This is a genomic window from Clostridioides sp. GD02404, assembly GCF_045898275.1.
Lineage (GTDB): Bacteria > Bacillota > Clostridia > Peptostreptococcales > Peptostreptococcaceae > Clostridioides > Clostridioides difficile_A.
On record NZ_JBJOCA010000027.1, the window covers coordinates 1 to 56975 of the forward strand.

Here is a 56975-nt window from a genome sequence, read left to right on the forward strand (position 1 = left end):
TTATAGTTTGTTTCTTGTTTTATAAATTAACCTACTGTTTAATTTTCAAAGTTCATTTTTCATGTTTGCCCTTTTCTTAAGGACAAGTAATACTATATCATCTTAAAAATATTTCGTCAACACTTTTTCAATATTTTTTTATTTTTTATTTCTAAAAAGGTTATAACTCTTTGTTTTTTTTAATAAATTTAATTAAAACTAATAGATATAACCCTTGATATTACAAGCAATACCTGCATATATAGTTTTACCTATTTTGCAATTTTATTTTCATAAGAATATGAATTAGCTCTGACTCTATCTGCCCAAACATTTATGCTCTTAACTTTATTAACCTTAGTTGTACTTTCAAAGATATCCATTGCATCTTTACAAAAATATACCATAACATCAAGAACTAAAAATCCAACACAGAATAAACATAAAAAATCAATTACTTGAAACATCAGACATTCCCCCAATAATTTTTTATATATAGTATTCTCAGAAAATATTCCTTTTACCTTCTCAAAAATTATTCTAAATATTTTCATAATAAATTACTTTCAATCATATTTTCTAAATATAAAGTCTCAATCAACAAAAATTAATATCATTTTTTAATGTTTGTTGGTAATTTATAAATTAAATATCTAAAAAGTAATTTGTCACATATAAAAAGCATTCTACAGTGACACTTTAAATAAAATAAAGCTATTTATTGCTAATTTAACAGCTATACTTAATTTAAAACTTAGTAGAATGCTTATATTTTTTAGTTCTCTTCTTCTTTATTTGGATTATTATCAATAGGTTTCATAGTAGGGAATAATAATACATCTCTTATAGATGGGGAGTTAGTTAATAACATAATTACTCTATCTATACCGATTCCTAATCCTCCTGTAGGAGGTAAACCTACCTCTAATGCTTTTAAGAAGTCTTCATCCATTTCAAAGGCTTCATCATCACCTAATTCTCTTTTTCTCAATTGGTCCATGAATCTTCCTTTTTGGTCAATTGGGTCATTAAGTTCAGAAAACGCATTAGCTAATTCCCATTTATTAGCAAATGCTTCAAATCTATCAGTTCTTCTTGGGTCTTCATTATTTCTTTTAGATAATGGAGATACTTCAACTGGATGATGAGTTATAAATGTTGGTTGGATTAACTTATCTTCTCCAAACTCTTCAAAGAAAGCATTTATTACTTCCCCTCTTCTCATTCCAGGTTTTATTTCTATACCTTTTTCTTTAGCAACTTCTAACGCTTCTTCGTCTGTATCTATAGTAGAAAAATCTACCCCAGAATACTCTTTAACACACTCTTCCATGCTCATTCTTTTCCAAGGAGGTGTAAAGTTTATTTCTGTTCCTTGATAGTTAATTATCATACTTCCTGTAGCAACTTCTGCCATATGTGCGATAACATTTTCTGTTATTTCCATCATATCAGTATAATCAGCATATGCTTGATATAGTTCTATTGCAGTATATTCAGGATTGTGTTTTAAATCCATACCTTCATTTCTAAACATTCTTCCCATTTCATAAACTTTATCAAATCCACCAACAATAAGTCTCTTTAAGTATAATTCATTAGCTATTCTTAAATACATTGGTATATGTAAAGTATTATGGTTAGTTATAAATGGTCTAGCATTTGCTCCACCTGCTATAGTATTTAATATTGGAGTCTCAACCTCTAAAAATCCTCTATCATCTAAGTATGTTCTCAATGCTTTTAACGCTTTTGTTCTAGTTAAAAAAGCATTTTTTACTTCTGGATTTACTATTAAGTCAACATATCTTTGTCTATATCTTAATTCTTGGTCTTTTAATCCATGATATTTTTCTGGTAGTACTTGTAAAGATTTACATAGTAATACTACAGATTTAGCCTTTACAGATATCTCACCCTTTTTAGTTTTAAATATTTCCCCTTCAATTCCAACTATATCTCCAATATCATATGTTGAAAATACACTATACTCTTCTTCCCCTATAGCATCTAATCTTACATAAGATTGAATTCTTCCTTCTTGGTCTTGAATATCTATAAAACCAGCCTTACCTTGTATTCTCTTACTCATTATACGTCCTGCTATTTTTGTAGTTTTACCTTCAAGAGAATCAAAGTTATCTTTTATCTCAGTAGAATAATGAGTTCTATCATATCTACTTTCTTTAAAAGGGTCTCTATCTGATTCTTGTAATTTTTTTAGTTTATCTCTTCTTACTTGAAGTACTTCACTAAGGTCTTCCTGAATTTGTGCTTCTTCATTGCTTTGTTGATTATTTTTCATTTTTTTCCTCCAGATTATCTTCTTATTTCTAATATTTCAAACTTAGCAACTCCATCAGGAACTTGCACTTCTACAATCTCTTTTACAGCTCTACCTAAAAGTGCTTTTCCTACAGGAGACTCGTTTGATATTTTACCATCATATGGGTCTGCTTCTGTCGAACCAACTATAGTATATTCAACATCTTCATCAAATTCTAAATCCTTAACTTTAACTATTGATCCTATTGTGACAACATTAAGGTCTATTTTGCTTTCATCTATGATAACAGCTTTCCTAACCATATTTTCTAATTTTAGAATTCTTTCTTCAACTTGTGCTTGTTCCTTTTTAGCTTCATCATACTCAGCATTTTCAGATAAATCACCAAAAGATATAGCAACCTTGATTCTCTCTGCAACTTCTTTTCTCTTTACAACCTTTAAGTTTTCTAATTCTTCTTCTAATTTATCATATCCCTCTTGTGTCAATAAAAACTCTTTATTTTCTTCCATTATAAATACAACTCCTTCACAGATTTCTTAGGAATTTTCCTAATTATATTTTAAAAATTTTATAATCTTTTTTTAATTTATGCGCTATATTATAAGTCACTATTATTTTTATGTCAAGGAGTCTTCCATATAGTACTCCAATTTCGACACAACTTCTTGATAGTCTTCTATTTTGTTAATTTCATCCCTTAATCTCGCAGAATTCCTAAGTCCTTTTAAATACCAAGCGATGTGTTTCCTCATTTCTCTTACAGCTACATACTCTCCATGCTCTTCTACTGCAAGTTTTAAATGCTTAATGGCAGTACTTATTTTTTCGTTAAGAGTTGGCTCTGGCAAAATCTCACCTGTATTCATATAATGATTTATTCTTTTGAATATCCATGGGTTACCTTGAGCACCCCTACCTATCATTATAGCATCACAACCAGTTTTGTCTAACATATTTATTGAATCTTCTATTGTAAATACATCACCATTTCCTATAACAGGTATGTTTAAATTTTTCTTAATTTCTGCGATTATATTCCAATCTGCTTTACCTGTATAAAACTGTTCTCTAGTCCTTCCATGTATCGCTAGAGCACTTATTCCACAAGCCTCTGCTATCTTTGCTATTTCAATAGCATTTACACTATTATCATCCCACCCTTTCCTTATCTTTAAAGTTACTGGCTTTTTTGAATTCTTCACCACTGCCTTTAATACCTTCTCAGCGAGCTTAGGATTTTTCATAAGTGCTGACCCATCTCCATTTTTAACTACTTTTGGAGCTGGACATCCCATATTTATATCGAGAATCTCATTTGAATAATCATTCATTATCTCTGCTGCTCTTCCCATAAAATCTGGCTCTGAACCAAATATCTGAACAGCTACTGGATGTTCTTCCTCTTCTATCTTAAGCATTTTTTTAGTATTTTCATCATCATAGCAAAGTGCCTTACCATTTATCATTTCTGTATATAAAAGTCCACAACCTTGTTCTTTACAAATTAATCTAAATGGTAGGTCTGTTACTCCTGCCATAGGTGATAGAAAAACTTTATTTTTCAATTCTAAATTTCCTATTTTCATTGCTTTTCTCCTATTTTTTTCCTTTATTTTACGATTTGATTTTAAAGTTCATATTTCCTCATTATAATATACCACATAAAGCTATGAAACTATCATAAAAAGGGAATTGGATATATAACCCAATTCCCTGTATATTAATTATTCTTGGTTTTTTTCATATATTATTCTTAATCCTTCTAGTGTTAAAAAACCATCTACATAATCTATACTTTTTGTCTCTGAAGCAATCAGTTTAGCTAATCCACCTGTAGCTATAACTTTAACATCATCACAATTTAATTCTTTCTTCATCATGCTTATTATTTTATCCACTAAACCAACATATCCATAAATTATTCCAGATTGCATAGCTGATACAGTACTCTTACAAATAGTCATACCTGGTTTAGTTAATTCTACTCTAGGTAATTTAGACGCACTTTGAAATAATGCCTCACTAGATATTTTTATTCCTGGCGCTATTGTTCCACCTAGATATTCACCTTTTTCAGAGATAGCGCAAAACGTAGTTGCTGTTCCAAAGTCAACAAGTATACTTGGTGCTCCATACTTTTCTATTCCTGCTACAGCATTAACTATTCTGTCTGCTCCGACTTGCTTTGGATTATCATATTTTATATTTAGACCTGTTTTTATGCCTGGACCTACTATTAATGGATGTTTTTTACAGTATTTTATACAAAAGTTTTCAAGAGAATGCATAACATTTGGTACTACAGATGATATTATCACATCATTAATAGAATTTATATCCACATTATCATACTCAAATAGGCTACTTATTAGGATTCCATATTCATCAGATGTTTTTTCTCTATCTGTTTTAATTCTCCAATAATTAACTAATTTATCACCTTTATATATACCTAAAACCATATTAGTATTTCCAACATCAAATACTAGAAGCATATGTCATTAACCTTCTTTCTATTTTTTGCTTTTCTTAAGTACAGTGGCAACGGCAGCTACTACTAAAGCTCCTACTATTGCTTCTGGTACTCCATTTGCTGCGGCAAGAGCCATTATTACTTTTCCTGCTGAACCACTTTGACCCATTGCATGAAGATATTTGTCAGCATATAAGACATATATCATTCCTAAAACTCCAGCTGTATTTAACAAGGAACCTATCGCTCCTGTAATTAAACCTGATATGTATACCTTATTTGTAGCCTTAATTATTAATTGATATACATAATAAGCCAATATACCTATCATAACTCTTGGTAATATTGAAACTAACGGATTTATAAAAACAAAGGATGTTATGGTTGGATTTATTATAGCATTTAAGAGACTTGATACTCCAAATATAAACCCTATTGCACCCCCAACTATTGGCCCCTCTATAATAGCCCCAATAATAACTGGTATATGCATTATAGTTGCTTTTGTAGGTCCAACTGGAATAAATCCCAATGGAGTCATAGATAGCATAATAGAAATAGCTGATAGTACTCCTATTATAGTCATTTTTCTTACATTTACTTTTCTTACTGATGCACTTGTGTTCATCATAAAAAATACACCTCCGTTCCAGCTCATAACGATGCCGGACTACTTAATTTTTTTGTTTTTCGGTCTTTTTTCTTATATTTCTGAGTCAGGCTACCATTCTAGGATGCCCGCTCTAACAAGAATAATTTTATCAAGACGAATTACTATTGTCAACAATTTGACAAGAAAAATATGCTAATTTCATCATATTTCTCGTTTTTTTACTATATCTTTATACGCTATTATATTTTTTACACTATCTGCTTTTTTCACCGCATTTATTATACTTTTTTCTACTGCTTCTACAGCTAATGAACCTAATAATGTTATATCTGTTTCTATTTTTCCTGTTGATATTGTGAATATTGTATCTCCATCATGAGGTGTGTGAATAGGAAAAATGGCTTTTGCATAACCATCATGCCCCATTTGAGATATCTTTTTACATTCAGCTTTAGTTAACTTAGCATTTGTTGCAATTACTCCAATTGTAGTATTATCTATACTAAATCCACCTTTACTTTCACCTTGTTTCATTAGCTTATATGTATCAATAGTCTCTGTTTTTTTATCATTTAAAGCCCCTGCTATAACCTTACTATTTTCATAAACATCTCCAAGAGCATTTACAGCAACCAATGCAGATACAATTAGACCATTATCCAATTTTATGGAATAACTACCTATACCACCTTTCATGGCATACTCTTGGCCTCTTATCTTTCCAACAGTGGCTCCACATCCTGCTCCATAATTTCCTTGATTTAAAATATCCTTGCTTGCGACTTCACAAGCTCTATAACCCATTTGTAAATCTGGTCTACACTTAAAATCTCCTGCTCCCAAATCAAATAACACTGCTCCAACAACTATAGGTACTTTTCCTACACCTACATCAAATCCAATTCCTTTTTCCTCTAAGTATCTACTTACACCACAAGTAGATTCAAGACCATATGCAGAACCACCAGCCAAAACTACTGCATGAACTTTTTGAACCATATTCACAGGGTCCAATAAATCGGTTTCTCTAGTCCCTGGAGCAGAACCTCTTACATCAACACCACAAGTAGCTCCTTCTTCACATATTACTACTGTACATCCAGTAAGACCATCTCTATCCTCCACTTGCCCAACCTTTAGACCTTCTACATCCAAAATACTATTATACATATCCCTTCTCTCCTCTTATAGAAACTTCACCTGAAATGATTTCTTTTACATTTCCATCACTGCTTTGAACTAACAAATTTCCATCCTCATTTATGTCCATACATTTCACTAATTCCTTATCATTACCTTTTAATACATATATATTTTTATCTATAATTGCAGAATAATCTCTACACATTTTTAAAGTTTTTTCTCTAGAGTTATTTACAATATAATCTAAATACAATTTTTCAAATTCAGTCAATACATTTCTAACAATATCTACTCTAGATAATTTATATCCTTCTTTATATAGTGATGTAGCTTTCTCAGCTATTTCTGGTTCAAAATCCATTGTCTTAACGTTTATTCCAATTCCAAGAACAACATAGTTTGTTCTTTCAATCTCAGCAGATAACTCTGTTAATATACCACATATTTTTTTACCATTTAAAATAACATCATTTGGCCATTTTATTAGAGTATTTGCTCCTAAATTATTTAAAGCCTTTGTTACACTTGCCCCTGCTATTAAAGTTATAAATGGTGCTTTAAATGGTTCCATATCTGGTTTCAAAATAATGCTCATCCAGACTCCTTCATGAGGTTTAGAATCCCAGTTTCTTCCCAATCGACCTTTTCCCATATCCTGATGTTCACTTAAAATCACAGTTCCATCTATATTATTTGTAGCTATTCTTTTTGCATATTCATTAGTTGAATCTATAGTTTCAAGATGTATGACATTCTTTCCAATAAACTCTGTATTTAATTTATAGTAAATATTCTGGGGACTTAATAAATCAGTTGGGTTTTCTGATAATCTATATCCTTTCTTATTTACAGACTCTATATTATATCCTTCTTCTTTTAGAACCTTCATATGTTTCCATATAGCTGCACGTGATACTCCTAATTGTTTTGATAATTCTTCCCCTGAAATAAATTCAGATTTATTATTTAATATAATTTCTATTATCTTATCTCGCATATTTCACCTCTAATATGACATGATTTCATGACTTATTTTCTTCTAATAAATAATTATACATTATTCATAGACTTTTAATACTATTAATTTTAAATTTCCTTTTCAATATGTTATCATAATCAAATTTATATTTTATGTAGATATTTTACTTAAACCTTTGTAAAATAATAAAAAAACTGAAAGTATCAATCAAATTAACACCTGCAAATATACTCTGCTCAGTAATTTAATATTATACTTTCAGTTTTAGTATTTAATCCATAACAGATAATAATCTTAAAATGACCAATATTTTAAAATTATTTATCTTCATCAGATTTATTATCTAAATTTTTATTTATATCAATAACATTGTTTCTTTCTTCATCTTTTTCTAATTTTATAGTTAGTTGTTCTTCAACTTCTTTAGGCGAATTTTCCTCTGTAATTGCATTTTCAATATCATTTAGTGGTAATTCTTTATTGAACGCTTTTACAAATTGTTCTGCATCTAAAGTTTCATATATAAGTAAGGCTTGTGCCACATACTCTAATCTATCCATATTTTCTTGTAGTATACTTCTTGTCTTATCGTATGCACCATCAACTATACGTTTTGTTTCTTGGTCTATCTCAAAGGCAACTTCTTCAGAATAATTTCTCTTACTTGAAAAACTATTACCTAAGAACACTTCATCATCACTATCAAATGACATTGGACCAAGCTTAGAACTCATCCCATATTTTGTTACCATACTTCTTGCAGTAGCTGTAACTCTTTCTAAGTCATTTGAAGCACCTGTAGATACATCTTTAAGTACTAACTCTTCTGCTACTCTACCTCCAAGTAAAACTACAATATTTTCTTTCATTTCATTTTTTGTAGCATAGAATTTATCTTCAACAGGAAGCTGCATTGTAAATCCTCCAGCTCTTCCTCTTGGTACTATTGTAACTTGATGAACAGGACTTACCTCCTCAAGTACATGAGCACAAACTGCATGCCCACCTTCATGATATGCTGTAAGTCTTCTTTCTTTTTCACTTATTACTTTTGATTTTTTAGCCACACCTGCTATAACCTTAGTTATAGCTTCTTCTATAGTTTCCATCTTAATTTTCTTTTCTCTTTTTCTAGCTGTCAATATTGCAGCTTCATTCATTAAGTTCTCTATATCTGCAGGAGTAAATCCTGGTGTTCTCCTAGCTAATACATCCATTTTAACATCATCACTTAGTGGCTTATTTCTTGAATGAACTTTAAATATAGCCTCTCTTCCTTTTACATCTGGTGTACCAACAACAACTTGTCTGTCAAATCTTCCTGGTCTAAGTAATGCTGGGTCAAGTATATCTGGTCTATTTGTAGCAGCCATGATTATTATACCTTGGTTTACTCCAAATCCATCCATTTCAACTAGAAGCTGATTAAGAGTCTGCTCTCTTTCATCATGACCTCCACCAAGACCTGCACCTCTTTTTCTACCAACTGCATCAATCTCGTCTATAAATATTATGGCTGGAGCACTTTTCTTAGCTTGTTCAAATAAATCTCTTACTCTCGAAGCACCAACCCCAACAAACATCTCAACGAAATCAGAACCACTTATACTAAAGAATGGAACTCCTGCTTCCCCTGCGACAGCCCTAGATAGATATGTTTTACCAGTTCCAGGAGGACCTACCATAAGCATACCTTTTGGTATTCTTGCACCCAATTCAATATATTTCTTAGGATTCTTTAAGAAGTCTACTACTTCCTGTAAATCTTCTTTTTCTTCATCTAATCCAGCCACATCCTTAAATGTAACTCTAGTTTTTTCATCATCTTTATGAACCTTAGCCTTTGATTTACCAAAGCTCATAACCTTTCCGCCTCCACCTTGAGACTGATTCATAAATACGAACCAAAGAATTACCATAAAGAATATTAACAGTAATGTAGGCAACATTTCGACAAACCAAGGTGTAGATGGCTTAGCTTCACCACCAAAAGTTAGTTTCCCAGCTTTGGCTTGGTCTAACACCTCATCTGCAAGTTTATTTCCCATTACTTCTGTTGGAACATATGACTTAAACTTTGTATTTGTATCTTTTATAGTACCTTCTACTGAAGTTTGATTTACAAAGTATAATCTTGATATATTCTCATCGGTTAATTCTCTATATACTTCAGAGAATTTTAAATCTTTTATTTTTTCTGTAGGCTTACCTGAGAATTGAACTATACCCACTATAATTATAAAAACAAGTAGATAAAAACCTGCCCCTTTTAGCAACTTATTCAATATAGAAGCCCTCCTTTCATACATTGCTTTGCTCTATAATTTGTTAAAATTAATTTTTAATACTTCTTTTGTGTTCTCATCAATTTTATAATTCTCACTGATTTTATAATCTCCAACACATATTATCCCTTCACTATCTGCGACTATAGGAATTTTGCATCTTTCTTCTCTTGGGATTTTTAAATCTATGAATAAATCCTTCACTTTTTTACTTCCCATAGCAAGTTTTATCTTATCACCTTGCCTTCTGCTCCTTATTACTATACCCCCTTTTACCTTATTAAAATCAAACCCTTTAGATGAATTGTCTAATTTCATACTCTTATACCTATCTATACTCATTACTTGGGTCTCAATAATTTGTTTTGATTCTTTTATTTTAATAAACCCATTACTAGGTACATTGTAATAAAATTCAATCTCCTCATTAACAATTTCCTCATTGGTTAATATTATACTGTCTTTTTTTCTATAAACAAATATATTTCTTGGAAGAGTTAACATTTTATTTACTTTTGAATTATCCTCTAAAGACATTATATCCTCTATATGTCTCTGGTCAACAAAATTAGTATCTCCTAGTATATGTTTTATAGAATTTCTAAGAACCCTAACTTTGATAGCATCATGTAAGCAAATAAAATCGTCTAAATTTATCTCTACAAAGCCCTTTTCTTTTACACTTGAAACTTCTATAAATTTAGCCTCTGCCTCTTTCTCAATATAATCGTTATCAATTTTTAAACTATTGCTCATCCTCACTATAGATTCTATTACATTTGAATTAAAATTATCCTTCATATATGGTAAAAGGTCTAACCTTATCTTATTTCTAGTGTATATATTCTCTAAATTTGTTTTATCTATTCTAGGATTTAAATTATAAGCTTCACAATAATCCTCTATATCACTTCTTTCCACATCTAATATTGGTCTAATTATACAATTATCTCTAATATAATCAATTCCTTTTAAACCTGTTAGACCTGTTCCTCTCATGATACGCATCATAACAGTTTCAGCTTGGTCATTAAGATTATGACCTATGGCTATCTTATTAGCTTTAATCTTATCCTTAATTTCAAAAAACATTTCATATCTTAATTTCCTTGCTCCTTCTTCTAATGACACTCCCTCATTTTCACAATATTTTGGTACATTAATAGACTTTACAAAGAATACAATTCCCATTTCCTCACAAAGTTTAGATACATATAATGCATCTTTTTGAGCTTCTATCCCTCTTATCTGATGATTTAAATGTGCTGCATATATTTCTATATTAAAATCTTGTTTTAATCTATTTAGTACATGCAATAAACAAACCGAATCAGGCCCTCCAGAAAGACCTAAAACTATTTTATCGCCTTTTTGTATTAAATTATGTTTATTTATAGTACCTAGTACCTTATCAAATATCATATTTATCCCTCTTACACTTAGTTTTATTCACTTTTAAGTATACTTTCTATAAAAAAACGCTAAACCCTTGTATCAATTTTAAGAAATTAAAGTTTAATATAAATATAATAATACCAAATAAATTAAATAAAAGGTAGTTTTTTCACTACCTTTATAAAATTTCTAGAAAATAGCTATAGTTATTATTTAATACCTATGTATATATCTATTTTATTCCTACCTAAAAATAAATCTTGTATCTTTATATTATAGTCTATTTTCAATTTTATGTGTTCCCCTTCTTGTATATTTATATCCAATTCCCTTGTATTAATATCAATTAATAAAGTACCTTGTGGGGTCACATATTTTGTAGTGCTATTTTCTCCACACTTAAACAACATTGTTGAGTTAATAGCACCAAATTTTTTGATACTAACTTTATCTTTAAGTATCTTTATAGTATTAGTTATCTCTATATTTTCTTCTTTTTCTTTGTAAATAACATATATTCCATCATTTTTATAAAAAATTTTACCAAAGGTAGTCATCTCTATGGTGTCCATATTTCCTTTTTCATCATATTGTCTAGTATTTATACTTATTTTTACACTCAACGATTTTCCCTCCATAGATTCTTCATATACGCTAATATTTTTGTATTTCTACTTTTTGAATCTTATCAATCTTTTTCTTTAAGAATTCTCTTGCTATATCCGAAAACTTTTCATGTATGTCTGATACATAATATTGATATGCTCCATGAACTTCTTTGTTATTTATCATATTTTGTATTTCTAAAATCGTCTTTAAATCTTTAGCAGTCTCTTTAGCTGGGTTAACCAGTTTTATATGTTCTCCAACTTCTTCGCCTATTGTTCTCTTCAAAATAGGGTAATGAGTACATCCTAATACCAAAGAGTCTATATTCTTTTCTTTTAATTCTTGTAAATATATCTTTGCTGTTAATTTAGCTACTTCTGTATTTGCCCATCCTTCTTCAACAATAGGTACAAATAAAGGGCATGCTTTGTTAACAATTTCTATGCTTTCATCTATTTTAGATATTTCTAAATTATATGCTTTTGAACTTATAGTTCCCTCAGTTCCTATTATTCCTACAATTTTGTTTTTTGTAGAACTTACAGCAGTTCTAGCTCCTGCTTCTATAACACCAATTATAGGTATATCATATTTTTCTTGGGCTTCTTTTAAACTTCTTGCAGTAGCAGTATTACATGCTATAACTATAGCTTTTACATCTTTAGTCTTTAGAAAGTTTATAGCTTGAAAAGTATATTTAATTATGGTTTCTTTAGATCTTGAACCATATGGTATTCTGGCAGTATCTCCAAAGTATATTATATCCTCATTTGGTAATATTTTCATTATCTCTTTTAGAACTGTTAATCCACCTAATCCTGAATCAAAAACTCCTATTGGCTTATTACTCATCTTTATACAACACCTACTTTACATTTTTGTGTTTAACAACAACTTATTTATCGCTAAAATTTATATTTATATTCATAGTTAATATATTATTACCTAAATGATTATTATAGTTTATTTTACACAAAAAATAAAGGAGCTATCTCAAATTAGAAAATAATTTCTAGAAAAAGACAACTCCTTTCACTACTCAAAATTTATATTTATTTTGCAAACACATGATTTCCTATTCTCATATATGGACTTAGTCTATTTATCCATTTGCAAGTGGCTATTTCTGGATTCCAGAAATATACTGCTTTATTAGTTGGGTCAGTTCCATAAAGTGCATCTTGAGCTGCTTTACATGCTGAATCTGTTGGTGCCATATTTATCGAACCATCAAGCACAACTGAGAACGCATTTTTTTGATATATGACTTCTTCTATTGTGTCTGGAAATCTAGGGTCCAATATCCTATTTATTACTACAGCTGCTACAGCGACCTGTCCCTCATAGCTTTCTCCTCTAGCTTCTCCTGCAACCAACCTAGATAATAGCATCAAATCGTCATTAGATAAATTTATGACTTCCTTCTTTGCTATATTTTCTTCTTTTTTATTTATTTTATTAACTTTCTCTGCTGGTTCATATGCAAACACCTCTTCAATAGGCATAAATATACAAGTAAAAGCTAATAGTATAGCCATCAGTTTACTCCACCTGTCCATGATTAAAACCACTCCTTAAAATCTTATTTTTAGAACTTTTTCTCTAAATCTTTTACTACTTCAAGTACCTTAAACTTGATTTTTACTCTACTTGTTTTCTTTGGTGTATCTTGTTTTATCAACTTATATTCTTTATCTGTTAATACTTCTTTCAACTTATCATCTGTAGATTTATCTATCACTCCATTAGATTCATCAACAAAACATAATGGAGGAAACATGACACACCACCAATTTTTCCCTTCACCTTTTCCAATGATAATTTTTAAAGCTTTATATTCACCAGCTGGAAGAACTATATTAGAATATTGTTTAGTAGGAAAATTACTATATTGTATACCTACCTTTACACTGTAATTATATCCATTTTCAAGAATAATATTTTTACTTATTTCTTCCAAACTACTATATTCTCTTTTTATAATCGCTTCACTTTCTTCTATACTTTTTGAATTTTGAAGCTTAGGTTGTAGATATTTTATCACTTCATCTCTAACTTTTAATTTAAGTGCTTGGTCTTCATCTGTATTACTATTTGCTATAACATGAAATCTTATTAATTTATCTTTATAGTCTTTTGATATATTATCGACTTTTTTTACTTCACCATTTATTACTATTGTCATTATTGATATAACTGATATAAAACTTAATATTAATAATCCCAATCTAATCTTAACTTTTCTCACTGAAAATTCCCCCTTAAGATAAATTTATATCATCAATTATGTCCAATTTAATTTAATTTATTCATAATATTTTTTAATATTAATAAAAAAAGCTATTTTAAAATGATTATAATCATTTTAAAATAGCTTTTTTTACTTTATATTTTATAAGTCTTTATTAATCATAGCTTTATCTATCATAAACTGTTCTGCTTTTTCTATATGTTCAGTAGCATATTGCTTAGATAATTCACTATCTCCTTTAATTATAGCATCAAGTAAATATCTATGTTCTTCAACGATATTGTGCGATGTGTCATAATCAGACATGTAAGTAACTCTAAACCTATATACTTGTTCCCATAGTGAGTTTATCAATTGGATTAATTTTTTATTGTTTGTTGCTTTAAATATACATTCATGAAATTCTACATCAAGTCTTAATAATGAATCTACATCACATTCTAAAGTGCTTTTTTTAAAGTCTTCTGATATATCTTTAAGTTTTTTGATATCTTCATCACTGATTCTTTCAGCTGCAAGATATGCTGCTAAACCTTCCAAACTCGCTCTTACTTCTAATACATCCATAATATCTTTTAATGACATATTTGCTACATAAGCACCTTTTCTAGGCAACATAACAACTAAACCTTCTAATTCAAGCTTTCTTATTGCCTCTCTTACTGGAGTTCTACTTACTCCTAATTGTTCTGCTAGTTGTACTTCCATTAGCCTTTGACCAGGCTTTAATTTTCCTTCTAAGATTGCTTCTCTTAAATTCTCAAAAACTACATCTCTCAATGGCTTGTAATTATCCAAGTTCAGTTTAGTTAAATTCTCCACAAATTTCAACCCCTTTTTGACTGCTATTAACAACATATACCTGTTTATATTTTTTTAATAATTCTTTTTTTCCAATTAGAGCATCTTCTTTACTTTCAAATAGTCCAAAAACTGTAGGACCACTTCCACTCATCATAGAACCTAAAGCATTATTTTTCATCATGACTTGCTTTATATTATCTATTTCTTTATGTTTACTTATAGTAACATTTTCAAGAACATTTACCATATTTTCTGATAAAGCTTTTATGTCTTCAGACTTTAAACACTCTATCAAATATTTATTATTTGGTCTTTTTTTAATATTATTCAAATCTAAACCTTGATAAACTTCCTTAGTAGAAACAAATAAATCTGGTTTGCATATCAATATATTTATATCACATGGCAAACCTTTGATATTAGTTAGCTCTTCTCCAACTCCTTGAGCTAAAGCAGGTTGTCCTGATATACAAAATGGAACATCTGCTCCTAAATTAAATCCTATGTCTTTTAATTCATCTTCAGATAATTCAAGCTTCCATAATTGATTTAGACCTACTAATACCGCAGCTGCATTAGAACTTCCTCCAGCCATTCCTGCTGCTACAGGGATATTTTTTTCTATGAATATTTCTACACCTTTTTTTATATCAAATTTATTCTTAAGTATTTTGGCGGCTTTATAAACAATATTATCTTCATCTAAAGGAATATCTAAACTAGTGCTTTTTACCTTTATTTCATCTTCATTTAATCCTTTTACTTTTACTATATCGTATAAATCTATCGTTTGCATTATCATTTCAACAAAATGATAACCATCTTGCCTTTTTCCTAAGACATCAATGGATAAATTTATTTTTGCCTTACTTTTTAGTTTTATAAAATCCATTCTATCCTCCTTGTTTAAAGAATAATGCATCACTAACAATAATATTATACTACAAAAAATAAAATAATAGGGTATTATAATACCCTATTATACTTAATTACTTTAAATTTTTTAATATTAATCTACTAATACGACTTTTTTTTCTAAAATAAGACACTTGCCAGGCTTAATTGGTTCATCCAGTTTTATATCATTAAGCTCTGCAATTTCATTTTCTGTTGTATTGTATTTTTTTGCGATATTCCAGAAAGTATCGCCCTCTTTACATATATATACAATTATACTAGGAGCTTTAGACAAGTCATATACACCTTGGTCTTCACCTTTGATTATAAAGTTTTCTGCCTTCTTGTCTAGTGCCTCAGTAAATCGCTTAATTTTTATAACTAAATCTATTTGATCTCTATTTAAATCAACTTCAATTTTATCAATACATGCTGTATTAAACACAGATGCTGTATCAGTTAAGTTATCCATCTCTATATCATGTTCAAATGGAATTTCTTCACTAATTTTATAAACTAATTTTAGACCCTCAACTGGAACAAATAAAATCTCAACTTTTATAATCCCTTGTATAATACTTTTATTTTCTTCAATATAACTATTTTCTATAGACATAGTTGGACAAACGCTTACAATATCTTTTATTTGTATATCATCATTATCATTTCTTATGCCTTCTCTAACCATAAATGTCTCTTCGCTATTTCTTAGAGTCTTGTTTAATTGAATAGGCTTATGATCAAATTTTATTATTTTTTGAGGAGAATATGCATCTTGCAATACCTCTCTTGTCACTTCATCTGTAACTTTTACTTTACAAGAAGCCATACAATCTATTTCTAAAAGACCTGTATTACTTTCACTATTTTGTTTGAAGATATGATTGAAGTCTGACATAGACAACAAGACTTCTTCAATCATGCCATCACTAACTCCAGGCACTTCTACAAATTGAGTAAACTCAATACCTACTCTATCTAACTCTACAAGTTCACCCTCATATGTACAAGCTAATGGATTTATTTCCAATACTCCACCAATGATAACCTTATTATCAGTCACTCTACTTTCTTTTACTCTAATAGATGGATTTAAACTTATTATAGACTGAATTTCTTCTGTATTTATAGTTATAGTATCTCTTATAGAACTTTCTGCTTTTTCTATTCCAACTATATCTTGGAAACAAATTTCTTTTCTATGTTTCTGTATCCCCTCTACTTGTGATACATCTTTTACTATATCTAATCTTTGCTTTTCAAATAAACTTCCTCTTATATTCATAAGAGCTCCTACTTTGATTTTTCTCTCATTCATTATAGTACAATCCATATGCTCTACTTCTGAAAATAACATGTATTCCATATCTTGAACAACATTATCTTTCTCTATAACTTCGTTTATATCTACTTTTCCATCTACATTAGAAATAGTATTTTTATCATCTGCAATATAAATTACATTATAATTAAAACTTCCTCTACAAAGTATCTTCCCATCTGCCATTTCAATTTTTTTAAGTGATATGTATCCTTCTGTCTTTACAATTTCATATACATCTAATTTTTTGTCTGGTACTACCGCCTCCGCTTCAATAAATGTTTGAAATTTCCCGAAGTCTATTCTATTGTCAATCTTGATTACATCTTTAATTAATTCCATAGTTTACCTCCTTAAGTATTATAAAAGTATCACACTATATTTATATTTAAGGAGCAAAAAAAAAATTACACCTATTTTTAATAGGTATAATTTTAACTTATCTGTAATTTATCTTGATCTCTAAAAACTTGCAATTTTACATTAGATGTTAATAAATCTGAGTAACTATAAGATACCCTAGGATATCCATTACTTTCATCATCTAATTTTATAACGAACACGCTTGGATAAACTTTTTCTAGTATACCCTCTTTTGTAATAATCTGCTTTCTTCCTTTATTAGCTTTCAACAATATTTTCTTTCCTATATGTCTCTCTAAGCTTACTCTTATCTTATCTAGAGTTTGAACAGTAGCCACAATATCACCTTCTTTAACGTTTATATGTTTACATAATATCACATATAAACATTTTTGTCAAATGTTTAAACTAATTATTTTATATATTTTTTGCAAAAATGTCAATACTATTTTTAAAGATATACAGTATAATTATTCTATTTTTTTTTAATGCAATATTGTTTTTGGCATTGCCCATCTAAATTTGCCTCTTGTTTCAGAGCCACCAATCCCCTTAACACCTGTAATAGTCTGCTCTATAACCTCATCAATAGGCACTACTACATCGATTCTTGAACAAGCAATTTTCTCCACTACAAAAACTGGGTCTAAAGCATGTATCATTATTCTTCCAGGTGAACTTGCATAATTTGCTCCTGCACTTATTATTTTTTCATAATTTGATTGGCATGCTCCTGCAAATATAACAAGATTATCCAAATTTGGTTGCCATTTACGTGCTTCTTTTACTGTTTTCATAAAGTTCAGAGAGTTTCTATAGTTACTCATATCTTCTATATCGCCTCTTTTTATTGTCATTGCATCATGACCTGTTATTACTAGTATATCCGGATTATATTTTTCTAGCAGTGCTCTTACTTCTTTATATTGATTTTGTTCTGAAACTGCTACTCCTACAGCAGGTATTCCAAGTTGAGCATATACATCCAAACAAATTTTTAAATATTCTTTATCTCCATCTATCTGTAATACTTTTCCAGGCATTCCATATGTGTTAGGATTTAATTGAAGTTTTGGAACTGCTCTTGTCATTCTTTTCTGTCTTTCTTTAGCTTTTCTTACTGACTTATATAATAAATTTTCTACATTTTTATCTATTAATATATCTTTTATATCAGGTGCTTTTACTAACTCTAAATCATCAATATAAGCATCTGCTATTACTCTAAATGCAATTCCCTTTAGTATAGCTATTTTTTCATTATTTTCATCTACACCAAAAGAGACTATTTTAAATACTATATCTTTGTTATGTGACTTTCTAGCTACAATGTCTCCTACCTTCATAGTTAAACCTCCAATAAATTTTTATCTTAGTTTATACTATGTTCGATATAAAACTTTGTTTCCTAATGTCAAAAAAACATTTCTTATAATACTTCTTTTATTACTCTTAAAGCATTTTTATAGTATATCTTTTCTATATCATCTTCACTAAACCCTTCTTTTTTTAGAGGTTCATATAATTTACCCATCTGAGATATATCCTCAATCTCAACCTTTGAATCTATTCCATCAAAATCTGAGCCTAGAGCTACAACATCTATTCCTCCAACATTTACAATATGTTTTATATGTCTTACCATATCTTCAAGCTTACTTTCGCTTTTATCACTTAAAAACAAATGGAAAAAGTTTATACCTGTAACTCCACCTTTATTTGCCAATACTCTAATCATATCATCAGTTAGATTTCTAGAATGATTCATCATTGCTCTTGAATTAGAATGTGTAGCAATTATTGGTTTAGAAGAAATCTTAGCAATTTCATAAAATCCACCATCTGAAATATGTGAAACATCCACTAACATTCCCAATTCATTCATTTTATGTACTACTTCTCTTCCAAAATCAGTGAGACCTTTTTCTATATACTCTACTTTATTATGAGGAAAACTTAATTCATTCACATGATTCCAACTTATTGTCATCATTCTAACCCCTAAATTGTAAAATTTCTTTAAATTCTCTATCTTACCTTCAAGTACTGCTCCCTCCTCAATAGATAAAAGTGCAGTAAGTTTTCCTTCTGATTGATTTTTCATAATCTCTTCATAATTAGTAGCTAAAGCTATTACATCACTATTTTTTTTCATTTCCTCATGAAATTTATTTGCCATGCTCATACAATAATCAAAAGGATGCTTTACTTCTTCGGTATCAACAAAAAGAGCAAATGTTTGAGCTAACGAATCCCCTTTTTTCAATCTGTCTATATCAACAGAATACTTGTTAGACTTAAGTTCACTTGTTTCTACATTTTCCATTAGCTTTGCTATAGTATCACAATGTAAATCAATAAATTTCATATTTATACCCCCTGTATATTTTATATTTATATCCAAAAATAGAAATAGTTGTCCTTATAGACAACTATTGACAACTATTTTTTAATATTCTTTTTTATATTACTTAATCTTATTCCTCTTTTAAGTTGGGTATTACTCTTTTAACTTCTTCAATTTGATGCCATGTTTTATCTATATCATTTTCACTAATATATTTTTTTAAATCAGTTAAAGATGTAAAATCTTTAACTGATAAATTGTCATCATCGTCTGCAAATCTTAAAATAAACATAAGACTACCTTACTTCCCACAACATTTCTTATATTTTTTACCACTTCCACATGGGCATGAATCATTTCTTCCTATTTTTGCTTCTTTAACTACTGTTTTAGATTTTTTGTACGCTTTTATTATTTCTTTTCTTTGTTCTGCTGGTAATATTTCTTCCCAACCTTGTAAATTATATAGCCAATGAGCTTCAACAGTCACCATATTGTTATATAATTTTTCCCAATCTATTTTTATAGAAACCTCTTTATCAGCTTCTACATCTTCTAGAACTATATCTTCTTTTAGACTTTCACTGATTCCATCTATGAATCCCATGAAAAATTCATTAGTAGTTCCAAATTTTTCAGCCAATTCACTTACTTTACCTTCAACAACATCCATTTTATTGTTTAATATTTCATTGTATATTCCAGCTTCAATTTTTAAATATTCTTCCCAGAATTTTACCTCTGCTTCTTGATTTTCATGATTATCGCTTAAATTTCTCCATTCAGTATATAAACTCATACTTTTTTCCTCCTAAGTAAATCTATATTTTTATAGTTTTTATAGTATAAAATCTTTTGGTTAGATTGTAAGTTTCTTCTTTTTGATTATACCATATTCTATTTAAAGTTAACTCTTATATTATATCATAATTAAACAATTCTTTTAATACTTTTATAGCATACTCTTGGTTTATAAAGTAAGGGCTTGTGGCAATTGTTATGACTTTAGCTTTTTTAATTAAGTTTTTTATCTTATCCAGTTTGAAATCAAACGGTATGTAATCCATATCACTTGAAAATATATCCAAATCTATATCGAGAACAAACTCTGGCTCTATATCTAAATCAAATCCATATAAACTATCTATTATTATTAATTCCGAGAATATTTTATGTTGCAATGCTGGTTTTATAAAGCTTCCTACATTTAAAACCTCATTTGTATACCTAAATACATCTTTTATATTGTTTATATCTACATCGTAGTTATCAGGTTCTCTAGTATCCTTATGTTGGTCTACATGTACTAACTTGCATCCTCTTGTAAATTCATCATTCATCATAGATTTTAACCAAAAATAAAATGCATGATTATGATTATCAAATACATATATTTTTTTATTTCCCAGGACATATTCGACCATATTCTCCAATCCTATTGCTTTTATTTCCCCATTTTCATCTACTTCATTAAAAACTACTTTATTACCCAACTTTACATCATCTAATGTGCCACTTATAAGTTTTGGTACATATATACTCTTATTATCTCTTTTATCATATGAAAATACATTATTTCCCATTGGCTTTTCTATATAAAATCCATTGTATTCATAATTTTGCATAAGACTTAATTTCCTCCATTTTTATAATCTGTAAAACTTAAAATGCACTTATTGCAAATCATATTATCCACTATAGAAGACATCTTATACAACTAAATATAACATCTTCCCTTAATATGTATTATACAATAAGTGCAAAATATTTTACATTCCTATAACAAAGCCATCAGCTTCAATTGGGAGATAACTAACTCTTGTATTCAATTCGACTTTTCCAAAAAATACTACCCAGTATGGCCTAAAAATACTTTCGATTTTAACTATTTCAATCTCTGGAATTCCTCCCATAAACCTATGAGTTAACCTCATAGCCATCTTATTTGCCTTTGCTCTTACTCTTCTTTCATCTTTATCACTATATTGTACAATATTACAATCTATGTTTTTAACCATTTCACACACTGGCAACTCTTGCACTATACTACCAGCACCAGTAGAACCATTCACCAAAATTTTCAATTCATTTATATTATTAGAATGCTTTTTCTTCATAAAAATAGATTTATTTTTATGAATTTTAAGCGTAACAATTTTAAACTCTATATAGTGAAGTCTAACTTCATGAGTATCCTTATTCTTTAATATCAATTTGCTAATTAAAGAGTTTTTTCCACTTTTAGCTATATCTATAGCTTTATCTTTTGTAATTTTTATAGGTAACGCTCTTATATCCATAAAATCATTCTCTTTCTTATTTTTTTCTTGTCATTTTTAGAACTCTATATATGTAATCAAAAAATATTATAACTACAACTGTCATAACTCCATATGGAATTATCTTGCCAACTATAATATCATTTCTAGTCACTATACCATAAAATATAAATCCTGTTATTAAAAAGTACAATAATACTAGAAAACCATCTATCCCAAACCATTTTATTTCTAAATCTTTTTTTACCTTAGACACTAATTTAGACATAGCAGTTTCTCCTTTTATAGATTATTTTGTGTATTTAAATTCTTACCTATTCTATTTCCAATCATCCATGCAATAAATGAAAGAGGTATAGCCACTACAAGAGGCTCTAACTCAAAGCTTTGAACTGGGAATATTTTAAAGTAACCAAAAGTCACTCCTCCTACAATCATTCCTAAAATACCACCCATAGATGTTCTTCTTCCACTTCCAAGAAGTCCACCTACTATAGGTACAAATGCAGAGCCCATCCAAATACTTCCTACAAATATACATGCATCATATACATTTTCAAATCTAAACGCTACACTAAGTCCCATAACTGCTGCTAAACATACACCTATCCTAGTAAATTTTACTAATTGTTTCTGAGATAACTCCTTTTTAGTAATTCTTCCATATATATCATTGGCTAATGTAGCTCCTGCTGCTAGATAATAACTATCTAATGTTGATACTATAGAACCTAAAATTCCTATTATGAATATTACTCTTATTCCTTGTGGCAATGTCTCCAAAACTAAAGTTATATACCCAGCGGCTGGTGCCATCTCTGGATAAGTAGCTCTTACTATAAGACCTGTCATAGTTAAAACCATATCAAAACATATCCATAGTGAGAAACAAGTTAATAAGGCTCTTCTACCAACTTTAGGAGAGTCTGCTGCCGAAAATCTCTGATAAAAAGTTGGGTCTGAATAAGCTCCAAAAGAATATACAATTAGCATCAGTGCTTTCATCGCTGACATTCCTTTTGTAGGATGCATAAGCTGAGGCGCATCTTTAAGTGCTTCTGTAAGCCCTTGGAAACCTCCTATTTGTTCAAATTGACCTGGCATAACCATAGTTAGACCAAATACCATGCAGAAAAATAATACCATATCTGTAATGGCAACTCCCATAAGTCCACCAAGTACTGTAAGTACAACGACTACAACTACCATTATTAGGCCTATCAATTCTTTATCTATTCCCCAAGCTACATTACCTATAGTTCCCATAGCTGTTATTTCTCCAAGTTGTGCACAATATATAAACATTAAGATTGCCCCAATTATAGCAACATGTTTCCCATAAAAACTTTCTAATAAATCAGGAACTGTTATATTGGTTCTTATGTGGATTCTTGGTCCAACCCATAATGCTAAAGGCATTCTTCCAATATGTGCAGCTATTGACCAAACTGCCCAAGCAGATATTCCATATATAGCCGCATACTCCACACTACCTACTGTACCAACTCCCCCATACCATGAGGCAACTAAAGTACCTACTATCAATGACCATGGTAAACTTCGATTTCCTAGGTAATAGCTCTCCATATCTTTTACATTTCTAGAAAAATAATAACCTATCCCTAATAATATAAATGCAAATATAACTATAATTCCATTTTCCCACAATGTTAACATATCTAATCTCCATGTTCTTATATTTTAATTTTCCTGCTTTAATATTTAAATATGAACAACTCTACCCATTTTCATAAAAAATAGGTAGAGTTATATAATAATTATAAGTATTTAATCAGTCTTGTTATTAAGCAATCTTGTTATTCAAATTCTTATTTTCTTTTTTATTTATTTTATTTAGAGCATAAGTAGCAAATATACCTATAACTGCACACACTACAGATAAAATGAATATATAAGTATATCCTGTTTGTCCATATTTGTCTAACCAATTACCTGCTACAGTGTAATAAAATGCGTCTGGAGAAAATCCTATAAATGAAGCAAATCCAACTACAGCTCCTGTAGTTTCTAAAGATATATTAGATTCTGAAACAGATGCAAAGTATATACCTCTAAATCCAAATAAGATTACACTTAGTATTATCATATTTATTACAGCTATCCATATAAATCCCGCTCCTTTAGGAATTACCAAGTAGGCAGCTGTACTTACTGTCATTAGTATAAACCCTACAAACATTACTCTTATAGATGAACCCACTTTATCTGTTATGACACCAGCAATAGGAGATGCTCCCATTTTTATAACATAAGTTCTAATTATTGATAGAGCTGAAACTAGAGTCATTGGCATTACATAAACTTCTGATAAATATGGGCTTAAATAAGTTAAACTTGAGAATACTAGATAAGTTGAAAATATTATAAGACCAATTAACCAAGCTTTTGGCATTGTAACTACTTTTAATAATGACTTAATGCTTAGACCTTCATCTGATGCTCCAGTATCTTTTTTCTCTTCTACTAAGAAGAATAAAAGTATACCACATATTATAGATGCTGCAGAATATAACCATACTACATATTTGAATCCTATTGTTATTTCAGCAAATTTACCAAAGAAGTAAAGACCTATAAAAGAAATTAATGTACCTGATACACCTGATAATCCTTCATAAAAACCAAATATTCTACCTTGCTCTGATTCACTTCCTTGCATTCTAACAATTTTAACAGATGCTGAGAAGAAAGTTAATATTGTTGTGAATCCCCATAATACAAATATTAAAAGTATCATACTATATGATGGGAATGTTGAAAAATAAAACCCTAGTAACCCTGAAGTGATTAAAGAAAAAGTTATCAGCTTTCTAACTGAGAATCTATCCGCAAACCATCCTCCTATAAAATAAGATACCATCCCTACTAATCCGTATAAACTCAATAAGTTCCCTATTTGTGTATGACTCAATGCTAAAGCTTGTTGCATTGGGTCATAAAATGATGATTTCATATATGGTAAACTATACATAGCTGTTGTTCCAAATGCCAATATGAATATTATTAGAAATCTTTTAACATTACTTTTGTTCTCCATTGATTTTCTCTCCTTAAAATTTTTTATTTATAAATTTATGCATGTAATTTTATTTTAATTTTTCGATTGCTTGTTTAAAATCATTTATTATGTCATTTGAAGATTCTAATCCTACAGCTATTCTTATTAGATTCTCTCCATTCATTTGAACTAATGTATGCTCTTCTCCTAAACTTGTTGCTATTGTTGCAAGTTCTAAAGAGTTCATTAATCTTCTACTAGCTTGGTCTCTTGTCAAACCATTGATACCATCTTTTAGTTTAAATGAGACTACTCCTCCACCTAAACCGTTCATCTGAGTTTTACAAAGTTCATATTGAGGATGAGATTTTAGTGCTGGATATTTTACTAATTCTACACTTTCTTCTTGCTCTAAAAACTCTGCTACTGCTAATCCATTTTCACAGTGCTTTTTCATTCTCATATCTAACGTTTTCATACCTCTTAAAATCATCCATGCACTCATTGGTGGTAAAGATGCTCCTGTAAAACAACATAAACTTGGCCATCTAACTAAATCTATTAATTCTTTTGAACCTGCTACTGATCCTCCTAAAGTATCTCCATGTCCATTTATAAATTTAGTAAGACTATGTATTACTAAGTCTGCACCTAGATCTATTGGTCTTTGTATAATTGGTGTACCAAAAGTACTATCAACTATAGCTAAACTCTTATTTTCATGAGCAATTTCTGCTATTGCTTTTATATCTACTAAATCTAAAGATGGATTTAAAGGACTTTCTATATAAACTATCTTAGTGTTTGGTTTCATTGCATCTTTTATATTTTGTGGATTTACTGCATCTACAAATGTAACTTCCACTCCAAATTTAGATAATAATTCAGACATAAATAATTTAGTGTGTGAAAATATACCATCTGAACTAACTATATGGTCTCCACTTTTTACTAATGCTAAGATAGTAGATGTTATTGCTCCCATGCCTGATGTACTAGATATAGCACTTTCTGCATTTTCAAGCATAGCTAATTTAGTCTCTAACTCTGTAAGTGTAGGATTACATTCTCTCGTATATACATATCCCCATGTCATGCATAACTCTTCAAAATGCTCTACTGTTTTTGCTGCAAATGTTGCTGTTTGGCATATTGGTGTAGCTAATGCCCCTGTCGTTGGGTCTGCACTATGTCCCCAATGTATTATTTTTGTCTCCAAATCTTGATTAATATTATTGCTCATTTTAATTCCCTCCTGGTTTGACTTATTTATACAACGTTTTCCCTGCCAAATTTCACCAATTTGACTTAATCTTAATACAAATTTTTTAAGTATACTTTTATATTTGTTATAATTTCTAAAAATCTGACATTTATTTTATCTTTTTACAGTTCTAATTATAAACTCTATAGTAACTATAGAGTCAATATGTTTTTGATATTTTTTTTACAATGTTTAAAATATTTAGCACAAAAATAGGTATACCTTAGAATAACTAATGTCACTCTAAGATATACCTATTTTTATATTGTGCCTTAAATAATTACATAAATCATTAATTTTTTATGTAACACATAAATTTTTAAAGATTTATTACCTCTTTATAGATATACTACAGTTAAATATTTTAATATTACTTAATATTTTTAATCAGTCATATCCTGACAATAAAATTATATAATATAAAAAATAACTTACAAAAACTTTAAGAATCTTTTATGCATTATAGCTGAAAATAAGATTAGTTAGAAGTATAAATATCTTTAGTTTATTTATACCTCTAATTTTTCATAAATTATACCTCTATTATATTGATTTCTTTGCACGAATAAGTGTACTTTTAGAGATGCCAGTCATCTTCACAACCTCTCTATATGGCTTAGAGTTTAATAAACCTAATGCATATTGTATCTGTTGATTACTGTATTTCTTTGGTCTACCATCTTTAAAATCCTTTTTCTTTCTAGCAAATTCTTTACCTAATTGAGTACGCTCTATTATCATATTTCTTTCAAGCTCTGCAACTGCAAGCAATGTAGTTAGAAAGAATTTTCCCATTGAAGTATTTTCTAAGAGTCCTATGTTTAAAATGTGAACACTCACTTCTTTAGCAAACAATCCCTCTATTAATTGTATTCCTTCTGATGTACTCCTAGCTAGTCTATCTAATTTAGTTGCAACAAGTAAATCGCCCTTTTTTAAAGATGATATAACTTTTTCAAACTTAGGTCTATTTGTAGTAGTACCTGTATAAGTTTCTTTTATTATCTTGGCATCATTATATTTACTCAATATTTCCTGTTGTTGCTGATACAGACTATTGTTATCTGTTTGATTTTTTGTGCTTACACGACAATATCCATATATAATAATAATCACTTCCTAACATAAAGATTTAGTACAGAAGTTGCCTAGAGGCTTGTATCTAATCATCTTTATCCATTTTACTAAAATGGTTTTTTAGTGTCAATACTGTTAACTTTTGACACCATAATAATTCCTTTATAATTTGTTTGACTCTGTCAAAATTTACCAATATAATGAAATTAATGAGTTTATACAAATTGGAGGAAATAATATGAATAGTCTGTTAAAAGAAGCAATAGATGAATTAAAAAACATCAATTGTGGAGAAGTTTTTTTATTAAAAGAATTGTTCAAAGGCTATGAATGGAACAGGTTGGAGATGAATATCAGATTAAAATTAGGAAAGCTCTTTTTATATGAAGTGGTAAGTAATCCCAATTTAGATGTAGAGGTCATCAATAAAAATTCTGCTTATCAGCAAATGTATAAAAAAAAATAGTGACTTAAATGTATATAATAATATAAACCTCTTGTTGATTCAAAAGTTAAAACTTTTAATACAAAACAATCGTGCTATTTTAAATATTTATCAATATGTCTAAATTTATATAATTAACACATATAAATAGTACAGTTTAAATCACATTATTTAAGATAGATAAATCTTAACCCTACTCCAGTATAAATACTAAAATAGGGCTCAGAATTATCTATATTTTTATACTATAAAATGTTTCGATTTTCCTCTTGATTGAACATATATATCTGGAGAAATACAATAGAAACGTGAATTTATAAAATTGCCGAAATCAGAAAATTTCATCTCAAACTTAGGTATCCCGAAGCTTTCAGGTGCTATTTCATCGACTCCAAAATAGATAACGATTCCATCATCTGTAAGATAAAAAGCTTGGTCTTCAGGTATAACCAATTCTACATTAGAATAATACATATCTCTATTTTCATTTATCTGAGACTTTATATAATCAGTTATTATATTTATATAATCAGTCCCATCTCTAAAAATATCACCAATTAAAAGTTCTTTTCCAGTTGTCAAATCTATGTTGTAATTATTCAATGTATTATATTTAGGTCCAGCATTATTAGCAAATCCCATAAGGCTTAATATCATACTTAGTACATAATTTTTATTAAAAGTAACTGCATAACTAGTTGATACCCAGTAACTTTGTTTTGGAAGTGAATTTTGAGAAGCTGCATTATTATACTCTTGTTCTTCTTCCTTTAAGCCATTTTTAAAATTGTTTACAGTCATTCTTACAGCGTTGTTTATATTATTTAAAATAGCTGGATTTACGAAAGTAGATTGATTTCTGATATTGTATATAATCGGATACTTTACATCATAAGAAAAATACTTACTTCTTTCAAAGTCTTCATTAAATTGCACATATAATATATTATATGTACAAGTATTTGTAGATTGATTATTTTCCATTAAAATCCTCCCCCTTTTATTAAAAAAATCAGATACAATATAATATGCTTAAAACAGTAATAATGTTAATAGTAAATGTAAAGAATAGAAAGTATCTAAAACAGCAAAAAATGACTAATTTTGTGGTATAATACATAGGATTGAGAGTTATTTTATAGGAGGAAAGATATGTTATTATTAGCAGATAAATGGAAAGATTATGAACTTATAGATATGGGAAATGGAGAAAAATTAGAACGTTGGGGTAATTATGTACTTAGAAGACCAGACCCACAAGTTGTATGGCCAATGGAATCTGAATGGGCATTATGGAAAAACCCTCATGGACATTATCATAGAAGTAATAAAGGTGGAGGGCAATGGGAACACAAAAAAAGATACCCTGAACAATGGACTATAAATTATAAGAATTTAAAGTTTCACATTAAACCAACTGGATTTAAACATACTGGATTATTTCCAGAACAAGCAGCCAATTGGGATTGGATGATAGACAAAATAAAGAAAGCTGACAGACCTATAAAAGTGTTAAATCTATTTGCATATACAGGTGGGGCTACAGTAGCTTGTGCATCTGCTGGTGCAGAAGTATGCCATGTTGACGCAGCAAAAGGTATGGTTAATTGGGCAAAAGAAAACATAGAGTTATCTGGTCTTAAAAATCAAACAGTAAGATTTATAGTGGATGATGTTGTAAAGTTTGTTGAAAGAGAAATAAGAAGAGGGAAAAAATATGATGCGATAATAATGGACCCACCTTCTTATGGAAGAGGTCCTAAGGGAGAGGTATGGCAAATAGAAGAAAAATTATATAGTTTTGTAGACTTATGTATGGGAGTTTTATCAGATGACCCATTATTTTTCTTGATTAATTCTTATACAACAGGTTTTTCTCCAATAGTCCTTGAAAATGTATTATCTACAACAATAGGCAAAAAAGCAAATGCAGGAGATATATATGGTGGAGAATTAGGAATACCGGCTTCTAGAGATGGTAAGATACTTCCTTGTGGTATATTTGGAAGATGGGAGAAAAAGTAATGATAAGAGTCATATATGAAGATAACCATTTACTCGTTGTAGAAAAACCAGTTAATATATTATCTCAAGGAGATGATACTAATGATAAAGATATGGTAAATCTTTTAAAAGACTATATAAAAAAAAAGTATAACAAACCAGGAAATGTATATATTGGTTTAATACATAGATTAGATAGACCAGTAGGTGGAGTTATGGTTTTTGCAAAGACATCAAAAGCAGCATCAAGATTGTCTGAACAAGTAAGAAATAAGACCTTCAATAAAACTTATCTAGCTATTATACATGGCAATATGAAATCTGGTAAAGATACATTAAAAGATTTTTTATATAAGAATAAAAAGACTAATATGGTAACTGTAGTGAAAAAAAATCATAAAGATGCCAAAGAAGCTGAACTTGACTATAAGATATTAAACTTTAAAGAAAACCTAAGCTTGGTTCAAGTAAACTTGAAAACTGGTCGTTCTCATCAAATAAGAGTTCAATTTTCAAGCAGAAAACATCCATTATATGGAGACCAAAGGTATGGTAAAGAAATAAATAAAGTTGGACAACAAATAGCTCTTTGGTCTAATAAAATAGAACTCTACCATCCTACTACAAAAGAAAAAATGGAATTTACATGTCATACGCCTGATAAATATCCATGGAATATATTTTAAATCTCAAATGAGGTGATTGTATGAGTAAAAAGTTTTCAATAGGAGAGATGTCAAAGCTTCATAAAATAAGTATACAGACACTAAGATACTATGACCAAATAGACTTATTTAAACCTGTTCATGTTGATCAAGAAAGCAATTACAGATATTACTCAATTGACCAATTTTCACAATTAGATATTATAAAATACTTAAAATATCTAGGTATGCCTTTAAAGGAAATTAAATCAAAACTTGATGAAAATAATGAAGAAATTCTAAAACTGCTAACTAATAAAATTAATATAGTGGACGAGAAAATTAAAGAATTAGAACTTATAAAAAAAGTGCTAAGTACTAAGAAAGAAACAATGGAAAAAGGTATGAAAGTAGATGATGTTAATAAAATAGTTAGAAAACATATTCCAAGAAGAAGTATATTATCTATAGAATATGAAGAAGGGTTAAGTAGTGAAGAAACTATGGAACTTTCAAGAAGACAAATAGCGAATATATTAGAAGATAATATATCTGTATTTTATGGTGGCGTAAGTGGGCTTGTATCTATAGATAAATTTTTAAAGGAAGATAAAGTCATTTATGACAATAGCTTTGTTACAGTTGAAAGAGATTTATTTGATACAAAATCGCAAAAATATATAACAGAAATTTCAGCTGGCGATTTCATCTGTATGACCTATAAGGGACCTTACAAAAAAAATTATACTGCTTTTAAAAAATTAGTTGATTATGTTGAGTATAAAAGAATACCTATTGAAAATTATATATATGAAATACCTATAATAGACCCTTTATCTACAAACAATGAAGAAGAACTTCTAACTGAAATTCAGATACAAGTTAAAAAGAGAGAAATTGACTTAAGATGTTTAGTTTAATTGACTTTTCTCAGTAAATTTTTTAAGAAAATAGGAGGGAATGTAACTAACGCCAATTCCCTCCTATTTTTAGTATAAATTACTATTCTTTTATTATGCGCCATCTCTTAGAATTATTTTTCTATAAAATTAACATATACCTTAAATTAAGCCATATCATCTCGCAGTGCATCGATAATATTTTCTTTTTTTATCTTATTAGTAGTATACAACATTGTAATGAATATGATAAAGAGAACGCCAAACACACTTATTCCGATACTTACCCATGGAAACATAAAGTTAATATCATCTGCTACCATTCCTTTATGAATTAACCAGGAAGAAATTACTGCTATAGGTAGCCCAAATAGAAGAGCCCTCATACCATAAAATATACACTCAAAATTCATCATTTTTTGGAAATCACACTCAGACATTCCAATAGAACGAAGCATGGCAAGCTCTCTACGACGCAACTTGATATTCGTAGAAATTGTATTGAAAACATTAGCGACAGAAATAAGTGAAATCATAATGATGAAAGTATAGGCGAATACGTTGACAATGAATATGTAATTACGATTATCGTCCATCATTCCATACATATTGTAGAGATTATGCTCAACTGTAACACCCTCACTCTCAATAATCTTTTCCATTTCTGCAACTGACTGAGTTGGATTTTTTGATTGAAATCCCATACTCTTGATTCCTGTAGAAACATCAAGAGCCTCAAACTTATATTTGACTGAATAAGGAGCTAGTATTCTGAAGTTTACTTGCTTATTCTTAGAATTTCTTGCACTTGGAGGAGAATCAGGTGGCACTATTTTTACAAATGTAATGTTTACATTTTGCTTTTCAACATTATCCAAATTACCATCAATTTTAGAGGTAAGATTAACATTCATAGAGGAGTTTGTAAAAATATCAATAGTATGGTCATCCTCAACAGCCATAGAAATAGCAAGCATCTTTGCATTTTCTCCAGTATATTCTTTTGTGTTTAAGCCAAGACCTTTGATAATATTCAGATAAGTACTGTCATCAAGAAATTGCATATCTACTGGTAAATTGACTGTTTCATTTGTTGCATGCATATTTTCATGTTGTAAGTAATTTTCTGTAAGCTTACTTCCTTTAACGATACATGAATAAGTAATCATTTCTTGATACAAACCTTCGTAAACACCATTAGCACTCTTCATCTTATCATATAGCTTTAGCATTTCACTGTCACTCATGCCTTGTGTGGAAAAGATAATGTCATGGTCAGTAACCTCTGATTTCTGGCTTGACATCTGTTTTAAATCTCCTACTAAAGCGCTAGTCGATATAAATAACACTATACTGAGAGCTAATGATAAAACTATACTGCGATAGCGTTTCTTATTTCTTTTAAAATTTTTCAGAGCGAGAGTTCCCTCCAAACCATAAATGCGTTGTGAAAGATTTGATGTCTTCACAGCTTTAGATTCGACTTTTACTTCATTAGTCTGGCGTATACACTCCATCACTGGTGTATTAGCTGCCTTTCTGGCCGGAATATAAGCTGAGATTAAGATAGTAACCATACTAACCACTACTGCAACAATAATTGCGAGAATAGATAAAGTCAAGGTCAGAGGGACGTTAGTATATAGAACATTTGCAAAGTTTTTGGAAATAACAGAAATCACAAGCTTAATACTGAGTATTCCAACTGCGACACCAATTGGTATCCCAACAGTACCAATACAAAATCCCTCAAACAACACTGAATTCCGTAACTGCTTTGCTGTAGCTCCAACAGATGAAAGGATTCCAAACTGTTGTGTTCGTTCATTCAACGACATATTAAACGAATTATAGATTAGAAAAATCGAGCCAATCATTATGATAGCAAGCACAATCCCACCAACCGAATATAAAAACACATTGAATAGCTTGTTGTCAGAAGCTCCCATGAAACGTAACACGTTATCATTGAAAACATAAGCACGTTCTCCAGTGCTACTTGCATAAGAATGGGCTTTACGAGGATTTTTCAATGTGGCAAACAAGCTAAAACTATCCCCTTTGAATTGTGCATCAGCTTTAGTTATCAAGGTATATCCTGGTGCAGAAGATTCCTCAAAGATAGGCTTTCGACATATACCAACAACTTTATATGTCCTCTTATCTTGTGATACAAGAGTTTCCCCTCCAGCAGTGTATAAATCACCTTGACCAAGCCTCTCATTTACATCATTTATACGTCTACCTATATCTAATGAAACAGTGTCACCTGCTGCGAATTTGACACCACCATCTGTTGCAACTTTACTGGAAACAAGAATCTCTCCACTGTTTTTAGGCAATCTTCCTGAAATCAAATCTATAGGCACAGTATCAAAGGTTTCTTTGTTGAATCCGGCTATAAAAAGATATGGCTTATCTGGATTTCTGTTGCCACTAAGTGTTGCATAGCCGATATTTTCAAATACTGTGGTATTTGTAACTTCATCATTACCTACCTGTTTCTGGATGAAAGATGAATCAACATCTAAAAACTCAACATGCCAATCACCATACTTCGAAATAGCACCTTTTGTCAAATAGTCTATCAAAGAAACTCCAAATGTTGTGACTGCCGTAATCATGGCAGCAGATAGTACGACCCCTATAATTGTTACAAGAGTTCGTGTACGATTTTTTTTCATACCTTGCAGTGCAACTTTGTTGAAAATGTTCATGAACGATTCACCAGCCTTTCATCACGCACTACTTTTCCATCTGCAATACAGATAATTCTATCTGCCTGTAATGCAATATTTTCATCATGTGTGACAATTATAAGGGTCTGATGATATTTATTATGGCTTTCTTTCAATAGCTGGATAATATCCTGTCCATTTTTACTGTCTAAGCTACCAGTAGGTTCATCAGCAAGCATAACTGCTGGTGCATTCATTAAAGCACGACCGATTGCTACACGTTGTTGCTGACCTCCAGAAAGTTGATTTGGCAAATGCATTCTTCGCTCTTTTAAGCCAAGTAACTCCAACAGGTCATTTAGTCGTTCCTTGTTAACCCTACGCTTATCCATAAGTATAGGCAAAGTAATATTTTCCACTACATTTAGTGTTGGTATCAGATTGTGAAACTGATAAATCAATCCAACTTGACGTCTACGAAAAATAGCAAGTTTTTCATTACTCTGGCCATATACATCTTGCCCATCTAGGTATATCTTTCCACTTGTTGGCACATCTACACCTGCAATGGCGTGTAGCAATGTAGATTTACCAGACCCAGAGGAACCTATAATAGCAGTAAATTCTCCTTTTTGGATAGTAAGTGAAATATTGTCAAGTGCAGTAACCTGATTTTCACCTTTTCCATATACTTTGCATAAATTTTCAATTTTTAAAAACTCCATTATGTGAGTCTCCTTTCTTATGGTTTACCCATATAATAGAACTTTCAGCTTACATCTCTGTGACTTTAAGATGAGAGATTAGTCACTTTGGAAAACGTATAGTAAATATCGCGCCACCCTGTGGATGATTTTTCGCGTTAATTGTTCCTCCTTGACGTGTTATAATCATCTTGCATAGAGACAATCCAATCCCATACCCTGCCATGTTTGTGTTTTTCCCACGATAAAACCTGTCAAAAATAAATGGCAAATCTTCTTTTCCAATTCCCATCCCGCTATCATGAATGGTAATCTCAGTAAACAGTGTGTTATCCTCACAAACAATTTCAATCTTACCACTATCTCCTACCTTTTCTATGCAGTTTTTGAGGATGTTTTGAATTGCTTCCGAAAGCCAACTTGAATCACCATTAATAATCATCCTTTTAGGAATATCTATTTGTAAATCGATATTATGTAGCTCCATTGAAATCATAAATGGTCTAAGAGAAGCATATATCAAGTCATTTATGTCTATCTGTTCACTTTGAAACTCCACAATGCCAGCATCCAATCGAGATAATTTTAATAGAGAGGTAAGTAACCAATCCACCTGCAAGAGCAGTTCCTCTGTCTCTCGTATTAGACCTTTCCGTTCATCTTCATCAGTATTAGTCTCTAATAATGACATAATAAGAGTTACTGATGTAAGAGGAGTTCGAAGCTGATGCGCTATATCAGCTAAAGAATCAGCAAGATGTCTTTTTTCTCTTTTTAGTGCTTCATTTTGTTCCCGAATACGCAATGTCATTTTAGTTATCTCACTTTGAAGAATAGAAAGTTCTCCCTCATCTATTTCAGCAATATACATATGGTCAGTATTATGAAGCACAATATCAATTTGTTCTGAAATATGTGCAATACTTTTGTGTCGGGCCCTAGTAAATATAAGAAATAATGTACCAAAAGTAGTGTCAGATACAATTACAAGGATTCCAGCCATCATATTGATTGCAAATCCTAGAGTTACAGTGACAACAGTTATTAATAAGAACAAAATAGCAAACCTACGAAACTCTCTATTCCGAAACATGTCCTCCCCCCAATCTATACCCTGTTCCACGAACAGTCAAAATTATCTGTGGACTTGAAGGGTCATCCTCTATCTTCTCCCTCAGGCGTTTAATGTACACAGTCAATGTATTGTCATTTACAAACTCACCTGCTGCATCCCACAATTCATCAAGCAATTTAACCCTCGTAATAATACCTTTGGGATTACTAATAAACACCAGTAACAATCGATACTCTAGAGCTGAAAGAAAAACTTCGTTACCATTTTTTTTCACGACACCACTTGCTGTATCAATATAAAGACCACAGATTTCAAAAGTTGCCCCAAAACGCTCACTTTTTCTCAGTGCTGTTTTGATTCGTGCAATCAATTCACGTGGACGAAAAGGTTTAGTGATATAGTCATCCGCACCCATGTTCAGCCCAGTAACAACACTCGATTCATCACCAGAAGCTGTCAGAAAGATAACTGGGATGTCTTGTGTTTCTTTAATTTCTGTACAAACTGTAAATCCATTTCCATCAGGCAAGGAAATATCAATCAGTGCCAAGTCAAATTTATTGCTAGCAATCTCATCAAGTGCTTCACTTCTTGTGGAAGCATGGATTACTGTAAATCCTTCTGCATTTAACAAAAGAATAAGGTTCTTAGCAATTGCCTTGTCATCCTCAACCAAAAATATCCTCTTCATTTATTTTCATCCCCCTTTATTTTACTGATTTTATACTCTCTATCTGTAGTTTTCCAAATTTTATCAATCTATTTTGTTGTTATATAATAATAAATAACCCTTTATTGATTTATTATATTTCTTTTATCACAAAGATACAAGTTGAGTCATAAAACACGATATAAGTACAATAATTTTCGCATAATTAGTCTATAATCATACACCCTAGTCTCTATAATGAAAAAGTATATTCTTTCTATTATTCCTAAAATTAGTGTGTCTTTTATAATTTATACTTGAAAAATTAAATTGAAAGTCTTATTATATAATTATATATACCTCATAATATAAGGTATATGATAAAACAAAGTAGGTGAATTTATGGACTTGAACAAAGAAGTACTTAAAGGTCATATTGATACTTTAATATTATCAATACTAAACAAAGGTGATTCATATGGATATGAAATAGCAAAAGTGGTTAGAGACGAAACAAGCTTTGAATTAAAGGAAAGTACTCTCTATGTATCTCTTAAAAGATTAGAATCCAAAGGTCTAATAAAATCATATTGGGGAAACGACCAAGGTCTTGGAAGTAGAAGAAAATATTATAATATAACTGATTATGGAAAAGAAAATTTAGAAGTAAAAATTCAAGAGTGGAACTTTATACAAAATGTTATGAACAAATTTCTAAAGAGAGGTGAATAGATTTATGAAAATAATAGAAGAGTATTTAGGAACACTATATAAAAATGATACTAGCAAAGAAATTCAAGATTTAAAAGAAGAATTAAGAGAACATCTAATGGATTCTACAAACGAGTTTATTGAGAATGGATATGATATAAATGAGGCACAGAATAAGGCAATAGAAAGATTTGATGGCAGTAACGAAGTATCAGTAGAATTACGTTCAATATTTAAACAAAAAATAGAACCTAAAAAGGTTTTATTACGAAAATCATCAAATTTAAGAATTCTATTTTTAAACTTATTTGGATGGCTTCTTGCTGCTACTGCACTTACAATCAATAGAAGTTTTGGTCATGTAGCTCCACCATGGTTGATTATAGCTTTAATAATATCAATAATTGTATTAATAATGCTAAGTATTTTAATTAAAAAAAGAAATAAAAAAGGATTACAAAATGTAGCTAAATAACTGTATTTTAAATTCTTACTTATTCCTATAAATAAACATTATGAAGGGGGCTTTTTATATGGATAAAAAAATGCTATTGGAAAAATTTCTTGATACTCCAGGAGTTTCATATATCAATGAAAAAGTAAATCTATTTAAAGATACTAAATGGATTTCATTTGGCACTTATATAATGACTGTTGATAGTTTTTGCTATAGAGAAGATTCAAAACACTATAACCCAATAATGGGTACATTTGATTACGAATCAGAGATTTTTATAGTTAATGCTTCATACAAAAATGATATATATTCTATCAAGAGTAAAAAACTTTATAGAAATGTATCTAAGGGAGATAAGATAGTTGTTACAATTAAATATTCCTATGATAAATATGAAAATCTTATACATGAAGAAATTCATGATTATCATCTTTATCCTCTATTTATTGATTAAAATAAAAGGCGAAAGCCTCTATGGCTAACGCCTTTAAAATATTTTAATAAACTTACTCTACTCAGCTATATTATAAACTTTTAACTTGTCTTTATTTAGGTGTTTCTTCTTAACTTCTACTAAAGCTTTTAATGTATCCAAAGATGTCATTATCTCAGTAGAGAACTCAATCGCTGTTCTTCTCATTTTAAATCCATCTCTTGTAGAATCATTTCCTTTAGTCGGTGTATTTATTACTATATCAACTTGTTTATTTCTTATAGCATCTAATATGTTTGGTCTAGGCTCTTCAATTCTATTTACTGTATCAGCCTCTATTCCATTTTCTCTTAAGCTTTTAGCTGTTCCTTCTGTAGCGACAAAAGTGTATCCTAACTCTTTCATATCTTTTGCTATCTCTATAAACTCATCTTTATCAAGATTATTAACAGTAGCAAGTACTACTCCTCTTTCATCAGACATATGTCTACCTGCTGCTAAAAATCCTTTGTATAAAGCTTCTTCTAAGTTTTCTCCTACACCTAGAACCTCTCCTGTAGACTTCATCTCAGGTCCTAGACTTACTTCAACTTTAGATAATTTAGACATTGAGAATACTGGCACTTTTACTGATACTAATTTTGGCTCTTTGTAAACTCCTGTACCGTATCCTAAATCTTTTAATTTGGCCCCTAACATACATTTAGTTGCTAAGTCAACTATTGGTACTCCACTAACTTTACTTATATATGGAACTGTTCTACTAGCTCTAGGATTAACCTCAATTATATATAACTCATTTTGGAATTCTATAAATTGTATATTAACCATACCAAGTACGTTAAGCTCTAAAGCCATTTTCTTAGTATATTCTACTATCTTTTCTTTTATTTCATCAGATATATTTTGACTTGGATACATTGTTGTACTGTCTCCAGAGTGAACTCCAGCTCTTTCTAAATGCTCCATTATACCAGGTATTAATATATCTTCTTTATCACATATCGCATCTACTTCTATTTCTCTACCAGTTAGATATTTATCTATTAGTACTGGATTTTTGTGGTCTCTATCAAACGCATCATCCAAATACTGAATTAATTTTTCTTCATTATAAGTTATTTCCATACCTTGACCACCAAGTACATAAGATGGTCTGACTAATACTGGATAACCTAACTCCTTAGCAATCCCAACACCCTCGTTAGTTGTCCATACACCTTTTCCTTTTGGTCTATTTATGTCTAGTTTTTCTAATAAATCATCAAACTTCTCTCTATCCTCTGCTGCATCTATATCTCTAAAATCTGTTCCTAATATAGGTATATTTTTCTCATGTAAGAACTTAGCTAATTTTATAGCTGTTTGCCCACCAAACTGTAATATTACACCTTCTGGTTTTTCTTTTTCAATTATATTTAAAACTTCTTCTTCTGTTAATGGTTCAAAATATAACTTGTCTGATGTATCAAAATCTGTACTTACTGTCTCTGGGTTATTATTTACAATTATAGTCTCAATACCCATTTTTCTTAAAGATTTTACACAGTGAACTGAACAATAGTCAAACTCTATACCTTGGCCTATTCTTATTGGCCCAGAGCCCAATACTATTACCTTTCTCTTATCACTAACAACTACTTCATCATATTGCTCATAAGTTGAATAATAGTAAGGTGATAAAGCTTCAAATTCTCCCCCACATGTATCAACCATTTTATAAACTGGTTGTATATTATATAGACTTCTCAACTCGTATAATTTTTCTGGACTTATTTTCATTAAGTCAGATATACCTTTATCAGAGAATCCTTTTTTCTTTAATTCGTGTAAATACTCTTTGTCTAAGTTTTCTATTTTTAGAACTTTTAATTTTTCTTCTTGCTCTACTATCCATTTAAATTTATTTATAAACCACTTATCAACACCAGTTATTTCTGAAATCATTTCTACTTTATAGCCTCTTCTTATCATTTCAGCTAAGTCAAATAGTCTCTCATCATCAGGTACTACTACTCTAGCCTTTAATTCTTCTAATGTTCTACCTTCTGATGGAGCATGAACTAATGAATATTTTCCTGTCTCAAGCGATCTTATTCCTTTAAGAATAGCTGCTTCAAAGTTACTTCCTATACTCATTATTTCACCAGTTGCCATCATCTTAGTTCCCAATTTTCTATTGGCATGTCTGAATTTATCAAATGGCCACTTTGGTATTTTTACTACTACATAATCTAATGTTGGCTCAAAGCAAGCATATGTTTTTTTAGTTACTGCATTTTCTATCTCATCTAAAGTGTATCCTAGAGCTATCTTAGCTGCTACTTTTGCGATTGGATAGCCTGTAGCTTTTGATGCTAAAGCTGATGACCTACTAACTCTTGGATTTATTTCTATTATCGCATATTCTAAACTATGTGGATTTAAAGCTATTTGAACATTGCAACCACCTTGAACTTCTATTGCATTTATTATATCTATTGATGCTTTTCTAAGTAGTTGATACTCTTCATCACTTAAAGTTTGACTTGGAGCAACAACTATACTGTCTCCTGTATGAACTCCAACTGGGTCTACATTTTCCATATTACATACAGTTATACAGTTACCATTTCCATCTCTCATTACTTCATATTCTATTTCTTTCCATCCTTTTATACTCTTTTCAAGAAGAACTTGACCTACTGGACTTAATTGTAATCCATGTGTAAGAGTTTCTCTTAATTCTTCCTCAGTATCGGCTATACCTCCACCAGTTCCACCTAATGTATATGCTGGTCTTACAACTACTGGATAGCCTATTTTATCAGCAAATTCAAGCCCTGCTTCTAAATTTGTAACTATATCACTAACTATTACTGGCTGATTTATTTCTTTCATTACCTCTCTAAATAAGTCTCTGTCTTCGCCCTTTTTTATAGAGTTTATAGATGTTCCTATAACTTTTACATTGTATTTTTCTAATATCCCAGCATCATGTAGTTCTACAGCTAAGTTAAGCCCTGTTTGACCTCCCATACCTGCAAGTAAACTATCTGGTCTTTCTTTTTCTATTATTTTTTCTATAAATTCTATTGTTAATGGTTCTATATATATTTTATCTGCAATCTCTTTATCAGTCATTATAGTAGCTGGATTACTATTAACTAATACGACTTCTATTCCCTCTTCTTTTAATGCTTGGCAGGCCTGTGTTCCTGAATAGTCAAATTCTGCCGCTTGACCTATTATTATTGGCCCTGACCCTAATACTAAAGTTTTCTTTATACTATCTAATTTAGGCATAACTCTTTCTCCTTATCTAAACAATTTTCACGGTTCTTATCTTTATCATCTATATAATCAATTTTAATTACTTTATTTCATCTTAAATTTAGATTTCCTTATTATACATATCTATGTTAATTAAACCAATGATTTTTTGATTTAAATTATTCTTATTTTTTAATTATATCTTAGTACTATTTATTTTACTAACTCTAAAAACTTGTCGAAAATATAATCATTATCTTTTGGTCCTGGGCAAGCTTCAGGATGGTACTGAACACTGTATACATCTAGACTCTCATGTCTCATTCCTTCAACAGTATTATCATTTAAATTTATATGTGTCATTTTCATTTGCTCAGGAACTTCTGAAACATAATATCCATGATTTTGAGAAGTTATAAATACTTTTCCCTCTTCTAAATCTTTAACTGGGTGATTACCACCTCTATGTCCAAATTTAAGTTTAGCAGTCTTTCCTCCAAGAGCTAAAGCTAAAAGTTGATGTCCTAGGCATATTCCAACTATAGGTTTTTTACCGATAAGAGCTTTTATATTTGCTATAACATCTTCTAGGTCTTCTGGATCTCCAGGTCCATTTGACAAGAATATTAAGTCAGGATTTATACTTAATACATCTTCTGGAGATGTTGTGGCTGGAAATATTGTTATATCACATCCACGAGCTGCAAATGATCTTAATATGTTTCTCTTAACTCCAAAATCCATAACAGCCACTTTTGGGCCATTTCCTTTTATATGCTCTACTTCTTTTCTTGTAACGGTTCTAACTGCTTCTGTATTCGAAAACTTATCCAATTTATGTTTAACATCTTCTAACTTACTGTCTTCTAATGTAATTATCCCTTTCATTGTTCCATTATTTCTAAGTATCTTAGTCAAAGCTCTTGTATCTATTCCCTCAAGCCCAATAACTTTATTTTGCTTTAGATATTGGTCTATATCAATTTCACATCTAAAATTACTTGGAGAATCACTTTTCTCTCTTACTATAAATCCCTTTACTTGTACTTTTTCAGATTCTGCTGATGATAAATTTATACCATAATTCCCTACAAGAGGATAAGTCATAGTAACTATTTGACCATAGTAAGAAGGGTCTGTTAGAACTTCACCATATCCTATCATAGAAGTGTTAAATACTACTTCTCCTACACTTTCTTCTAAATATCCAAATGCCTTTCCTATAAAAATTGTGCCATCTTCTAATATTAACCTTGCTTTCATATTACAGTACCTCCTATAATTCTCTTTAGGTAAACTAAAGAACATTAACTAAATATAAGCTTTTAAATATCTATATATATTTTTCACTTTTACATTCTAGTTTTATACTTATTTACACTTATTTTTTATCTTTTTCTATTATACTACAAATTTCTTAAAAAAAAGAAGTTATCTCAAAAGTAAAAACTCATAGAAAAAATAACTTCTTATTTTTAATTTAATAATTAAATTCTTAAACTATAAAATCAAATTAATGTCTATTCAGCTATATTGTAAACTTTTAACTTATCTTTGTTTAGATGTTTCTTCTTAACTTCTACTAAAGCTTTTAATGTATCCAAAGATGTCATTATTTCGGTAGAGAACTCAATCGCTGTTCTTCTTATCTTAAATCCATCTCTTGTAGAATCATTTCCTTTAGTTGGTGTATTTATTACTATATCAACTTGTTTATTTCTTATAGCATCTAATATATTTGGTCTAGATTCTTCTACTCTATTTACTGTATCAGCCTCTATTCCATTTTCTCTTAGACTCTTAGCTGTTCCTTCTGTAGCGACAAAAGTGTATCCTAACTTTTTCATATCTTTTGCTATCTCTATAAACTCATCTTTATCAAGATTATTAACAGTAGCAAGCACTACTCCTCTTTCATCAGACATATGTCTACCTGCTGCTAAAAATCCTTTGTATAAAGCTTCTTCTAAGTTTTCTCCTACACCTAGAACCTCTCCTGTAGACTTCATCTCAGGTCCTAGACTTACTTCAACTTTAGATAATTTAGACATTGAGAATACTGGAACTTTTACTGATACTAATTTTGGCTCTTTGTAAACTCCTGTACCATATCCTAAATCTTTTAATTTTGCTCCTAACATACACTTAGTTGCTAAGTCAACTATTGGTACTCCACTAACTTTACTTATATATGGAACTGTTCTACTAGCTCTAGGATTAACCTCAATTATATATAATTCATTTTGGAATTCTATAAATTGTATATTAACCATACCAATTACATTAAGTTCTAAAGCTATTTTTTTAGTGTATTCTACTATCTTTTCTTTTATTTCATCAGATATATTTTGACTTGGATACATTGTTGTACTGTCTCCAGAGTGAACTCCAGCTCTTTCTAAATGCTCCATTATACCAGGTATTAATATATCTTCTCTATCACATATCGCATCTACTTCTATTTCTCTACCAGTTAGATATTTATCTATAAGTACTGGGTTTTTGTGGTCCCTATCAAATGCATCCTGTAAGTATTGAGATAATTTTTCTTCATTATAAGTTATTTCCATGCCTTGACCACCAAGTACATAAGATGGTCTAACTAATACTGGATAACCCAATTCATTAGCAATTTCAATACCTTCACTAAGTGACCATACGCCTTTTCCTTTTGGTCTATTTATATCTAGTTTTTCTAATAAGTCATCAAACTTCTCTCTATCTTCTGCTGCATCTATATCATCAAAATCAGTACCTAATATAGGTATATTTTTTTCGTGTAAGAACTTAGCTAATTTTATAGCTGTTTGCCCACCAAACTGTAATATTACACCTTCTGGCATTTCCTTTTCGATTATACTTAGAACTTCTTCTTCTGTTAATGGTTCAAAATACAACTTGTCTGATGTATCAAAATCTGTACTTACTGTCTCAGGATTATTGTTTATAATTATAGTTTCTATGTCCATTTTTCTTAAAGATTTTACACAGTGAACTGAACAATAGTCAAACTCTATACCTTGGCCTATTCTTATTGGCCCAGAACCCAACACTATTACCTTTTTCTTATCACTAACAACTACCTCATCATATTGTTCATAAGTTGAATAATAGTAAGGAGATATAGCATCTATCTCACCTGCACAAGTATCAACCATCTTATATGCTGGTTTTATATTATATAGACTTCTCAATTCATATAATTTTTCTGGACTTATTTTCATTAAGTCAGATATACCTTTATCAGAAAATCCTTTTTTCTTTAATTCAAGAAGATAATCTTTAGTTAAATCTTCAATTTTCATAACTTTTAATTTTTCTTCTTGCTCTACTATCCATTTAAATTTATTTATAAACCATTTGTCTATACCTGTAATTTGCTCTATCATTTCTACTTTATAGCCTCTTCTTATCATTTCAGCTAAGTCAAATAGTCTCTCATCATCAGGTACTACAACTCTTTTCTTTAGTTCCTCAATACTTCTTTCTTCAGATGGTGTGTGAACCAATGAATATTTTCCTGTCTCAAGTGATCTTATTCCTTTAAGAATAGCTGCTTCAAAGTTACTTCCTATACTCATTATTTCACCAGTTGCCATCATCTTAGTTCCTAATTTTCTATTTGCTTTTTTAAATTTGTCAAATGGCCATTTTGGTATTTTTGCTACTACATAATCTATAGTTGGTTCAAAACAAGCATAAGTTTTTTTAGTTACTGCATTTTCTATCTCATCTAAAGTGTATCCTAGAGCTATTTTTGATGAAACTTTAGCTATTGGATATCCTGTAGCTTTTGATGCTAAAGCTGATGATCTACTAACTCTTGGATTTATCTCTATAACTGCATATTCAAAACTATGTGGATTAAGTGCAAATTGAACATTACATCCACCTTGAACTTCTACTGCATTTAATATATCTAAAGATGCTTTTTTAAGCATCGCACATTCTTTATTGCTTAGAGTTTGAGTTGGGGCAACAACTATACTATCTCCTGTATGAACTCCAACTGGGTCTATATTCTCCATATTACATACAACAATACAGTTACCTTTTGAATCTCTTATTACTTCATATTCTATTTCTTTCCAACCTTTTATACTCTTTTCAAGAAGAACTTGACCTACTGGACTTAATTGTAATCCATGTGAAAGTATTTCTCTTAATTCTTCTTCATTATCGGCTATACCTCCACCAGTTCCACCTAATGTATACGCTGGTCTTACAACTACTGGATAACCTATTGTAAGTGCATAGTCAAGACCTGCTTGTAAATCTGTAACTATATCACTAACTATTACTGGCTGATTTATTTCTTTCATTACATCTCTAAATATATCTCTATCTTCACCTTTTTTAATAGATTCTACTGAAGTTCCTATTATCTTTACTCCATATTTATCTAGTATTCCTTTTTCATAAAGCTCAACTGCTAAGTTTAGCCCTGTTTGCCCACCCATACCTGCAAGTAAACTATCTGGTCTTTCTTTTTCTATTATTTTTTCTATAAATTCTATTGTTAATGGTTCTATATATATTTTATCTGCCACTTCTTTATCAGTCATTATCGTAGCTGGATTACTGTTTATTAATACAACTTCAATTCCCTCTTCTTTTAAAGATTGGCAAGCTTGTGTCCCTGAATAGTCAAATTCCGCTGCTTGACCTATTATTATTGGTCCTGACCCTAATACTAAAGTTTTCTTTATACTATCTAATTTAGGCATAAATTTTTCTCCTTATCTAAATGGTTTTTACTATCTGTAAATAATACTAAATCTATATTAATGCTAAGAATTTGTTAAATATACAATCTAAATCTTCTATTGTTGTGTATTCTGGAATGTACTGAACACTATATATTGGTAATTCTTTATGTTTCATTCCTTCTATAGTATTGTCATTTAAATTTATATGAGTTATCTCTGTATTTTCTGGCATTTCTGAAACATTATATCCATGATTTTGAGAAGTTATAAACACTTTTCCAGTTTCTAAACATTTAACTGGATGATTTCCTCCTCTATGTCCAAATGTAAGCTTTGAAGTTTTTCCTCCTAATGCCAAGGCTAAAATTTGATGTCCTAAACCGATTCCTGTCAGTGGCTTTTTACCTACTAAATTTTTTATATTTTCAACTATATCATTTACATCTTCTGGATTCCCTGGTCCATTAGATAATAATATTAAGTCAGGATTTATATTTAAAATTTCTTCTGATGTAGTCATCGCTGGTACTATAGTTATATCACAGTTACAAGCTTTAAGAGACTCTAGTATACTATTTTTAACACCAAAATCTATAACTACAACTTTTGCACCAGTCCCTTTAATATTTTCAATTTCTTTTCTTGTAACATTTTTTACTGAATCCTTGTTACAATGCTCTGCTAACTTAGATTCAACATCTTGTAATGATGCATTTTCTAAAGTTATGATACCTCTCTTTGTTCCATTATTTCTAATAATTTTAGTTAATGCTCTTGTATCTATCCCTTCAAGCCCTATTACCTTATTTTGCTTTAGGTATGTGTCTATATCCATCTCACATCTAAAATTATTTGGGTTATCACTTTTTTCTCTTACAATAAATCCTTTTACTTGTACTTTATTTGATTCTACATCTTCTAGATTTATCCCATAGTTACCTATAAGTGGATAAGTCATAGTAACTATTTGTCCATAATAAGTTGCATCTGTTAATAGTTCTCCATATCCAGCCATTGAAGTGTTAAATACAACTTCTCCAACAGTTTCTTTTAGATATCCAAATGCTTTTCCTTCAAATACTGTTCCATCTTCTAAAATTAATTTCCCCTTCATATAAGCTACCTCCCAAATATTTTATCTAAGCATTTTCTATTTCTTTTACAATATTAATCGCTGATTCTCTTGGATTTTCTGCTTTTGTTATAGGTCTTCCAACAACTAAATAATGAGCTCCTCTTTTTATTGCATCTGATGGAGTTACAACTCTTTTTTGGTCTCCAACCTCTGCTGATTTAGGTCTTATGCCTGGACAAACTGTTATAAAATCAGTTCCACATGCTTCTACTATCTTATCTACTTCTTGTGCTGAACAAACAACCCCATCTATTCCTGATTCTTTTGCCAGTTTAGCTCTCTTTATAGCTAACTCTTCTGTTGTCATATTGCATCCTATATCTTGTAAGTCTTGATTGCTTAATGAAGTTAGAACTGTTACTCCAACTACTAAAGGCTTTTCTATATTTAATCTTTCTGCTTCTTCTTTAGCAACTAGTGCACACTGTCTCATTCCTTCCATATCTGATACATGTATTGTCATTAACCAAACATTATCTCTCACTGCAGCTCTTACTGCACTTTTCATAGTATTTGGAATATCATGGAATTTAAGGTCTAAAAATATTTTTTTCCCTTTTTCTTTAAGATAATCTATTGTTTTTCCTTTTGTAGCAACATATTGTTCTAATCCTACTTTAAATATATCTACACTATCCTCTAATTTGTCTATTAATTCTTTAGCTTTATCAAATTCGTCAGTATCAATTGCAACTATTAATTTTTCTTTACCATTTATCATTTTTACATCTCCTTTTTAATAAAGCCTAAATCTTCATAAAAAAATCCTCACACCAAAAGAGGCACAAGGATTTTATCTATACATAACTCAATTCTTAGCTATGAGATATCTTTCCCAGTCTCTCTGGACTAGTTTAAAAGACTTTATTATATTTAAATTTTTATTTTATACTCATCAAAAACCTCTAGAAGATTTACTAGAGGTTATATATTAACACTATCTATAACCCTTTAGTCTCTCTGGACTAATTTAAGGAATTTAGCTGTAATATTTTTCTTTATTAATATAACTTTATGTATCTCTAAGATAATTTAAAGTTTTATCTTTTTTTATAATTAAACCACTAATTGCTTTTTATGTCAATAAGTCTTTGAATTATTCTTCATCTTTATCAAACAATTTTTTTTCAAAATATGACTCTGCATTATATATCGCAGCAGCTGGATTATGCCCAGTTACTCTATCTTTGACAATTAGAGTTGTTATAGGAGCTTCCATATATTTCATGGCTAATGTATCATGTCCAACACATAATCCAAGAATTACATTAAGGTCAACTTTAGCTTCATTTAAAAACAAAGCCTGTCCTATTGGATTACACATTATTTCATCTGCACACTTTGATATTGTTTGAGATGCTTCTAAGCCAACTGTGCTCTTAGATATTGCTCCATTTTTACATATAACCGAAAATACTTCAAATCCATGGTGTTCAAATATTTTTTGTACTGTTTGCATTTCTCTTTTTAATCCAATACAAAATGCTATACCTATTTTTTTATAATCACATTTCTTAGCAAACTCTATTATCTCTTTTAGTCTAGTATATTGACAATACCCTTCTGACTCAACTAATCCAGCATTATAAGCTATTTTTCTATTTTCCTCTTCCTCATAAAGTTGTTTTGCTTTTTGTTGTAGTTCAACTTCTCTAGTAGGACATATCTTCATTAGCTTATCCATATTTCCATCAGAACAACCCCTAAGATTACACTTCCCACACTTGTACATATCCAATATCCCCTTCCAAAATTTTATTCTTCTTGTGATTCTTCTTTCTCTGGACTTACACTTTCTTCTGGTATCTCTTCTTCTGGTTTCACATGTTCAACTACGGTTATAAAATATGATTTTCCTATTTTATTTCTTATAGGAAGTTTTTCATATGAAACATCTATTTTATTTTTGATGCAAGCTATGTCAAAATGCCTTAATCCTGCACCTAAGCTAACTTTATTCATATCTTCACAATGTTTCTTAGGCTTTTTTTCAAATAAATGAAGACCTCGTTCATCCTTATGGAAATACCACGGCTGAGAATTTTTTACAGATGGAGCTCTTCTCGTAAATTCTAATACTTCTTTCCATTTTCTATTCCTATTTATTTTATTTATCATATCTTTTACTGGTTTTCTATCAGGTCTAGCATATCTTGTTCTAAATAAATCCTCATTTCTCGCTGGATATCCAAAAGCTATTATTATATAAGGATACTCTATTTCTTCTTCCTTATCTTCTTCTGTTTTTATTCCAGCTAAATAATCTAAATCGTCTTCTTCATCTTCTTCAGAGTTTTTATTTCCTATATCTACAAATTCTAAAATATCTTCTCTCTTTAAGTTTCCCTCCAGCCAACAGGTAGCTACACCCAATGTTGTAAGACGTAAAACTACACCTTCTGTAGCAAAACCTATATTTTGTAAATAATCTTCACCTTTATTTGATGTGATTACTATATAATGAGGTGCTTTTACTTTACATTCCTTACCCATTAAGAAATGTATTATATGACCTCTATCAACAACATGCGCTTTAATATTTAAATCTTCATTTAAATATTCTAAATTTTTACAACTTCTCTTTATTTCTTCCATTAATGGCTTTTTTATCTTATTACTGGAAAAATTTCTTACAGATTTTCTATAAAAAATGGCTTCATAAAGCTCCATTTATGCCCTCCTAACTGAAATCTTCTGTTCATAATATATAAACTACTATATTTAAACATATATAAGCTTTGCCAGAAAATTTTTTATTTCATTATTTATATTTATCTCATTATTATATTATAAGTTTTTTTCAGTATTCTTGTATAGCTTTTCACTAAAAAAGTATTTTTATTTCTACTTTAATACTAATATCAACAAAAAATATTCTTCCAATTAAGTTTGTGCTTCTAAACAATCTGTTTTAATTAAAATAGATATTTTTTATTTCTTAGTTTATAGAGTATAAATATTTTAAATATGACCCAAAATCTAAGTAATGTTATAATACTTTATAGGTTATTCAATATTAAAAATATAGGAGGATAAACATGGATTTAAATAGAAATTTAGAGAAATATGCTGAATTGGCAATCAAGGTCGGGATTAACATACAGCCAGGTCAAACTTTACTTATAAAATCACCAATAGAATGTGCTGATTTTGCAAGAAATGCACTTAAAGAAGCATATAAATGTGGTGCTAAAAATGTATATATAGAATGGTCTGATGAAGAAAGTGCTCTTATTAAGTATTTATATGCTCCAGATGAAGTATTTCATGAGTTCCCAAAATGGACAGCAGAACAATATGTAGATATAGCAAAAGAAGGCGGGGCATTTTTATCAGTATATGCTCAAAATCCTGACTTACTAAAAGACGTTGACCCTGAAAGGGTGGCAAATTTTCAAAAAGCATCTGGTAAGGCTTTAAAAGAATGGCGTTCTTATACTCTAACTGATAAGTGTAAATGGAGCATAGTTTCTGTGCCAACAAAAGCGTGGGCAAAAAAAGTATTTCCAAATTTATCAGAAGAAAAAGCAATAGAAGAATTATGGGATGCTATATTTAAGTGTTCAAGAGTAGATGGTCAAGACCCTATAAAAGCATGGGAGGAACATAATAAAAATCTTAAGTCTAAAATGGATTTCTTAAATAAAAATAATTTTAAAACTTTAAAATATAAATCTTCAAAAACTGATTTGACTTTAGATTTGCCAAAAGGTCATATTTGGTTAAGTGGAGCATCTAAAGACCCTAATGGAATAAGCTTCAATCCTAACATCCCAACAGAAGAAATTTTTGGAATGCCACATAAGTTTAAAGTGAATGGAACTGTTTATAGTACTAAACCTCTTGTTTATGGTGGAAATATAATTGATAATTTCTTCTTAACTTTTAAAGATGGAAAAATAATAGATTTTTCTGCTGAAAAAGGACTTGAAACTTTAAAGAAACTTATTGAAACAGATGAAGGTTCTCAATATTTAGGAGAAGTTGCTCTTGTTCCATACAACTCACCAATATCCAATACAGATATAATTTTTTATAATACTCTATATGATGAGAATGCTTCTTGCCATTTTGCAATTGGTTCTGCTTACAGAACTTGTCTAGATGGTGGAAACAATTTAAAAGATGAAGAATTGGATGAATATGGTGTAAATGATAGCTTAACACATGTAGACTTTATGATTGGGTCTGATGATATGGATATTATAGGAGAAACTTATGATGGAAAGCAAATACAAATTTTTAAAAATGGCAACTGGGCTTTTTAATCTATGCTTTAACTAAAAAGGGCTGATGGAAGTTATACCAGACTTCCCAGCCCTTTTTAATGTTGATGATAAATATTTTTTTATATTAATTAATCTCATTTTTATAGATTAATTCCTATTGTTTCAAACATAAGTATCTAAAACTTATATCTATATTATATATAAAATATCCTATTTAGTAAAACCTTTATTTTAATTTACATGCTAAAAATTTAACTTTGCTATTTCAACAGCAGATTTTGCATCCTTTGAATAATAGTCAGCACCCATTTCTTCTGCATATTCTTCTGTCAAAACTGCACCTCCTACAAATACTTTCGCCTTTATATCATTATCTCTTAATGCTTGAATCGTATCTTTCATGCTTTGAACAGTTGTAGTCATAAGTGCACTTAATCCTACTAATTTTATATTTCTTTTTTTGGCTACTTCTACTACTTCTTCAATTGGAACATCTTTCCCTAAATCTATAACTTCATATCCATAATTTTCTAGCATTATTTTTACTATATTTTTTCCAATATCATGGATATCGCCTTTTACTGTGGCAACTATTATTTTTCCTTTAGATACATTATCACTACTTTTAATTAATAAAGTTTCCTTTATTGTATTTAATGAAGCTTTAACTGTCTCTGCTGATTGAATCAATTGCGGTAAGAATATATCTCCACTATCATATCTCTTTCCTACTTTATCAAGGGCAGGAATTAAAATCTCATCTAATATATAATTCTCATCCTTTTCCTTCAAAAGATTCAGTGTTACATTTTTTGCTTCGTCTTTTAATCCTCTTTCAACTAAAACATCTAGAGACAAATCTTTGTCAGTTTTCGTAGAAGAGTCTGATTTTTTTGAATTATTTATATTGCTATATTGATTTATATATTTGATACACCCTTTATCTGTATTATTTAAGATTCTAAAAGAGTTAATAGCCTCCATCATACTATATTCATTTGGATTTATAATTGCTAAATCAAGACCTGCTCCTAAAGCTAATGTTAGAAAAGAAGCATTAAGTGCTTTTCTATTTGGAAGTCCGAATGAAATATTTGAAACACCTAAAATAGTTTTTACTCCCAATGTCTTTACCATTGTTATAGCCTTTATCGTCTCTATTGCTTCCTCTTGTTGTGCTGACACAGTTAATGATAAACAATCTATAAATATATCTTTTGGCTTTATTCCATAAGAAACTGCCCTATCTACTATTCTTTTTGCTATTTCAAATCTTTCTTCAGCTTTTTTAGGTATACCTTTTTCATCAAGAGTAAGTCCAACTACACATGAACCATACTTTTTGACTATTGGTAATATACTTTCTAAAGACTCCTCTTTGCCATTTACAGAGTTTACTATTGTTCTACCATTATAATATCTAAGCCCTTGTTCTAATGCCTCTACATTGGAAGAATCGACTTGTAAAGGTGTATCTACTACTGCCTGTATTTCTCTTATTAATTTTGGCATTAATTTTTTCTCATCTACCTCTGGTAAACCAACATTTACTCCTAATATTTGTGCCCCAGCATTTACTTGTTCTAGTCCTAAGTTTATTGCATAATCTAAATTTTCATTTTTCAATGCTTCTTGAAGAGATTTTCTTCCTGTAGGATTCAATCTTTCTCCAACAACTATAGGTGATTCTACTTCTACAAATTTTGATGGTGAACAAACTACACATTTGTCAATTTTCTCTATATTTCCCTTTACAACAGAATTTATATTATCAGATATTTCTTTTATAAAACTTGGATTTGTACCACAGCATCCACCTATTATAGTAGCACCAACCTCAACGAATTTCTTAACACCTTCAAAAAACTCTTTTGCATCAACATCATATATAGCCTCTCCATCAACTATATTTGGTAAACCAGCATTTGCTTGAACCATCACAGGTATTGTAGCTCTTGATACTATTTTTTTCACTATTGGTAAAAGTTGTTTCGGTCCTAATGAACAGTTTACTCCTATTGCATCAACACCCAATCCTTCTATAGTAGCCACCATACTCTCTGGCATACATCCAGTAAAACTTCTTCCTCCTTCATCAAATGTCATAGTACAGAAAACAGGTAAGTCAGAATTTTCCTTTGCAGCTAATACAGCTGCTTTAGCTTCATATAAATCCATCATAGTCTCTATTACTATCACATCAACACCAGATTTTGCGCCCTGTAATACTTGTCTTTTAAATATTTCATATGCTCTATCAAAACTTAAAGTCCCCATAGGCTCTAACATCTCTCCTATAGGCCCAATATCTAATGCTACATATCTAGGTTTAGTTTTATCTACATTTTCTATAGCTTTTCTAGCCACTAAAACAGCATTATCAATCACTTCTTCTACTGTATAGTTACTATCTAATTTTAGCTCATTACATCCAAAAGTATTTGTAAGAATTACGTTTGAACCTGCCTCTAAATATGAGGTATGTATTTCTATAAGTTTTTCTGGATTTTGAATACCAAACACTTCTGGGTTTTCACCTAACTTTAAACCTTTTTGTTGAAGCATTGTTCCCATTGCACCATCAAATATTAGTATATTATTCTTAAGATATTGTCTTATTTCCACAAGAATTCTCTCCTTTTCTATATGTACAGTTTCTATAGTTTTTACAATTTTCACACGATTTTTCTTTTTTAGATTCATCTATTTTTATATTAGAAATACCTATGATAGCCACTACTGACTTTCTAGGTATCATAATCCCATTGGAAGTAATTGTTAAACCTATTTGTTTTTGAGCATTTAGCACATTTAATATATCTATATTTTTTTCTATTGGTAAATCTCCATATCCTGGGCTATATCGCATAGTTATAAATTTATTTTGTTCTAAAAAAACCTTTTCTACATTATCTTGAATGATGTCACATACTTCTTCTATTGCTGTTGTTCCACATGAATCTATTATTAGTCCTTTTGTTAAATCTGAATAAGAATGTCTTTTTATTTCTTTTTCTATCTCTAATCCTAATGTAGCTGCCATAATTACACATTCATTACATTCTTTTAAAAGTTCATATATATCTTTACTTTCTAATGTTAAATTTGTCCCCTCTAACTCTACAACATTATCTTTATTTATTTTAATAGGATAAATCCTAGATAAATATCTAGGATTTATTTTATTTTTAGTTATATCTACACATTCATCAATAGTATCTTTAAGGTCTTTATCTATCTCCTGACCTCTGTATTGTAAGTATCTTAAAACTTCACTTTGATTTATGTTTATACTTCCTTTTTCAATTAAATTATTCTCCATATATGTTTAAAGAAAATCCTTTGTCCAAAACATCTTTTGCGTATTCTTTTGCTCCAAATAAAGATAAATCTCTGTAGTTCCCACATTCTATTGCTGTAGCTGCTGGCATTTCATCTGATTCAACCACTTTTTTTAATGCTTCCTCTAAACCAACCTTAACTGTATTGGCATCTACATCTCCCCATAGTATTAAATAAAATCCTGTTCTACATCCCATTGGAGATAAGTCTATTACTCCCTCTAATGTATCTCTTAAATAAGTTGCTAACAGATGCTCTAAACCATGCATAGCAGCAGTTCCAAAACTCTCTACATTTGGTTGTAAAAATCTTAGGTCAAATTTACTTACCTTATCTCCCTTTACTCCATCAAGTACGCTACATTTTCTTACAAAAGGAGCTTTTACTTTTGTATGGTCTAACTTAAAACTTTCCACTTTTTCCATTATTTAATCCTCCATTATCTTTTAAATTCATTACATTAATTCTAAAAAAAACTCCCCCTATCCATTATTGATAAGAAGAGTATATTATTTCAAATCGTCTCATCGTTGTTAGCAGGACCACCTAATAAAAGGTTGGTATAGGATCACTGAGCTAACTCTCTCCCCTAACTCTTGATAAGTATCTTATTAAACTGACTTAAATTATATATTACTTTTTTATTTTTGTAAACACTTTATCGCTATATTATTTATACATCTAATTATACTTTTGTTTTATAACTCAACTGATTGTATTATTGGCAGTTGTACCTCAAATACAGTTTGATGTTTATTGCTTGAAACAGTGATTTCTCCACCATGTAAGTTTACAATGTTCTTTGTGATTGCAAGACCCAATCCAGACCCTCCAGCATTTCTATTTCTTGACTTTTCAACTCTATAAAATCTGTCAAATATATTTGGTAAATCTAATACTGGAATTGGTTCTCCATAATTTATGACCTTTACAATCGCCATATCTTCTTTTTTCTCTGTGACTATATCTACATAGAGCCCATCTTTTCCATACTTCATAGCATTAGTCATAAGATTCTCAAATACTCTTACTAATTTATTTGGGTCAGCTTTTACAATTAATTTTTCTTCATTAAAATTAACTCTACTAACCATAAATTCCTGCTTAAAATAAATTTCAAATTGAGATACTATCTGACTTAATAACTCTACTAAATTTATTTCTATCTTATTTAATCTCATTGTATTGTTTTGCATTTTAGTAAGTTCAAACAAATCATTTATGAGTACATTTAAATTTTTCGATTTTTCATATGCAATATTAACATAATACATCATCTGTACTTCATCTTTATACTTACCTTCTTCTATCAATCCTAAATAACCCATTATTGATGTCAAAGGTGTTCTTAAATCATGTGACACATTTGTTATTAAATCTGTTTTGGTTTGCTGAGCTTGTCTCTCTTCAACAGTTATGTTTCTAAGTTGATGAATAATACTATTAATTTTATGTGCTAGTTCATCAATATCATCAACTTCTTTATCCTTTAATTCTTCTAAATCATACTCGATATCTATATTCTTTTGTAAATCACTTTCATCCATTGAATTTACAGCATCTAAAATAACTTCTAACTTCTGATTTTTTTTATTAGCTTTTTTTATAAAATCTACAACTTGCTTATTTCTCTTGTATGATATTAAAGAATAAATTGCTAACGATGAAATTAGAAATAAAAATGGATAAAACAGTCCATCTCCCATAGATGCTCTTAAATCTCTTAAATTATATACAAGATAATTAATTGTAGATAAATGAGTATTAACATATAACAATTTTATTATATAAATGCTTGTTAACATAATTATTAAAGTAATAATGCAACTTATTGCAAAATCTATTATAGGACGAAACATATGATTTAATAAGCTTTTATTTTTCAATTTTATATCCTACTCCCCATACAGTATGAATTATTTTTTCTCCATCTGTATATTTTTCAATTTTATCTCTTATTCTACTCATATGGACCATTACAGTATTATTAGATTGATAATATTTCTCTTTCCATACCTTTTCAAATATTTCTTCTGTACTATATACTCTTCCCTTATTATTTGCTAGTAAGTACAATATCTGAACCTCCCATGACTAAAGTCACAGGGTTCCTGCTTCATAGAATTTTGCATACTAAAATATGTCTTACAAACTCTCCACAGGCTATCCCCGTAGTTCCTACGGTTCTTACATAAGTTATCTATTTTAAACTCTTATTAGT

53 protein-coding genes and 1 pseudogene are annotated in these 56975 nt (G+C 29.9%); 8 read left to right on the forward strand and 46 right to left on the reverse strand.

What is annotated here, in order from left to right; genetic code table 11:
* Positions 1-251: 251 nt before the first annotated feature.
* From Q3287_RS15000 to Q3287_RS15140, 29 genes are all read right to left on the reverse strand, one after another.
* A complete protein-coding gene (locus Q3287_RS15000) occupies positions 252-446 on the reverse strand; it encodes a hypothetical protein (protein WP_054271985.1) in 195 nt (64 codons plus the stop codon).
* 308 nt (positions 447-754) lie between these two features.
* On the reverse strand, positions 755-2284 hold the full coding sequence (gene lysS / locus Q3287_RS15005) for a lysine--tRNA ligase (protein WP_054271986.1): 1530 nt from the start codon (positions 2282-2284) through the stop codon (positions 755-757).
* Between the two features lie 14 nt (positions 2285-2298).
* Entirely contained in the window at positions 2299-2778 is a 480-nt protein-coding gene (gene greA / locus Q3287_RS15010; RefSeq protein WP_054271987.1) for a transcription elongation factor GreA, read from the reverse strand.
* Positions 2779-2886: 108 nt separating this feature from the next.
* A complete protein-coding gene (gene dusB, locus Q3287_RS15015; RefSeq protein ID WP_407964351.1) occupies positions 2887-3855 on the reverse strand; it encodes a tRNA dihydrouridine synthase DusB in 969 nt (322 codons plus the stop codon).
* A 138-nt stretch (positions 3856-3993) separates the two neighbouring features.
* Complete coding sequence (locus tag Q3287_RS15020; RefSeq protein ID WP_021386477.1) at positions 3994-4764, reverse strand: type III pantothenate kinase; 771 nt, start codon at positions 4762-4764, stop codon at positions 3994-3996.
* Positions 4765-4782: 18 nt separating this feature from the next.
* Entirely contained in the window at positions 4783-5373 is a 591-nt protein-coding gene (locus Q3287_RS15025) for an ECF transporter S component (RefSeq protein ID WP_021386471.1), read from the reverse strand.
* A gap of 183 nt (positions 5374-5556) precedes the next feature.
* The gene (locus tag Q3287_RS15030) at positions 5557-6525 is read right to left on the reverse strand and encodes a P1 family peptidase (RefSeq protein ID WP_407964352.1); all 969 of its coding nucleotides are present in this window, start codon (positions 6523-6525) and stop codon (positions 5557-5559) included.
* Entirely contained in the window at positions 6518-7495 is a 978-nt protein-coding gene (locus Q3287_RS15035; RefSeq protein ID WP_407964353.1) for a biotin--[acetyl-CoA-carboxylase] ligase, read from the reverse strand. Before Q3287_RS15035 ends, Q3287_RS15030 begins: the two co-directional genes overlap by 8 nt.
* 299 nt (positions 7496-7794) lie before the next feature.
* A complete protein-coding gene (gene ftsH, locus Q3287_RS15040; protein ID WP_054271991.1) occupies positions 7795-9762 on the reverse strand; it encodes an ATP-dependent zinc metalloprotease FtsH in 1968 nt (655 codons plus the stop codon).
* A gap of 33 nt (positions 9763-9795) precedes the next feature.
* A complete protein-coding gene (gene tilS, locus Q3287_RS15045; protein ID WP_054271992.1) occupies positions 9796-11184 on the reverse strand; it encodes a tRNA lysidine(34) synthetase TilS in 1389 nt (462 codons plus the stop codon).
* Positions 11185-11366: 182 nt separating this feature from the next.
* A complete protein-coding gene (locus Q3287_RS15050; RefSeq protein WP_054271993.1) occupies positions 11367-11795 on the reverse strand; it encodes a DUF1934 domain-containing protein in 429 nt (142 codons plus the stop codon).
* A 16-nt stretch (positions 11796-11811) separates the two neighbouring features.
* Positions 11812-12618, reverse strand: a complete 807-nt coding sequence (murI, locus tag Q3287_RS15055) for a glutamate racemase (RefSeq protein ID WP_219674303.1) — start codon at positions 12616-12618, stop codon at positions 11812-11814.
* 200 nt (positions 12619-12818) lie between these two features.
* Entirely contained in the window at positions 12819-13304 is a 486-nt protein-coding gene (locus tag Q3287_RS15060) for a cell wall hydrolase (protein ID WP_054271995.1), read from the reverse strand.
* A 50-nt stretch (positions 13305-13354) separates the two neighbouring features.
* Positions 13355-14014, reverse strand: coding sequence for a stage II sporulation protein R (spoIIR, locus tag Q3287_RS15065; protein ID WP_054271996.1), 660 nt, complete (start codon positions 14012-14014; stop codon positions 13355-13357).
* A gap of 144 nt (positions 14015-14158) precedes the next feature.
* Entirely contained in the window at positions 14159-14839 is a 681-nt protein-coding gene (locus tag Q3287_RS15070) for a GntR family transcriptional regulator (protein WP_223195706.1), read from the reverse strand.
* A complete protein-coding gene (ispE, locus tag Q3287_RS15075) occupies positions 14823-15713 on the reverse strand; it encodes a 4-(cytidine 5'-diphospho)-2-C-methyl-D-erythritol kinase (protein WP_054271998.1) in 891 nt (296 codons plus the stop codon). The genes Q3287_RS15070 and ispE overlap by 17 nt, the downstream gene beginning before the upstream one ends.
* A 117-nt stretch (positions 15714-15830) precedes the next feature.
* The gene (locus Q3287_RS15080; RefSeq protein WP_054271999.1) at positions 15831-17381 is read right to left on the reverse strand and encodes an SPOCS domain-containing protein; all 1551 of its coding nucleotides are present in this window, start codon (positions 17379-17381) and stop codon (positions 15831-15833) included.
* Between the two features lie 92 nt (positions 17382-17473).
* Positions 17474-17740, reverse strand: coding sequence for a Veg family protein (locus Q3287_RS15085; RefSeq protein ID WP_009892135.1), 267 nt, complete (start codon positions 17738-17740; stop codon positions 17474-17476).
* A gap of 147 nt (positions 17741-17887) precedes the next feature.
* Positions 17888-18748: a sporulation peptidase YabG gene (yabG, locus tag Q3287_RS15090; protein ID WP_021386497.1), complete on the reverse strand. Its 861-nt coding sequence runs from the start codon at positions 18746-18748 to the stop codon at positions 17888-17890.
* 83 nt (positions 18749-18831) lie between these two features.
* Positions 18832-19770: a dipeptidase gene (locus Q3287_RS15095; protein WP_407964354.1), complete on the reverse strand. Its 939-nt coding sequence runs from the start codon at positions 19768-19770 to the stop codon at positions 18832-18834.
* A 109-nt stretch (positions 19771-19879) separates the two neighbouring features.
* On the reverse strand, positions 19880-20041 hold the full coding sequence (locus Q3287_RS15100; protein ID WP_054272001.1) for a hypothetical protein: 162 nt from the start codon (positions 20039-20041) through the stop codon (positions 19880-19882).
* Positions 20042-20050: 9 nt separating this feature from the next.
* Positions 20051-20548 (reverse strand): SEC-C metal-binding domain-containing protein, encoded by a 498-nt coding sequence (locus Q3287_RS15105; protein WP_054272002.1) that lies wholly within the window; start codon positions 20546-20548, stop codon positions 20051-20053.
* Between the two features lie 115 nt (positions 20549-20663).
* A complete protein-coding gene (locus Q3287_RS15110; RefSeq protein ID WP_054277783.1) occupies positions 20664-21374 on the reverse strand; it encodes a UPF0489 family protein in 711 nt (236 codons plus the stop codon).
* 144 nt (positions 21375-21518) lie between these two features.
* Entirely contained in the window at positions 21519-22049 is a 531-nt protein-coding gene (locus Q3287_RS15115; protein ID WP_407964355.1) for a hypothetical protein, read from the reverse strand.
* Positions 22050-22065: 16 nt separating this feature from the next.
* Positions 22066-22296, reverse strand: coding sequence for a hypothetical protein (locus tag Q3287_RS15120; protein WP_054272005.1), 231 nt, complete (start codon positions 22294-22296; stop codon positions 22066-22068).
* Positions 22297-22310: 14 nt separating this feature from the next.
* Entirely contained in the window at positions 22311-23705 is a 1395-nt protein-coding gene (locus tag Q3287_RS15125) for a sodium:solute symporter family protein (protein ID WP_054277784.1), read from the reverse strand.
* Between the two features lie 127 nt (positions 23706-23832).
* On the reverse strand, positions 23833-25086 hold the full coding sequence (locus tag Q3287_RS15130) for a nitrate/nitrite transporter (protein WP_054272007.1): 1254 nt from the start codon (positions 25084-25086) through the stop codon (positions 23833-23835).
* Between the two features lie 49 nt (positions 25087-25135).
* Complete coding sequence (locus tag Q3287_RS15135) at positions 25136-26290, reverse strand: PLP-dependent aspartate aminotransferase family protein (RefSeq protein WP_054277785.1); 1155 nt, start codon at positions 26288-26290, stop codon at positions 25136-25138.
* Positions 26291-26854: 564 nt separating this feature from the next.
* Positions 26855-27424: a recombinase family protein gene (locus Q3287_RS15140; RefSeq protein ID WP_074178786.1), complete on the reverse strand. Its 570-nt coding sequence runs from the start codon at positions 27422-27424 to the stop codon at positions 26855-26857.
* Positions 27425-27626: 202 nt separating this feature from the next.
* Here Q3287_RS15140 and Q3287_RS15145 point away from each other — a divergent pair, with 202 nt between their 5' ends.
* The gene (locus tag Q3287_RS15145) at positions 27627-27854 is read left to right on the forward strand and encodes a single-stranded DNA-binding protein (protein WP_054272009.1); all 228 of its coding nucleotides are present in this window, start codon (positions 27627-27629) and stop codon (positions 27852-27854) included.
* A 219-nt stretch (positions 27855-28073) separates the two neighbouring features.
* On the opposite strand, the gene Q3287_RS15150 is transcribed toward Q3287_RS15145, so the two are convergent.
* The gene (locus Q3287_RS15150; protein WP_054272010.1) at positions 28074-28817 is read right to left on the reverse strand and encodes a DUF3298 and DUF4163 domain-containing protein; all 744 of its coding nucleotides are present in this window, start codon (positions 28815-28817) and stop codon (positions 28074-28076) included.
* Positions 28818-28985: 168 nt separating this feature from the next.
* On the opposite strand from Q3287_RS15150, the gene Q3287_RS15155 reads away from it, so the two are divergent.
* The 3 genes from Q3287_RS15155 to Q3287_RS15165 are packed head-to-tail and all read left to right on the forward strand — an operon-like array spanning position 28986 to position 31401.
* Positions 28986-29858, forward strand: coding sequence for a class I SAM-dependent methyltransferase (locus Q3287_RS15155; RefSeq protein WP_054277786.1), 873 nt, complete (start codon positions 28986-28988; stop codon positions 29856-29858).
* Positions 29858-30523: an RluA family pseudouridine synthase gene (locus Q3287_RS15160; RefSeq protein ID WP_407964356.1), complete on the forward strand. Its 666-nt coding sequence runs from the start codon at positions 29858-29860 to the stop codon at positions 30521-30523. Before Q3287_RS15155 ends, Q3287_RS15160 begins: the two co-directional genes overlap by 1 nt.
* A gap of 20 nt (positions 30524-30543) precedes the next feature.
* On the forward strand, positions 30544-31401 hold the full coding sequence (locus Q3287_RS15165) for a MerR family transcriptional regulator (protein ID WP_407964357.1): 858 nt from the start codon (positions 30544-30546) through the stop codon (positions 31399-31401).
* A gap of 146 nt (positions 31402-31547) precedes the next feature.
* On the opposite strand, the gene Q3287_RS15170 is transcribed toward Q3287_RS15165, so the two are convergent.
* The 4 genes from Q3287_RS15170 to Q3287_RS15185 all read right to left on the reverse strand — a co-directional run bounded on the left by Q3287_RS15170 (position 31548) and on the right by Q3287_RS15185 (position 36528).
* Positions 31548-34097, reverse strand: coding sequence for an FtsX-like permease family protein (locus Q3287_RS15170; RefSeq protein ID WP_407964358.1), 2550 nt, complete (start codon positions 34095-34097; stop codon positions 31548-31550).
* On the reverse strand, positions 34094-34783 hold the full coding sequence (locus Q3287_RS15175) for an ABC transporter ATP-binding protein (RefSeq protein ID WP_054272015.1): 690 nt from the start codon (positions 34781-34783) through the stop codon (positions 34094-34096). Before Q3287_RS15175 ends, Q3287_RS15170 begins: the two co-directional genes overlap by 4 nt.
* Before the next feature lie 82 nt (positions 34784-34865).
* Positions 34866-35855, reverse strand: coding sequence for a sensor histidine kinase (locus tag Q3287_RS15180; RefSeq protein ID WP_407964359.1), 990 nt, complete (start codon positions 35853-35855; stop codon positions 34866-34868).
* Positions 35842-36528: a response regulator transcription factor gene (locus Q3287_RS15185; RefSeq protein WP_407964360.1), complete on the reverse strand. Its 687-nt coding sequence runs from the start codon at positions 36526-36528 to the stop codon at positions 35842-35844. Before Q3287_RS15185 ends, Q3287_RS15180 begins: the two co-directional genes overlap by 14 nt.
* 360 nt (positions 36529-36888) lie before the next feature.
* Here Q3287_RS15185 and Q3287_RS15190 point away from each other — a divergent pair, with 360 nt between their 5' ends.
* From Q3287_RS15190 to Q3287_RS15200, 3 genes are read left to right on the forward strand one after another with little or no spacing between them, the layout of a single operon-like run.
* The gene (locus Q3287_RS15190) at positions 36889-37218 is read left to right on the forward strand and encodes a PadR family transcriptional regulator (RefSeq protein ID WP_054272018.1); all 330 of its coding nucleotides are present in this window, start codon (positions 36889-36891) and stop codon (positions 37216-37218) included.
* A gap of 4 nt (positions 37219-37222) precedes the next feature.
* Positions 37223-37672, forward strand: coding sequence for a permease prefix domain 1-containing protein (locus Q3287_RS15195; RefSeq protein ID WP_407964361.1), 450 nt, complete (start codon positions 37223-37225; stop codon positions 37670-37672).
* 58 nt (positions 37673-37730) lie between these two features.
* Positions 37731-38108, forward strand: a complete 378-nt coding sequence (locus tag Q3287_RS15200; RefSeq protein WP_054277792.1) for a hypothetical protein — start codon at positions 37731-37733, stop codon at positions 38106-38108.
* Between the two features lie 57 nt (positions 38109-38165).
* Here the strand turns inward: Q3287_RS15200 and carB (Q3287_RS15205) are convergent, their stop codons facing one another.
* The 7 genes from carB (Q3287_RS15205) to Q3287_RS15235 form a co-directional block, all read right to left on the reverse strand.
* Entirely contained in the window at positions 38166-41372 is a 3207-nt protein-coding gene (gene carB, locus Q3287_RS15205) for a carbamoyl-phosphate synthase large subunit (protein WP_074178770.1), read from the reverse strand.
* 180 nt (positions 41373-41552) lie between these two features.
* Positions 41553-42602 (reverse strand): glutamine-hydrolyzing carbamoyl-phosphate synthase small subunit, encoded by a 1050-nt coding sequence (carA, locus tag Q3287_RS15210; RefSeq protein ID WP_054272032.1) that lies wholly within the window; start codon positions 42600-42602, stop codon positions 41553-41555.
* A gap of 257 nt (positions 42603-42859) precedes the next feature.
* Positions 42860-46066, reverse strand: coding sequence for a carbamoyl-phosphate synthase large subunit (gene carB, locus Q3287_RS15215; protein ID WP_407964362.1), 3207 nt, complete (start codon positions 46064-46066; stop codon positions 42860-42862).
* 52 nt (positions 46067-46118) lie between these two features.
* A complete protein-coding gene (gene carA, locus Q3287_RS15220) occupies positions 46119-47162 on the reverse strand; it encodes a glutamine-hydrolyzing carbamoyl-phosphate synthase small subunit (protein ID WP_054277796.1) in 1044 nt (347 codons plus the stop codon).
* 25 nt (positions 47163-47187) lie between these two features.
* Complete coding sequence (gene pyrF / locus Q3287_RS15225; protein WP_054277797.1) at positions 47188-47904, reverse strand: orotidine-5'-phosphate decarboxylase; 717 nt, start codon at positions 47902-47904, stop codon at positions 47188-47190.
* A gap of 375 nt (positions 47905-48279) precedes the next feature.
* Entirely contained in the window at positions 48280-48915 is a 636-nt protein-coding gene (locus tag Q3287_RS15230) for a DUF1847 domain-containing protein (protein WP_054277798.1), read from the reverse strand.
* Positions 48916-48938: 23 nt separating this feature from the next.
* Positions 48939-49853, reverse strand: coding sequence for a nitroreductase family protein (locus tag Q3287_RS15235; RefSeq protein ID WP_407964363.1), 915 nt, complete (start codon positions 49851-49853; stop codon positions 48939-48941).
* Between the two features lie 368 nt (positions 49854-50221).
* On the opposite strand from Q3287_RS15235, the gene Q3287_RS15240 reads away from it, so the two are divergent.
* The gene (locus tag Q3287_RS15240; protein ID WP_407964364.1) at positions 50222-51451 is read left to right on the forward strand and encodes an aminopeptidase; all 1230 of its coding nucleotides are present in this window, start codon (positions 50222-50224) and stop codon (positions 51449-51451) included.
* A 204-nt stretch (positions 51452-51655) separates the two neighbouring features.
* Here the strand turns inward: Q3287_RS15240 and Q3287_RS15245 are convergent, their stop codons facing one another.
* The 5 genes and pseudogenes from Q3287_RS15245 to Q3287_RS15265 all read right to left on the reverse strand — a co-directional run.
* Positions 51656-54037, reverse strand: a complete 2382-nt coding sequence (locus tag Q3287_RS15245; RefSeq protein WP_407964365.1) for a homocysteine S-methyltransferase family protein — start codon at positions 54035-54037, stop codon at positions 51656-51658.
* Positions 54015-54734: a vitamin B12 dependent-methionine synthase activation domain-containing protein gene (locus tag Q3287_RS15250; protein WP_054277802.1), complete on the reverse strand. Its 720-nt coding sequence runs from the start codon at positions 54732-54734 to the stop codon at positions 54015-54017. The genes Q3287_RS15245 and Q3287_RS15250 overlap by 23 nt, the downstream gene beginning before the upstream one ends.
* A complete protein-coding gene (locus Q3287_RS15255) occupies positions 54724-55179 on the reverse strand; it encodes an S-ribosylhomocysteine lyase (protein WP_021386558.1) in 456 nt (151 codons plus the stop codon). Before Q3287_RS15255 ends, Q3287_RS15250 begins: the two co-directional genes overlap by 11 nt.
* A gap of 273 nt (positions 55180-55452) precedes the next feature.
* Positions 55453-56640 (reverse strand): ATP-binding protein, encoded by a 1188-nt coding sequence (locus Q3287_RS15260; protein ID WP_161803448.1) that lies wholly within the window; start codon positions 56638-56640, stop codon positions 55453-55455.
* A pseudogene (locus Q3287_RS15265) lies at positions 56630-56842 on the reverse strand (helix-turn-helix domain-containing protein); the annotation flags it as partial. The pseudogene Q3287_RS15265 and the gene Q3287_RS15260, both read right to left, overlap by 11 nt.
* Positions 56843-56975 lie beyond the last annotated feature (133 nt).

What these genes read in the sequence shown, in the direction of transcription:
- Q3287_RS15000 (WP_054271985.1), bottom strand. Translation starts at nt 446, where the DNA reads ATGTTTCAAGTAATTGATTTTTTATGTTTATTCTGTGTTGGATTTTTA.
- lysS (WP_054271986.1), bottom strand. Translation starts at nt 2,284, where the DNA reads ATGAAAAATAATCAACAAAGCAATGAAGAAGCACAAATTCAGGAAGAC.
- greA (WP_054271987.1), bottom strand. Translation starts at nt 2,778, where the DNA reads ATGGAAGAAAATAAAGAGTTTTTATTGACACAAGAGGGATATGATAAA.
- dusB (WP_407964351.1), bottom strand. Translation starts at nt 3,855, where the DNA reads ATGAAAATAGGAAATTTAGAATTGAAAAATAAAGTTTTTCTATCACCT.
- Q3287_RS15020 (WP_021386477.1), bottom strand. Translation starts at nt 4,764, where the DNA reads ATGCTTCTAGTATTTGATGTTGGAAATACTAATATGGTTTTAGGTATA.
- Q3287_RS15025 (WP_021386471.1), bottom strand. Translation starts at nt 5,373, where the DNA reads ATGATGAACACAAGTGCATCAGTAAGAAAAGTAAATGTAAGAAAAATG.
- Q3287_RS15030 (WP_407964352.1), bottom strand. Translation starts at nt 6,525, where the DNA reads ATGTATAATAGTATTTTGGATGTAGAAGGTCTAAAGGTTGGGCAAGTG.
- Q3287_RS15035 (WP_407964353.1), bottom strand. Translation starts at nt 7,495, where the DNA reads ATGCGAGATAAGATAATAGAAATTATATTAAATAATAAATCTGAATTT.
- tilS (WP_054271992.1), bottom strand. Translation starts at nt 11,184, where the DNA reads ATGATATTTGATAAGGTACTAGGTACTATAAATAAACATAATTTAATA.
- Q3287_RS15050 (WP_054271993.1), bottom strand. Translation starts at nt 11,795, where the DNA reads ATGGAGGGAAAATCGTTGAGTGTAAAAATAAGTATAAATACTAGACAA.
- murI (WP_219674303.1), bottom strand. Translation starts at nt 12,618, where the DNA reads ATGAGTAATAAGCCAATAGGAGTTTTTGATTCAGGATTAGGTGGATTA.
- Q3287_RS15060 (WP_054271995.1), bottom strand. Translation starts at nt 13,304, where the DNA reads ATGGCTATACTATTAGCTTTTACTTGTATATTTATGCCTATTGAAGAG.
- ispE (WP_054271998.1), bottom strand. Translation starts at nt 15,713, where the DNA reads ATGGATTTTATAAAACTAAAAAGTAAGGCAAAAATAAATTTATCCATT.
- Q3287_RS15080 (WP_054271999.1), bottom strand. Translation starts at nt 17,381, where the DNA reads ATGGAATTAATTAAAGATGTAATCAAGATTGACAATAGAATAGACTTC.
- yabG (WP_021386497.1), bottom strand. Translation starts at nt 18,748, where the DNA reads ATGAAGGTAGGAGACATTGTAGCTAGAAAGTCACATAACAAAGATATA.
- Q3287_RS15095 (WP_407964354.1), bottom strand. Translation starts at nt 19,770, where the DNA reads ATGAAATTTATTGATTTACATTGTGATACTATAGCAAAGCTAATGGAA.
- Q3287_RS15100 (WP_054272001.1), bottom strand. Translation starts at nt 20,041, where the DNA reads ATGTTTATTTTAAGATTTGCAGACGATGATGACAATTTATCAGTTAAA.
- Q3287_RS15105 (WP_054272002.1), bottom strand. Translation starts at nt 20,548, where the DNA reads ATGAGTTTATATACTGAATGGAGAAATTTAAGCGATAATCATGAAAAT.
- Q3287_RS15110 (WP_054277783.1), bottom strand. Translation starts at nt 21,374, where the DNA reads ATGCAAAATTATGAATACAATGGATTTTATATAGAAAAGCCAATGGGA.
- Q3287_RS15115 (WP_407964355.1), bottom strand. Translation starts at nt 22,049, where the DNA reads ATGGATATAAGAGCGTTACCTATAAAAATTACAAAAGATAAAGCTATA.
- Q3287_RS15120 (WP_054272005.1), bottom strand. Translation starts at nt 22,296, where the DNA reads ATGTCTAAATTAGTGTCTAAGGTAAAAAAAGATTTAGAAATAAAATGG.
- Q3287_RS15125 (WP_054277784.1), bottom strand. Translation starts at nt 23,705, where the DNA reads ATGTTAACATTGTGGGAAAATGGAATTATAGTTATATTTGCATTTATA.
- Q3287_RS15130 (WP_054272007.1), bottom strand. Translation starts at nt 25,086, where the DNA reads ATGGAGAACAAAAGTAATGTTAAAAGATTTCTAATAATATTCATATTG.
- Q3287_RS15135 (WP_054277785.1), bottom strand. Translation starts at nt 26,290, where the DNA reads ATGAGCAATAATATTAATCAAGATTTGGAGACAAAAATAATACATTGG.
- Q3287_RS15145 (WP_054272009.1), top strand. Translation starts at nt 27,627, where the DNA reads ATGAATAGTCTGTTAAAAGAAGCAATAGATGAATTAAAAAACATCAAT.
- Q3287_RS15150 (WP_054272010.1), bottom strand. Translation starts at nt 28,817, where the DNA reads ATGGAAAATAATCAATCTACAAATACTTGTACATATAATATATTATAT.
- Q3287_RS15155 (WP_054277786.1), top strand. Translation starts at nt 28,986, where the DNA reads ATGTTATTATTAGCAGATAAATGGAAAGATTATGAACTTATAGATATG.
- Q3287_RS15160 (WP_407964356.1), top strand. Translation starts at nt 29,858, where the DNA reads ATGATAAGAGTCATATATGAAGATAACCATTTACTCGTTGTAGAAAAA.
- Q3287_RS15165 (WP_407964357.1), top strand. Translation starts at nt 30,544, where the DNA reads ATGAGTAAAAAGTTTTCAATAGGAGAGATGTCAAAGCTTCATAAAATA.
- Q3287_RS15170 (WP_407964358.1), bottom strand. Translation starts at nt 34,097, where the DNA reads ATGAACATTTTCAACAAAGTTGCACTGCAAGGTATGAAAAAAAATCGT.
- Q3287_RS15175 (WP_054272015.1), bottom strand. Translation starts at nt 34,783, where the DNA reads ATGGAGTTTTTAAAAATTGAAAATTTATGCAAAGTATATGGAAAAGGT.
- Q3287_RS15180 (WP_407964359.1), bottom strand. Translation starts at nt 35,855, where the DNA reads ATGTTTCGGAATAGAGAGTTTCGTAGGTTTGCTATTTTGTTCTTATTA.
- Q3287_RS15185 (WP_407964360.1), bottom strand. Translation starts at nt 36,528, where the DNA reads ATGAAGAGGATATTTTTGGTTGAGGATGACAAGGCAATTGCTAAGAAC.
- Q3287_RS15190 (WP_054272018.1), top strand. Translation starts at nt 36,889, where the DNA reads ATGGACTTGAACAAAGAAGTACTTAAAGGTCATATTGATACTTTAATA.
- Q3287_RS15195 (WP_407964361.1), top strand. Translation starts at nt 37,223, where the DNA reads ATGAAAATAATAGAAGAGTATTTAGGAACACTATATAAAAATGATACT.
- Q3287_RS15200 (WP_054277792.1), top strand. Translation starts at nt 37,731, where the DNA reads ATGGATAAAAAAATGCTATTGGAAAAATTTCTTGATACTCCAGGAGTT.
- carB (WP_074178770.1), bottom strand. Translation starts at nt 41,372, where the DNA reads ATGCCTAAATTAGATAGTATAAAGAAAACTTTAGTATTAGGGTCAGGG.
- carA (WP_054272032.1), bottom strand. Translation starts at nt 42,602, where the DNA reads ATGAAAGCAAGGTTAATATTAGAAGATGGCACAATTTTTATAGGAAAG.
- carB (WP_407964362.1), bottom strand. Translation starts at nt 46,066, where the DNA reads ATGCCTAAATTAGATAGTATAAAGAAAACTTTAGTATTAGGGTCAGGA.
- carA (WP_054277796.1), bottom strand. Translation starts at nt 47,162, where the DNA reads ATGAAGGGGAAATTAATTTTAGAAGATGGAACAGTATTTGAAGGAAAA.
- pyrF (WP_054277797.1), bottom strand. Translation starts at nt 47,904, where the DNA reads ATGATAAATGGTAAAGAAAAATTAATAGTTGCAATTGATACTGACGAA.
- Q3287_RS15230 (WP_054277798.1), bottom strand. Translation starts at nt 48,915, where the DNA reads ATGTACAAGTGTGGGAAGTGTAATCTTAGGGGTTGTTCTGATGGAAAT.
- Q3287_RS15235 (WP_407964363.1), bottom strand. Translation starts at nt 49,853, where the DNA reads ATGGAGCTTTATGAAGCCATTTTTTATAGAAAATCTGTAAGAAATTTT.
- Q3287_RS15240 (WP_407964364.1), top strand. Translation starts at nt 50,222, where the DNA reads ATGGATTTAAATAGAAATTTAGAGAAATATGCTGAATTGGCAATCAAG.
- Q3287_RS15250 (WP_054277802.1), bottom strand. Translation starts at nt 54,734, where the DNA reads ATGGAGAATAATTTAATTGAAAAAGGAAGTATAAACATAAATCAAAGT.
- Q3287_RS15255 (WP_021386558.1), bottom strand. Translation starts at nt 55,179, where the DNA reads ATGGAAAAAGTGGAAAGTTTTAAGTTAGACCATACAAAAGTAAAAGCT.